We start from the raw sequence: 52,800 nt of genomic DNA on the forward strand, positions 1-52,800 counted from the left end.
AGCTGTAGAGATTGTGAAGTCATCACCATTTAACCGTCGTATTACAGCTTCGACTGTCATGGATTTTGCAGGGCCTGTAGCTGGTTCTCCATTACTGCACACAGCATTCTCTCCCGCTGGTCGTCAAACTCGAGGCACACAAAATAACTGTGGTAATGGTTATACACCATGGGGCACTTATTTAACTGCTGAAGAAAATTTTATTGGTTATTTCCAACGCTCAGGTACAGACCAATACTCAGCCCGTAGTGAAGCTGAAAAAATAGCACTTAAACGCTATGGCTTAGGCTTAGAGATCTCTTATCAAACTGAAAAAAATGCAGACGGTAGTGTTAAACGTGATGCGAAAAACAACATCATTTATATTTTAGATGCTGATGGTAAAAAAATTCCAGAACGCGATGAGCAAGATCGCATCGTGTATTTGAATAAATCTTCACGCTATGGTTGGGAAACAGCAGAAGCTGGTTTTGAATCTCAAGACATGTATGATCGTTGGGCTGCTAACGTAACCAAAGAGTCTGCAACTCAAGACTATCGTAATGCGCCAAATACATTTGGCTGGATTGTAGAAATTGATCCATTCGATAGCCGCTCAAACCCAGTAAAACGTACTGCATTAGGTCGTTTTGCTCACGAAGACTGTCGCGCCAGCCGCGCAATTGAAGGGCAAAAATTTGCATTCTATATGGGCGATGACTCGCGCGGTGAGTACATCTACAAATTTGTATCAGATGCAACATGGGATCCTAAAGATGTGAATGGTGGTTATCGAGCTGGCGACAAATATATGAATTCAGGGAAATTCTATGTCGCTAAATTTAATGCATCAGGCACAGGAGAGTGGATTGAACTGGCTTATGGTAAAAATGGCTTAACCGAAACAAACGCTATTTACCCATTTAGCTCACAAGCGGATGTCCTTACTTTTGCTCGTCTTGCAGCAGATGCTGTAGGAGCTACAAAAATGGATCGTCCAGAATGGGTTGCTGTAAACCCTGAAAATGGTGAAGTGTACGTGACTTTAACCAATAACTCGAACCGTGGTTCAAGCTATGCAACAGATCCTGCAAACCCACGTAACTACACCGATCCTGAAGGTGGTAAAGGTAACGTCAATGGTCATATTATCCGCTTTAAAGAAGAGAATACTGCAGCAACATCATTTGAATGGGATATCTATCTATTTGGTGCTGAAGCAAGTATGGATCCGACAATTAACCTTTCTAATTTAAGCGATGCAAACGACTTCTCAAGTCCAGATGGTATGTGGTTTGACCCACGTGGTGTTCTTTGGATTCAAACAGATGATGGCGCATATACAGATGTTACAAACTGTATGATGTTAGCAGCACTACCTGGTCAAGTTGGTGATGGCGGTGTTGTAAAAACTGTTGGTGATCAAAGTACAATTGCTGGTGCTCAAGTCACCGATAAAAACTTACGTCGCTTCCTTGTTGGGCCAAAAGAATGTGAAATTACAGGTGTAACCATGACACCTGACTACAAAGCAATCTTTATTAACGTTCAGCACCCAGGTGAAGATTCAAAGAGTTTTGATGCGCCAAGCAGCCATTGGCCTGCAACACAAACTGACATGAACAATAAAACTGCACGTCCTCGTTCAGCAACGGTTGTCATCACCCGTAAAGACGGCAAAGCAATTGCTGGATAACATCCATAAATTAAAAATGCCGACATCACGTCGGCATTTTTTATGCCTCAATGTTCAACTGTTGCTGCACAATATCTCCCTTTTGCTCACCATATTGTGTTTTTTCCAGCCATGTAAATTGCTGCGCCTGCATACGTAAAAAATTGGAACAACGTGTACCGTAAAGTGGACTTTGAATAAAAGTCGATGACAACAACGCTTCCATCTCCAATGAAATCCCTGTTTGCGGTAACAATTCAGATGCAACTTTGCGTTCATCTTGCAAAATATCCCACGCCGCAGCATTTAGCTCTGCCGTTGCAAGATCAGGCAATTGCAGCATCGGTAAAAACTCCTGCGTAAAGCGTTTGCGTAAGCGTGCAGTTTTCTCCCAAGGGTCACTCATCAATCCATTCGACACCACATAAACGCCTTTAGCTAAAACCTGCGGCGCTTCTCCACGGTTACTCATGTACACCGCTTGAGTGGTGTCACCCACAAATAAATTAAAACCTGCATATTCACATTGCTGTTTTTCTAAGGCTTGCGCAAAACGGATAGGCGTTTGCTCAGATTCTAAAAAAGCCTGAATAATATGCCCACGTGAAGTTGGATATTCACGAACATCATTCGCATCACGATAATTGGTAATCACAGCCCAGCGTCCCGATGGGGTAATGCCCATCCACGTACCGCCCGATTCTAAATCTTGCCCTGCAACAATTGGACTATCAGACCATGCTGCCAGTGCTGCTGTCGGACGCCGATAGAACTCATCTCGATTTGAAATCAAACACAGTGGTGTGTCTGTCAAGACCTGCCAAGCCAATGCCACAATACACATAATTTAAACTCTTGATCTTTACACATTGAATGTACAACATTTTTCATCACATTCAGCTAAAATCTGTGCAAAACAGAATCACAAGGAACAGGAATGCTCACCTATCCAAATATTGACCCCGTTGCTATTTCGCTCGGGCCTTTACAAGTCCATTGGTATGGCTTGATGTATTTACTGGCATTTTTATTTGCATGGGGTTTGGCAACTTACCGTGCCAAACAACGTGGCTGGACACCAGACATGGTTTCCGACCTGATCTTTTACGGCGCTTTGGGCGTGGTGATTGGTGGACGTGTCGGTTATGTGTTTTTCTACGGCTTTGAACAATTTTTGGAAAATCCACTGTGGTTATTCCAAGTCTGGACAGGCGGCATGAGTTTCCATGGCGGCTTTCTGGGCGTGATTTTAGCCATGCTGTTCTGGTGTAAAAAATACAAAATGACGTGGTTTCAAACTTTGGATTTTATTGCCCCATGTGTACCTACAGGTCTAATGTTTGGTCGTATTGGTAACTTTATTGGTGGTGAATTATATGGTCGCCCTGTGACCGATCCGAATTTTGCTTTGGGGATGATTTTCCCGACCGATCCTTTACAATTGGTACGTCATCCATCGCAATTGTATCAAGCCTTATGTGAAGGTCTAATCCTGTTTATTGTACTGTGGTGGTTTAGTTCAAAGCCACGTCCACGCATGGCAGTGTCTGCCCTATTCCTGATTGGTTATGGTTTGGCGCGCTTTGTTGTCGAATTTTTCCGCGAACCCGATCATGGTCAGCTCTTTATTGCATGGATGAGTAAGGGACAATTCCTGAGCTTACCAATGATTTTGGTCGGTTTCTGGATGATGTGGTATGCCTATCAAAAGAAAATTTATGATTGGGGGCCGCAAAAAAACAGCTAAGCTACTACCCATTTAAATGCAGGTTTCATCCATTCAGGCGAAGTCAATCTTCGCCTTTTTTATGCTACAGTGCTATCTATTACTTACACTTTTCAGACATCAATATCTCACATGCTTGAATTTTGGTTTAACCCACAGGTTGCGGTCACAAAGAAAATTGCCCTGCTGATGGTGATCGCGCTGGTCACTGCAGCGGTATACTTCTTAGAACCCTTAAAGCTCGATGCGATTTTAATGTTTCTGGCCACAGGTATTGTTTTTTTAATTTGTCGTTACTGCAAAATTCATTTTACTGCACAACATCCCACAGGTTAGTTGGCACGACTATTGACTTGGATTCCACTGGCGTTGTTACTCGCAATAATTTTCATGCAGATTCAACACGGTGAAATTTTACTGTCGGGCGCTCAAGGCATTGGCTTTACCGCTTTGGCTATTTGCCTGTTTTCGCCGTTGGCTTTACTGCATCAACATCACGCTTCCGACACACAATAAAGTCACAACTTTAAAAACTCTGCTATTATTCTTTCTGATTTACTGGGCATCGAATTGCCCAAACAAAAAATATTTCTTTTGCTTGACCAGAGAACGCTATGCGCCAGTATTTAGACCTACTCCAACATATTCTTGACCATGGTGGCGACAAAGGTGACCGTACCGGAACAGGCACACGTTCAGTGTTTGGGCACCAAATGCGTTTTAACCTTGCACAAGGTTTTCCACTGCTGACTACCAAAAAAGTACATTTCCGTTCTATCGTAATTGAGCTGTTATGGTTTTTAAAAGGCGATACCAACGTCAAATATCTACAAGAACATAAAGTCAGTATTTGGGATGAATGGTCTACCGCAGAACAAACCGCGCGCTTTGGTCGTCCTGAAGGTGAACTTGGCCCAGTGTACGGACATCAATGGCGTAATTTTGGTGCAACACAAAAAGCCGATGGTCTGTATGAGCAAGATGGTTTTGACCAAATTGCATGGTTAATCAATGAAATTAAAACCAATCCAAATTCACGGCGTTTAATCGTGTCAGGCTGGAACCCGAAAGAAGCAGGTCAAGTTGCTTTACCGCCTTGCCATACTTTATTCCAGTTTTTTGTGCACAACGGCAAACTCTCATGCCAGCTATATCAACGCAGTGCCGATGTGTTTTTAGGCGTGCCTTTTAATATTGCCAGCTATGCTTTACTAACCCACATGATCGCGCAAGTCTGTGATTTAGAAGTCGGAGATTTTGTCTGGACAGGTGGCGATACGCATTTATATGCCAACCACTTTGAACAGGCACAGTTACAGCTAAGCCGTGAACCACTGGCGTTATGTCAGTTAAAACTCAATCCTGAAATCAAAGATATTTTCGATTTTAAATTTGAAGATATTGAAATTGTAGGCTATGAGTCACATCCTGCAATTAAAGCACCTGTCGCTGTTTAATTGCCTGTTGCTAGATTTATCATCTCAACATTTAAATTGCCCCAACGTCCCCAAAAGATGCTTGGCAGACTAAGAAAATACGAGCCTAATTATGTCATTTCAAAATTTAGAAGTTGTACACGTAGTCGCTATGGATCAACAACGCTGCATTGGTCAGGGTAACCAATTGCCGTGGCATATTTCGGCAGACTTAAAACACTTCAAAGAAATCACCCAAGGTGGCGTGGTGATTATGGGACGCAAAACCTTGGAGTCGATGGGACGCACCCTGCCTAAACGTGTCAATTGGGTGATTACCCGCGACCCAAACTGGGCATTTGAAGGCACAAAAGTGGCGCATAGCATTGAAGATGCCTTGCAACAAGCCGTTGCCGATGTTCAAGCCTCAGAAAAACCAAACACTTTATTTATTATTGGTGGTGGTGAAATTTTTAGCCAAACTATGCCGATTGCTGACCGTTTGGAACTGACACATATTGAACTAGATGTTCAGGGAGATGCGCATTATCCTGCCATTCCTGCCGAGTTTAAAAAAGTGGCCTCAGAACAGCATGTCGATGAAAAATCAGGGATTGCCTTTGAGTTTGCCCGCTATCAAAAATAATGCTGACAGCCTTGGCAATATTTGATTATGATGACTTAAACGGAATTTAACTTTGCCTCAGGAATGGCGGATGCTGCATTTCATCTTCAGTTTAGGTGTCGTTCTTTCTTCTATTTGGCTCAGTATGGCCTTGTGGATTCATCAGCCTTTGGGTTGGTTAATGAGCCGTGTGCTGATTGGGACTTGGCTAGCCTTCACCCTCAGCATTTTGGGCATTTATATCACTCAGCATTTGCTCAGTCGCAATCAGGATATTTTGGTTTATCTTTTGGGTTTTACCTTGGGGCTGTTTTGGTATTTTGGGATGGATGCCAAGCAAGACCGTGACTGGAACCCTGAAGTAGCCCGTATGCTGCATTATGAACAAGTACAAGATCAGGTCACGCTGCACAATGTCCGCAATTTTGACTGGCATGCCGATGGTCGCTATACCGAACGTTGGGAAACCCGCCAATTTAACCTGAAACAGATTACGGGGGTGAATATCATCACCTCTTACTGGATGGGGCCAAAAATTGCGCATACCTTAGTCAGTTTTGACTTTGCCGATCAAGCGCCACTCACCTTTTCCATTGAAATTCGCAAAGAAAAACACGAAGAGTTTTCTGCGATTGGTGGCTTCTTTCGGCAATATGAACTCAGCCTTGTCGCTGCCGATGAAAAAGATATCATCTACACCCGCAGCAATATTCGGGGTGAGCAAGTTTATTTTTTCCCGATCCAGCTCAATCCACAAGAAGCACAAGCACTGTTTCAGGAATATCTGCATAAAGCCGATGCTTTAGCCGCCAAAGCGCGTTGGTATAATACGTTGACCAGTAATTGCACCACGCTGCTGTTTGACATGATTCAGGCAGTATCTCAAAAACGTTTCCCTGCCGACTATCGTCTGTTTGCTTCGGGTTATTTACCCAATTATTTATATGATTTGCATGCGCTGGATCATCGTTGGGATATGCAAACTTGGTATCAACGTGCCCACATTAACCCACGTGTGGAAAACTTAAAAGATATCCACAGCCAAGACTTTTCCGCGCTCATTCGACAAGGCGTGCAGCTCGATTCTTCAGCAAACATCAGCACGCCTTATTCGCATCCGACTTATCAGAACAAAGTGCTGCCCTGACCTATTTTGGTCATTTTGCGCAGATACAATCAATTCAGAGAAAAAACCACACCATATCTTGGAAAAAGTTGCAGCAAACATACAAATTTAACTAGAGCCACGGCGCATAATTTGTTTAGATAGCAACAATTTCAAAAAATTAGAGATCATTCCATGCTAAAAAAATACTTCGGGATCACCTTATTGGGTGCAATGATTGCTTTATCAGGATGTGAAACTATGCCAACTCAAACGAGTGCAAGCCAAATTAGCGCAATCAATCAAGCCAACTTAGTACAACGTACATGGACTGCTACGCAATTGGGCAACAGCATGTTAAAAACAGAAGCAAACCGCCAAAACTTGCCATATTTAAACTTTGATGCCGCCACACAAACAGTCACAGGTTCAGATAGTTGTAACCGACTCAGCGGTAGTTATGTCGCAGGACGTGACACCCTACAATTGGGGCAATTGGCAACCACGCGAATGGCTTGCTTAAATAACAACAACTTAGATCAGAAATTTCATGAAGCCCTAAATAAAGTGACGCATTATCAGGTCTATGGTAAAACCCTGAAATTGCTAGATCGCCATGGAAATTTACTGATTCAATTTGAAACACCAACGGCTGCACGTTAACGGCTAAGCCTAATAATAGACAGGCTTAAAATGGTTGATTCATAAAATATAAGGACAAAATCATGCAACAAGCATTGTTTGGTGGCGGATGTTTCTGGTGTGTCGAAGCCGTATTTTTACAACTGCAAGGCGTAGAAAAAGTCACCAGCGGTTATGCAGGTGGACATACCTTAAACCCAAGCTATGAAGATATTTGCCGTGGCGACAGCGGACATGCAGAAGTCATTTTGATTGATTTTGATGAGCAGCAGATCAGCTATTCACAATTACTTGAGGTGTTTTTTGCCACACACGACCCAACCACATTAAACCGTCAGGGCAATGATGTCGGCACACAATACCGCTCTGTGATTTATTATTTAGATGCTACACAGCAACAAGCTGCCGCCGAGATGATTGCAGCCTTACAAGCTGAAGGTGTGAATGTTGTGACTGAACTCAGTGCAGCACCTGAATTTTACCCTGCAGAAGACTATCATCAGAATTTCTTTGCCAAAAATCCAAATCAGGGCTACTGCAATTTTTCCATTCCACCGAAACTGAATAAATTACGCAGTAAATTTCAGCATTTACTGAAAGTATAACCATTGGATTTAAAAGCAAGTACAAAACGGTGATACTCATCTTTTGATGACATCACCGTTTACACCACTATTTATTTTACAAAAGTCGTCCAGACAAATGCCTGAGTACGTCCTTGTAAGGTCATCTTCAACTGATCGCCCGACTGTAATGCTGCCACCCCTGCAGGTGTACCAGTCATTACCACATCACCAGGTTCTAAACTAAATACTTGGCTAATATCTGCCAACAATGCCGCAATATCAAAAATCAATAAACTGGTATCGCCTTGCTGACGTAATTCATCATTAATGTCCAAACGATATTGCACGTTTTTCCAGTCCTGAATTTCCGATACATCCACCCAATCTGCCAACACACAAGAACCGTCAAACGCTTTGGCTCGTTCCCACGGCTGTCCTTTTTTCTTAAGTTCATCCTGCAATTCACGCAATGTTAAATCCAAGCCCAAAGTCACTGCACCTACAGCATCCAATACTTTGGCAGGATCTGTGTCTGCATTTAAAGGCTGGTCAATGCGTAAACTCAATTCACATTCATAGTGACAATTGCCCCAGACCTTATTCCACGTAATCCCATCACTTAAACTGCGTAAACTGCTTGGCGGTTTAATAAATAACACAGGATAATCAGGTACAGCATTACCTAATTCTTTGGCATGGTCTGCATAACTGCGACCGACACAGACAATTTTAGATGGACGTGTACTCATGATCATCCTCAAATAATTCGTAAATTGGGAAAATTAGAACTTAATTTTTAAAGGTATTTTCAAAAACCGTTTGTTCTGCAGGCAGATTAAATGCACGTTTCGGCACAATCACCACTGTACGATTTTTTAATTCCAGCATATAGGTGAGTTTACCCACAGCGAAATTTTGCACCTCGTTATAATGAAATACCTGTTTACGACCATTGGCATACAGCTCGGCATAGTCCTGAAATAAATCAATGCCTTGCTCGCTTTTTCCAAATTGGTATTTTACAAACTGGCGTTTAAACATCATTGGCAAAAACCAATAACGCATTAAAGTTTGCAAGATTAAAAAGAAAGCACCGAGTGCAACATAATAGCGACCTACCCCATCGAAGCCCAAATAAAAGCCCCAAGCAATAATCGCCACACTAATCAACGGTGTAATAAAACGGGTAAATTGTTTTTTACCAAAAGTCGCAAGGGCAAAGCCGTCTTGAGATTCTTCTAAATTTAAAAAATAGCGCAAAGACAATGCTGGCTGCGTGTCAGACATAAGCTCATCATCAAGTCATTCAAATTGAGCTAAATCTTACACTAGATTGAGCACTTTCCTTATTTTTTTCGTGTTTATTCGCTCAAAGCCAGACGTAAAACAATGGTCATGCTTTTGACACAGAAATTTCATCATTTTTAGATAGTGTAGATGCAAAAAAACCGCATCAAAAGTGCGGTTTTTTATTTCAAGTTGGTGCGCTCAGAGAGATTCGAACTCCCGACCCCTTAGTTCGTAGCCAAGTGCTCTATCCAGCTGAGCTATGAGCGCGACGACTTGATGGGGTGCATTATACGTGTTTTTTTCTGGCTGTTAAGTATTAATTCATCATTTTGCAATCAAATGCACAGATATTGGACGATTCAAAAGAATTTTAACGTAAAACCATGAGTACGCTATTCTTTTTAATAAACTGATTATTGTTTGAGTTTACTAAATTTCAGGCACAAAAAAACCGCATTTAAGCGGTTGATTGTTCAAGTTGGTGCGCTCAGAGAGATTCGAACTCCCGACCCCTTAGTTCGTAGCCAAGTGCTCTATCCAGCTGAGCTATGAGCGCATTACTTGTGTGCCAATTTAGGCGATACGTTACTGTTCGGTTTACTTATTGGTGCGCTCAGAGAGATTCGAACTCCCGACCCCTTAGTTCGTAGCCAAGTGCTCTATCCAGCTGAGCTATGAGCGCGACATAAGTAAAGCGTGGCGGTGAGAGAGGGATTCGAACCCTCGATACAGTTACCCGTATGCGTCCTTAGCAGGGACGTGGTTTCAGCCACTCACCCATCTCACCGTAACGTGCCGCCATAATACAAATTAAGTGCTAGCACTGCAAGCTTCGATACCACAATTTTTGCATATTTTTGCTCAATTAAATATTTTTTAAACAATTTTCAGGATTCATCACCAGAATTACGCCTGAACTTTTGGCAATCGCTGCACAAAAACTAGAAACATCGTAAAATAACGACAGAAAACACATTATTGCAATCATTTACGTGCAGTCTTTCCGTACATGACTTATGCTAAACCTATCTTCTGACATGAAGTTTATTCCATGATGAAAAATTGGGTCGATCCTGAAGCGAAAGCTGAAGCCGAACGCTACGAAAATCCTATTCCAAGCCGTACCTTAATCTTAGAAACCATTGAAACCTTGCAGGCGGCACAGTCACATGCAGACTTGGTAGAGCATTTTGCGATTGCCGATCAAAAAAGTATTGATGCCCTGAGCCATCGTTTAATTGCCATGGTACGTGATGGTCAGCTCATGAAAGATGGATTCAAGTTCCAGCTGGCTGCAGAACAACCGACTCATGACGCCACGGTTTACATCAACAGTAAAGGTTTAGGCACAGCCAATATTGCAGGTCATGAAGATATTTTATTGCCTGAACGCGAACTACGTTTGGTGTTTAATGGCGATCAAGTCAAAGTCCGCCAGACTTCGGTAGATCGTAAAGGCAAGGCATGGGGCTTTATTACCGAAGTCACCCAGCGTCGTGTCAAACAAATCATTGGTAAATTGTCAGAATACGATGGTGAATATTTTATTCAGCCTGCCCAGCCAAATAGCCATCAACCCATTACCCTTGAAAAAGAATTAATTGAACATGCCCAAGTTAAATTGGGCGATTCCGTGCGCATTGCCATTGACGACTATCCAACCCGCGAAGAGTTTGCCACAGGACATATTATTCAGTCGATGGCAGACAAAGCCGAAACTGAAATTATTATTCCGCAAACCATTTTAGAATTTGGTCTGCCGTATGAATTTCCTGAAGATGTCATTCAAGAAGCCGAAAGCTTTCAAGAACCGACAGCCCAAGACCGTGAAGGACGTGTTGATTTACGCGATTTAGCCTTAGTGACTATTGATGGTGAAGATGCCCGCGACTTTGACGATGCGGTATACGCCGAAAAACGTCCAGGCGGTGGTTACCGTGTCGTAGTCGCAATTGCCGATGTCAGCCATTATGTCCGTACAGGCAAACCGTTGGATGATGAAGCTCAGGAACGTGGGACTTCAGTCTATTTCCCGCATTTTGTATTGCCGATGTTGCCTGAAGCTTTATCGAATGGCTTATGTTCGCTGAATCCGCAGGTTGACCGTTTGTGTATGGTCTGCGATTTAAAACTGTCACGCGCAGGTCGGGTCACAGGTTTTGAATTTTATCCATCGGTCATGCATTCCAAAGCACGTTTAACCTATACTCAAGTGGCACAATATTTTGAGGGTGATAGTGCGGCAATTCCAGAAGATCGGGAGGTGCGCAAATCATTAAATACTCTGTTCCAACTGTATCAAGTGCTGAAAGGTTTACGTGCTGAACGTCATGCCATGGAGTTTGAAACCGTTGAAACCTACATGACCTTTGATGAGTTAGGTGGAATTAAAGAAATTTTGCCGCGCAGCCGTAACGATGCGCATAAACTGATCGAAGAATGTATGTTACTCGCCAACGTCGCAGCAGCAGAATATGCACTCAAACATGATGTGCCGATGCTGTACCGTGTGCATGAACCGCCAGAGTTTTCACGTATTCAAAAAGTCCGTGATTTTGTCAAATTACTTGGGCTACATTTCCCAGAACAACCAACTCAGACCGACTATCAATCGGTGATTGAAGCCACTAAAGATCGTATTGATGCGCCAAGTATTCACGCGGTGTTATTACGTTCCATGATGCAGGCCTATTATGGTGCCAACAATGCAGGACACTTTGGTTTAGCTTATGATGCCTACACGCATTTCACTTCACCAATTCGCCGCTACCCTGACCTATTGTTACACCGTGCCATTAAAGCGCATTTAAAACAAAAGCCATCACCACTTTCAGGTGCAGCTTTAGATGATGCAGGCGAACATTATTCTGCAACTGAACGTCGTGCCGATGAAGCCTCACGCTCTGTCACCACATGGCTAAAATGCCACTATATGCAGCAGCATTTGGGTGAAGAATTTGTGGGCGTAATTTCTGCAGTAGCCGAATTTGGTTTATTTGTTACTCTCAAAGACCTTTATGTCGATGGCATGATTCATGTCAGCCAGTTGGGCGATGACTTCTTTGTATTTGACCAAGCCAGCCAAAGTCTAATTGGACAAGCACGTGGTCAAAGCTTTAGCTTGGGCGATGAAGTTAAAATTAAAGTCGCGGCTGTCAATTTAGAAGATCGCAAAATTGATTTTGAGCTCATGCAGCAACTCACCCATGCAGGTCGTGCTATTCGTATGCGCGCACCGCGCGTGGCAAAACCGTTCAGCCGTGAAGCCACTGAAGAAGTTTTTTCTGAGCGTCCAAGCAAGGCGACTTTAAGTGAAAACGGTGAGCAACCTGTGCCGAAGAAAAAGCCAAAAAGCAAACCGAGCTCTTACGGTAAAAAAACCTCAGCGAAGTCGGAAGCTAAACCGAAAGACAAAGCCAAAAAAAAGACCAAGGTGAAAAAGAAAAAATCCAATGCCAAAGCAAAGGGTGAGTAAATTTTACTAAATAAAAAAGAGTGCTACGGCGCTCTTTTTCATTTAATATATCTCTATAAAAATAAACCACTTAAAAATCATGACATCACAGAAAATTACTAAATACTATTACCATGAATATGTAATATGCTTAGTCTTTGTACTTAGTATTTCAGCACTGATTGCTCTCTTTTTTATAGACTTCACCCCAACAAATCAAGTCAAAATCACAGCCTTCATTGTTGCAACGTTGATTTATTTGGCTGTTTTGATCTACTTTTATGTTCTGCATAGATACGGACAATGGATCATTCCACGTACATGGACAAATGTACAAAAAAAGCCAAAATTCTATTTTTTACTCCTCTTCCCTATTTTTGTAATTCTGTTTCTTTACTTAAATCTAGTTGTCTATCCTCCTCTGCTTCATACCCTAGTTTTGGGTACACCTACTGTGGTGACATTGGAAGCAAGCGCTGTTAAAAAACATGGTAAAAAAGGAAGTGTCTACTATTCTATTGAAACACCGTATGACTCTACTGGTATGTTTCGAATCAATGTAGATGAATATGAACACTACAAAAATCAAAATCTATTCATAAAATTATCGGTCATTGAGGGGCGCTTTGGCACCTACATCCAAGATATTCAATCTATCCACGGTGAAACAAGAGCGAATAAATAGCACCCAAGGCTTGATTTATCCTTCTAGAAGCCTTACTTCTACAAATAACACAGGAAATAAATCGGCAGACCGACATGACATTAGAAAAGGCAACTTTGCCTGTTCCACAATTTGATCAAATTACCCTGGCAGATTTAAAACAAAAAATTGAGCATGCCATTCAGCAGGGACAAAACTTTTTAAATAATCTGACTGCAGTACCTGAAAATACGACGGCGCAATTAAATGTTTTAGAACAGATTGATCAGCTCGAAAATAACATGAGCGAAGCATGGGGCGTGCTGTCACATTTAAATGCGGTCATGAATAATCCTGAAACCCGCGAAGTGTATCAAGCGCTGTTACCAAGTTTAAGCGACTACTACACTCAATTGGGTCAGCACACGGTGTTGTATCAAAGCTATCAACATATTCACGACGCCAACACCTTTAAAGATTTGCCTGCTGCACAACAAAGCGCAATTCAACTGGCATTGCGCGACTTTAAACTGTCAGGTGTGGCCTTAGAAGGTGAAGCTAAAAAACGCTATGCTGAAATTTCAGCGCGTTTATCGCAACTGTCATCAGACTTTTCCAATCATGTATTGGATGCCACCCAAGCCTATTACAAAGTATTGTCCGAAGATCAGCTCAAAGGTTTACCGCCAAGCAGCGTTGAATTGCTGAAACAATATGGTCAGCAACGCGAATTGGAACAAGCTGTGGCAACACTGGATATTCCTGCCTATTTAGCCATTATGACCTATGCCGATGATCGTGCTTTGCGCGAAACCTTGTATCAGGCATACACTACTCGCGCGTCCGATCAATCAGCCCAGTCTGAATTTGACAACACCCCGATCATGGAAGAAATCTTGCGTTTACGTCAAGAAATGGCGCAATTGCTCGGTTTTAACAACTATGCAGAATTATCCCTTGCCAGCAAAATGGCACCAAGTGTCGAAGCAGTCGATCAATTCCTGCGTGAACTGGCAGAACATGCTCGTGCACCTGCAGAACAAGAAATTGCCGAACTCAAAGCCATTGCCGCCCAAGATGGGATTGATACCTTACAACCGTGGGATACAGGCTACTATTCTGAAAAATTAAAATTACAGCAATTTAACCTTTCACAAGAAATGTTAAAACCATATTTCCCTGCACCGAAAGTGGTTGAAGGTCTATTTAGCATCGTCAAGCGTTTATACGATGTCGATATTATTGAGCGCGCTGCCCCTGTTTGGCATCCTGATGCACGTTATTTTGAACTTGAAGATCAAGGTCAAGTGATTGGTGGTTTTTACTTTGATCTATATGCCCGTACAGGCAAACGCGGCGGCGCATGGATGAGTGGTTTCCGTTCACGCATGCAATTGGCACAAGGTTTACAAAAACCAATTTGCTATATGGTGTGTAACTTTACCCCACCTGTTGCAGACCAACCCGCGCTTTTAACGCATGATGAAGTCATCACCCTATTCCATGAATTTGGACATGGCTTACATCACATGCTAACTGAAGTAGATAATATTGCTGTGGCAGGTACACATGGTGTCGCTTGGGATGCGGTGGAATTACCAAGCCAATTCATGGAATTTTGGACTTGGGATCAAGATAGTTTAGATATGCTGAGTGCGCATATTGAAACCCAAGACACCCTGCCAGAACACCTGCTTAAAGCACTGTTAGATGCACGTTTCTTCCAGTCGGGAATGCAGAGCCTGCGCCAAATTGAATTTGCCCTGTTCGATTTAAGTATTCATCGCAGCAACCCTGCTTTAAATGCGGAACAGATTCAAGCCATGCTAGATGATATTCGTCAAAACTATGCCGTTGCGCCAACTACAGCTTACAACCGCTTCCAGCACAGCTTCAGCCATATTTTCGCAGGCGGCTATGCTGCAGGATATTATTCATACAAATGGGCAGAGGTTTTGGCCAGCGATGCCTTTGATCGCTTTGAAAATGAAGGGCTATTTAACACCGAAACTGGCAAGCAGTTTAGACAGTTTATTCTAGCAGTTGGCGGAAAAGATTCAGCGCTTGACGCATTTATCAATTTCCGCGGACGCGAGCCAAAAATAGACGCACTATTACGTCATCAAGGTTGGACGAACATAGTCAAAAACGCTTAAACTAAGAACTTTAGATGAAGTTAGGGGAGTCGTGATGACCATTAAACGTCGTTTCATTGCAGGCGCAAAATGTCCGAAATGTCAGGCGATGGATCGGGTTGTCATGCTCACCGCTGACGAAGCTGAATGGATCGAATGTATCGAGTGTGATTATACGGAAAACCGTCCAACACATATTGATGAACCTGAAATCCCAGAGGTTTCAGATGAAATTGGGGTGATCCAGTTTAAGCCGCGTCAGTCAAAGTAAAACAATAAGGTTCAACAACGCATGACTGAAGATCAACGACATAACCCTAAGCTTTTATGGGCGATTACGGGTGGGTTAATTATTGTCATTATTGCCGTATTTATCTTTCAATGGATGGGCGATAGCGACAATACTGCGCCTATAGAAACTGCCCCAACTACGGCGTCTGTAGCGAAAGCTGTACCTGCTGAAGCAACGCCATTGCAAGAAGATGAAGCAGCACCAAAACAGTTGGTCACAGAAGATTTACTCAAAGCACCTATATCTGAGAATGCAGCGCTTGCCAAAGAAGAAGTGGCTAAATTAGATGACATTCAAAATCAGCTGAATGATCAACGTGCCTTATTAAAACAGCAACATAACGATGCTGATGAATTGATTAAACTGAAAGAAGAACAAATCAAAATACTGGAAGCCCAACTGGCACAGTAAGCCTCCTCTGCTTCACATCAGTCATTTTAAAATACGATAAAGGGTCAGTGTTGTAGCCAATTTAAGCTAGAATAGCCAGAGGTTATTCTGGCTTTATTTGTATGACATCTTCTGGTTCTGCCCAACAAAATTTGCTCAAAGCAATTATGCTGTTGACCTGCTCTGCCTTTCTGTTTTCACTCATGGGAGTGTGCGTTCGTTACGCCTCAGAAACGGTAGATAATGCCACAGTGGTATTTTTCCGTAATTTCATTGGTTTGTTTATTTTTATCCCGCTCATTTTCAATAAAGGCTTGGGCTTTTTTAAAACTGAAAAGTTATGGATGCACACTTGGCGTTCGGTAGTCGGATTAACCGCCATGTATGGTTTTTTCTACGCGATTGCCAATCTAAAACTGTCCAATGCGATGGTCTTCACCTATTCATCGCCTATTTTTATTCCCTTAATTGCATGGCTATTCCTTAAAGAAAAAATCACCAAACCAATGCTATGGGCTGCGTTCATTGGTTTATTTGGCGTGTTATTTGTCGCCAAACCCGATGCAGGTATGTTTAATAGCATGTCCGCAATTGGACTCAGTGCCAGTTTTTTAGCAGCGATGGCTTTTGTCACGGTACGCGCCCTGACTCAAACCGAACCGCCTGAACGCATTGTGTTTTATTTTTGCATGATTGGGACACTCATTTCTGTTGTACCGATGTTCTGGTCATGGCGTCCTTACAACTTAAAAGAATTGAGTTTTTTAATTGGTGCAGGATTGCTGGCCAATATCAGTCAGATCTTTATGTCCAATGCCTACCGTCTTGCCCCTGCTGGGCAAATTGGCCCTGTCAATTACATTGCGATTATTTTTGCAGGGATTTGGGGCTTTAGCTTTTGGCATGAAACGCCAGACTTATTTAGTTTAATTGGCTTTGCCCTAATTTTGCTTGCCATTATTTTGTGCAGTCCACTGTTACAAAAACACCTGAATCATCACTCCCCGCATTCATAATGCTGCTTTGTATTCCCTGCATATCAACCTATTAAAAAAACACCCCGTAGTGAACCACAGGGTGTTTTTAAATAATAAGATGACAGTGATTAAGTATCCATGTGCTTATTCATACCAGCCGAATAGCTTGAACGCATACGGTGCATAGGCAATAATCAACATCGCAGGAAGCATCACAATCATAGGCAAAATCCAACGCTCATAACGATAATAGAACGATTTATGACGAACTTCTGCATCGGCTGCAGCGACTTCTTCATCTCCAATCGACTGCCTTGCCAATAAGTGATTCAGCGCTACAGGTGGCGTCACATAGCCTAATTCAAAACCAATTAGGGTAATCATCCAGAAATGCGCAGGATGTATCCCATATTGATACGCCACAGGCGCAACCGTTGCAGAAATTAGAATCACCGCACCGAATGGATCCATAATCATGCCCACAAAAATCATCAAGGCAACAATCAGGCTAATCACAATAAAGAGGCTGCTAATGTCGGTTGGGAACGCTTCCATAATTTCAATGCGTTCTAAATAGCCACCTACACTGACTGAAAGCGCCATCAAAATTACCAATGCCCCAATATGTCCCACCGTTTCACTGGTCGATAAATGCAGAGCTTTGAAGAAACCATACTGACGCAATGGTGAATCAGGTGCAGTCAATAATGAGCGCTCAGATGAAGCTGCTGTCTGTTGTGCTACAGGCTTGTGATCTAAAGTCTGATCCCACTGCCCCATCGCTGGAATAGGCGCAGGTTCATGGCGCAATTTATCAAACAACACCATCATCAATAAAATAACTGGCATCATTACAGGTGCAGTAAATTCATTCATATTGGTGTCTAAAGCATATTTATAGAACAACCAAATCAACACAAAAATAAGGATATATGGCAGTACAGGGCCAAAAGCACGTAAGGACAATGGCACAGCTATACGCGGTGCAGCAATGCGGAATTTATTTTCAGCAAAGAACAACGAAATCACTAAAAACAGGGTTGAAGTCAAGAGGAACACATACAAACCATAGTGATACAGCATGTCTGTTGTAACTTCTTTGTTCAGCGATGCCACCACAACAATCAATAGGCATGGACGAAGCACGACCCCCATTGAACCCGACATAGCTGTTGCCGCCAGTGCAAACTGACGTCGTCCACCCGCATTCCAAACTTCTTTATAAATGATCGCACCTGCAGCAATAACAAAAATCCCCGATGCACCGGTATAAGCTGTCGGCAATGCAGCGGCAATCAGAATCAGCCAGGTTAAGGTTTCAGGTGCCAAATTCCACGGACGCAGAATATTCAGGAACAAATCCACAATTCGGGTTTGTTTGAGCAACATCCCCGCCCAAATAAACAATGCCAAGTTCAGGAAAATACTGGAGAATTCGACCAGTTGCCCCAAGTAAATCCCTTGCCCCATTGGATAATCCATCAGGATGGTAAAGGAGAAACCTGTACTAATTGCCATATAGGCATACAAAGGCACACTCAGGAAAGCAAGACCTAAACTACCGCCTTCACGGGTTGGTGCGGGTGGCTTAATAAGCTGGAATAAACTAATTAAAGTCAGAGTTGCAAACAGAATCATCCACATCCAGTAAATGATTTGCGTTTCACCACTCATCGGTACGCCTGAATTGAGTACTGAACGATATTGACTGATACTTGACGAGGTTAAGAAACCATTCGCCACCACCATTAAGGTCGAATACACCTTGAAGTCAATTTTGGTCGCAGGGCCACGTAAACCAATGTGATGGGTCTTTAAAGTGGCACTAATTGCAGCAAAGACCACCATCAATACCAATAAAATGGCACGGTTTTCAGTACCAAATTTAAAAATACCAAAAAAAGAGGTTTCAATGGTTCGATAAATTTTCAAGCTTGGATGGGCTTGAATATGCTGAATCGCCTGATCATGAAATTGAAATTTTTCTTCACAAATTTGTTTGGCTGCTAAAATGGAAGCGCGGACATCTGATTCAGAGGCAGTACCAAAAATATCGGCAAACTCATCAGCAGCATTGGCTTGCATTTGGGCATGTACTTGTGCATCGATATCGGGGTTGCGTTCGCAGTCAGGTGCAGTGGGTTCGGCACGCAAAAATGAATATTGCATACCTGTTGCAGGGTCACCATATAGGCGTTCACCCATGCGCAACAACTGACCATGTACCATTTCACCTGTACCAATAATGAGGGTCAGTAACAACAAGATCAAAATAACGAATGTAGAAATCCATTCTGTCCATATATGTCTGAGCAAAGCCAAGCCAGACCTGCGTTGTCCGTTATTGTGCATATATTTTCCTGTTTTTATTCTGCGCAGAAACCGAGACTCTCGAATTTCTGTCTGTCCTTATTCAACGGAATGTCCATCTTCCATTGAGCATTTTTGTATTCAGTTTAAATGTGCATGAGCGTCGTTATTTTTAAAATGACAATATAGATTTTCTTTTAAGTAAAAATGGTCAATTGTGAGATTTTATGTGAGCCCTTTTTGCCATCATTTTGATGTAATTTTAATGCGGATCAATGCAATAGGCCCAAATAATATAAGCCAGTGCAAAAATTACTCCCCAAATCACCCCCAATAAATGTGCCTCAACTAATACAGGACTCCCGATTAATTCTGCTGTACCCAAACTGCCCACGGTATTTTCCCAAATCAGTTTAGATAAAATAAGCAGCAAGACCAATGTGGCAAAGCCACGTTCTTTTTTATAAAGCAAATGCACACATGCCACCGCCACATAAGCACCATGCAACACCCCAGAAAGTCCTGCATAGGCATCAATATCGGCAAGGAAGTAATAGAAACTCAGACTAATCGCTGGCGGTAGTAGCAGCAAAAGCGCCACAAAGTGCCATACTTTGGCATGCGGAAAAATAAAAGGTAAACAGGCAAACGCGATCATATTGAGTAAATAATGAATCCAGCCCACATGCACCCAATGCCCTGTCCATAAGCGCCAAAATTCATCCAATAAATGTGTAGACCAATAAATAAAATGCTCTGCAAAAATCTGCAAACATGCCGAAACCGACATACATGCCGCAATAAACACAATTTTTCGACTGAGAAATTGAGATGAATATTGCATAGGCGCTTGCATCCTCCAAATTATTCTTGTTATGTGCTTCGGCAAACGGATTGCCCAATCCTAAAACTTCTTGTCTATATTGAATTGGGCAATCTTGATATTTTTACAATTGAGCTGCCGTATCCTCATTAAATAAATCATCTAATTCAGATGAATCATCTTGCTCATCCCAGAAACGTTGCTGATCACCCGTACGCACACCTGTATGTTCAGTCCAGTAACGGTCTGAAATTCCTTGTACCATGCTTCCCGCCATGGCATCAATCAATTTAAATTGTGGATTTACAGGTTTTTCGTCACTGCGTGCATTAGAAAAGGCTTTGAGTGCATCGCGGATTTTGGCATCTTCACCACTGGCTTGGGCAGCAACCGCATATAAAGCGTGTGATAAACGCACGCCTTTATTTTCACCAATTTGCATCGACTGCTTTAAGGTTTGATACGGATCAGGTTTGCCATCTCCCGCACCTGGAAGCAAAGTCCAAATTACGGCACGTGTAGCCTCTGGTGCGCCCCAGAATTTTTCATTGTTTAAACAGGTCATACCACGTTCAACAATCGCGGCAATATCTTTAGGCACATGCACTGCCCCGCCTGAATTAATATCATTGGTCATGGCTTGCAAGCCACTCAACATCCCCAACATATACACAGTTTGATCAATATCACTGTTCATTTTTGGACAACCTTCGCCCAAAGGTTTCCGATATTTCTTTTCCCAACGATGCTGAAACAATTGATAGCCTGTGTATTGGCGCTGTGCCGCCAAAGCCGCCCAACGTTTTTGCTGAATCCGCGCATCTTGCGCTTCGCCCACTTGCCCTGCTTTTGCTGCACGTAAATAACGCAATTCAGCATCCAAAGCTTTTTCTTCGGCACAAATACCCGCAGCCGAATACATTAGTACCGCAACACGGGTTGGGTCTGCGCCCATATCTTTAGTCGCCATAATGGCAGGGGTTAAGGAATTACCAGAATTACACACCATTTCAGCATCTTCCATCGCTAAAATTGGCGGCACAATATGTTTTTCAGTAAATCCAAGTGCGACATTGGCACCTGTTTTGATCACTTGTGAACAACCTGATAATAATAAACTTGTGATTGCAAATACGGCCACACCCTGGCCTATTTTTTGGACTTGCGACATTTTCCTGTCCTCTATAATTGTGTTTATGTCCATTGCAACAAACATAGCAGAAGCAATATCTGAATAAAAGCGTCTACTTGCTGCTTCAGATGGATAACTTTGCCATGTTTTAAAGTGACTAAAATTGACTGAAATCTGTCATCCGACAAAATTTAGGCAAAAAAAAGTAGCATTGCGACGGTTCAGCACATGCTACTTATTAACTGGTGCCCAATTCGGGCTTATCTTAAAAAATCTTTCGACTAAATTTAAATCTACACATTTCAGGAATCTGATTTGTATTGATCTACACTTGTCTGGAATTAATATAACTGAAAATAGGGATATGCGTAATCTTTTATGCCAATATAAGATGACTGATCAGGACACGAAAAATAGATGATAATTTTATCTTTATGATACTTATAGTTTTTTATTATTATAAAAATATACAGCTGTCTGTAAATTAGAGCATTTTCGCCAATACTTTTAGAGCCTTCCATTCCGCCTTGGAAACCTGATCACACCAAATCACCACAGGTTTAAAGGCTTGCTGAAATTCCATGACGATATAAATTTGATGATCTATCACTTGACGCAGTTGCACACGCTGAATTTCAGTTTGGCGAGCTGTGCTTTTAATCTGTTGTGATGCTACACGAGGCACGAGATAGGAAATTGACCATTCACGGTCATCTAATTGATATAAACCAACAATTCGGTTTGCACGAACAAACTGAAAATATGTCCAGCCTATAATGACAATACATATAACGCTTAGCCATGGGCTTAACACTTGCAGTAAAAACCAGACGATGAATAGAGCGATCATCAGCTGAAACACTATTGCGATGACACTAGGTTTCAGCTGAAACTGCTGCTTAGCCATGCACATAATGCTTTAGTTTACGGATAAAATCTTTCAACTCAGGACGTGGTGGCTCAGACACTTCCATAAACCAATCCAATAAATCTGGGTCTTCCTGCTCAACCAAATCGGCAAACATTTGTTTTTCTTCCGCACTGGCAGTCAAATAATGATTTTTCACATACGGGTCAAAATAGACATCAATTTCCTTTAAACCACGACGGGCACGGTAAATCACTTTGCGTTCTTCTAAGCTGATGTCATCACTCATGCGGTTTCCCCATTAAAATTAAACTCAGGCTAGTTTAACCGACCCCTTTTAAAGTTTCGATGACTTTTATGCAGCATTGACCAAAAGCATCATCTTTCATTTGCAATTGAAACTTTTGCACCTTGTTGCCCCCTATAAATTCTTCTAAGGTGAATTCAAAATAACATCAGGAAGATAAAACCATGCAATCTGCCGCAATTCGCCCCATTGCCAATATGTTACCGCGCACCTTATTCAGTGCTGAACACGACAGTTTTCGTGATTTGGTACGAAAATTCTATTTGCAGGAAGTCATCCCCCATACTGAAAAATTTGAAGCGCAGCAGCATGTAGACCGTGAGCTATGGCGTAAAGCAGGTACTTTGGGTTTACTGTGTAGCACCATGCCTGAAGAATATTCAGGTTCAGGAGTAGACCGCCTGTACAGCATGATTTTGATTGAAGAACAAGCCTATGCAGGCGACAGTGCCACTGGTTTTTCACTGCATTCAGATATTGTCGCCAATTACATCAATAACTTTGGCACAACTGAACAAAAACAACACTGGTTAACCCGCATGGCCACAGGTGAAGTCATCACCGCGATTGCCATGACCGAACCCGGTACAGGTTCAGACTTACAAGCTGTGCGTACCTCTGCAGTATTGGATGGCGATGAATACGTAATTAATGGTGCTAAAATTTTTATTACCAACGGCTATTTGTGCGACATGGCGATTGTGGTGTGTAAAACTGCAAACACAGACAAAGGTTCAGCTAATCTGTCTTTAATACTGGTAGAAGCAGACCGTGCAGGATTTAGCAAAGGCAAACCACTGAATAAAATTGGCATGAAAGGTCAGGACACTTGTGAATTATTTTTTGATGATGTCCGCGTACCTCGCAGCAATTTATTGGGTGCAGAAGGCATGGGTTTTATCATGCTGATGAAAGAACTGGCATGGGAACGCTTAATTGTGGCGATTATTTGCCAAGCAGGTGCAGAAGCTGCTTTTGCGCATACACTGCAATATACTCAGCAACGTCAAGCCTTTGGCAAAAGTATCCAAAGCTTTCAAAATACGCGCTTTAAACTGGCAGAATTACGCACCGAAATTGATTTCTGTCGTGCTTTTTTAGATCAATGTATGCAGTTACAACTTCAAGATCAGCTCAGTGTTGAAGCTGCAGCGGCCGCCAAATATAAAATTTCAGAGATGTACTCCAAAGTGGTGGATGAATGTCTACAACTGCATGGTGGTTATGGCTATATGCTTGAGTATCCAATTGCACGTGCTTACTTAGACAATCGGGCCAATCGTATTTATGCAGGCACCAATGAAATTATGAAAGAGCTGATTTCACGTTCTTTATAAAATTTCCACCTCAACATAAAAATGGCGCAAGCAATTTTAAATTTCTTGCGCCATATTATTTTTGCACCCAACGATTTAAGACACTAATTTAGGTTTACGCTGCTGTGCAGGCACAGCTTGTTTGAATTTTAAAATACCATCTTCAAAACTTGCTTGTTTTAAAGTTTTGCGATCTTCTAAGTAATTGTTGGTCACTCGCCATGGCGCATGTTTGCCTTGCTTTGGCATCACATTAGCAGCACGCGCGATATAGCCCGAACTCAAACTGCCCATCACCGTATCTTCCAATAACTCTGTTTGGTCACCTTGAGGAATTACCTCGTCATAACCTTGTCGATCCATATAATTGAGCAAACGACAAATATAATCCGCAGCCACATCCACTTTAAGTGTCCAAGATGCATTAATATAGCCAATAATCATCGCCATATTCGGCACATCGCTAACCATCACACCTTGATACAGCATGTGCTTAGAAGTGTCTAAAGGCTCACCATCAATTGTGGCTTGAATACCACCTAGAATCTGAATATTCAAACCTGTCGCAGACACAATAATATCGGCATCCAGATGCTTACCTGATTTTAATTGCACACCTGTTTCAGTAAAACTTGCAATTTGATCAGTTTCAATCGAGGCATGCCCTTCGCGTAAAATCTTAAATAAATCACCATCAGGCACAACACATAAACGCTGATCCCACGGATTATAATGTGGCGTGAAATGCTTCATATCCACCTTGCCTTTGAGCTGCATTTGGATAGATTTCAGTAACAAAGTCCGCAGTAATTTCGGCTGTTTTTGTGCTAAAGCATAAATTGCGCGTTGCATGCCAATATTACGTGCGCGCGTGATTTTGTAAGCAACATCTTCAGGCAAAACTTTACGCATTTGCTGATAAACAAAATCCATTGCAGGCACTGAAGCAATATATGTCGGTGAGCGTTGCAGCATGGTGACATGCGCTGCACCACCTTTCGACATGGCAGGGACTAAGGTAATCGCAGTGGCACCACTGCCAATAATTAACACCTTTTTACCACGATAATCTAAATTTTCAGGCCAATGCTGAGGGTGGATAAATGTGCCTTTAAACGCCTGCTGATTCGGAAAGTCAGGCTGAAAACCTTGATCGTAATTGTAATAGCCTGTGCAGCCTAAAACAAAATTAGCCACCCAAGTTTCAATCTGTTGTGCTGCATTTTCTATGCGTAACGTCCACTTACGTGTTTGAGAATCATAATTGGCAGATAGTACACGATGTTTAAAATGAATTTTTGAATGTAAGGCTTTTTCTTGAATGACTTCTGCTAAATAACCTTTGATAGATGCGCCATCGGCAAGTACATTGGTTTTTTTCCAAGGCTTAAAATTATAACCAAAAGTCGACATATCCGAATCTGAACGAATGCCCGGATATTGGAATAAATCCCAAGTGCCACCAAAACTTTGACGACGCTCAATAATTTCAAAAGAACGCTGTGGGCAGTTTTGACTTAAATGTGCTGCTACACCAATGCCCGAAATCCCTGCCCCAATAATTAATATATCAACCTGCTTATCCATGTTTTATTGTCCAGCTTGAATGATGTTTTTTATTAAAGCATATATTTGACAATACACAATGTCAAGTTTAGCAAAAGTTACTAAAATTTATATCAATTCGGGACAATTACATCATTTTTTGAGATTCAACTTATTTTTTACATAAAAAAAAGACCGGTAAAACCGGTCTTTTCTGAACAACGTGCGTTATTCTTGGCGAAATTATTTAACTTCGCGATCTACAAGCTCAACGTAAGCCATCGGTGCAGCATCACCCGCACGGAAGCCCGCTTTAAGAACACGTAGATAACCGCCGTTACGCTCTTTGTAACGAGGGCCAAGAACGGTAAATAATTTACCAACAGTTGCTGCTGAACGAGTACGAGCAAACGCTAAACGACGGTTTGCTACTGTATCGTTTTTAGCTAAAGTGATTAAAGGCTCAGCAACACGACGTAATTCTTTTGCTTTAGGAACAGTTGTTTTGATTAACTCGTGTTCGAACAAAGAATTAGCCAAGTTTTGGAACATCGCTTTGCGATGGCTGCTTGTACGGCCTAATTTCACACCACTATTACGATGACGCATGGTGATAGTCCTACTTAATTAACGGCTACGATAGGCGAAACGATCGTCCATACGGAGACTAGCCGGTGGCCAGTTCTCTAAACGCATGCCGAGCTGTAAGCCTTTAGAAGCCAGAACATCTTTGATCTCTGTAAGCGATTTTTTACCCAAGTTAGGCGTTTTAAGTAGCTCAACTTCAGTACGCTGTACAAGATCACCAATGTAGTAAATATTTTCTGCTTTCAAACAGTTAGCAGAACGAACAGTAAGCTCTAGATCATCTACTGGACGAAGCAAGATTGGGTCAACTTCTTCACGAGGCTCTTGAGCAACAGGAGCTTGATCTTTCTGAAGATCAACAAAAATTGCAATTTGTTGTTGCAAGATTGTTGCCGCTTTGCGGATCGCTTCTTCTGGATCAACTGTACCATTGGTTTCAAGATCAATGATCAACTTGTCAAGGTCAGTACGTTGTTCTACACGCGCATTTTCTACGATGTAAGACACACGTTTGATTGGGCTATAAGAAGCATCTAACTGCAAACGACCTACAGGGCGAGTTTCGCCTTCTGGGAAACGTGAGTCAGATGTTTCATAACCACGACCTTGAGCAACTTTCAGGCGCATTTTTAAATTGCCTGTAGCACTTAAAGTGCCAATCAAGTGTTCAGGGTTAACCACTTCAACATTATGCGGTAAACGAAGGTCTGCAGCTGTTACATCGCCTGGACCTTGTTTTTCCAATGTCAAATAAGCTTCATTTTGATCGAACAGCTTAATAGACAATCCTTTCAGGTTCAGCAAGAGCTCGACGATGTCCTGCTGCAAGCCTTCCAAAGTACTGTACTCGTGCTCGACACCTTCAATTTCAACTTCTACCACAGCTGCGCCAGGTAAAGAAGAAAGAAGGATGCGACGTAAAGCATTACCAAGAGTGTGACCAAAGCCACGCTCTAATGGTTCTAGAATAACTTTTGCCGAGGTCCCGCTTGCCGCTTCGACCTTGATCGCTTGCGGAGTAAGAAACTCATTTGCAGTACGCGTCATTATTGCTACCTCAAGGATTATTTAGAATACAATTCTACAATCAAGCTTTCGTTGATTTCAGCAGGTAAATCAGAACGATCTGGTGCAGCTTTAAACGTACCTTCAAATTTAGAATGGTCAACTTCCATCCATGAAGGGATACCACGTTGAGCAGCCAATTCAATTGCGTTTTTAATACGTAATTGTTGTTTTGCACCTTCGTGAACTGCAATTACATCACCAGCTTTAACTTGAATAGACGCAATGTTAACACGACGACCATTTAAAGTAATGCTACGGTGAGATACAAGCTGACGAGCTTCTGCACGTGTAGAACCAAAACCCATGCGATAAACAACGTTATCAAGACGGCTTTCGAGCAATTTCAACAAGTTTTCACCTGTTGCGCCTTTCACACGAGCAGCTTCTTTATAGTAGTTACTAAATTGACGCTCTAAAACACCGTACATACGACGTACTTTTTGTTTTTCACGTAATTGTAGTGAGTACTCAGATTGCTTACCACCACGAGCCCCGCCATGTTGGCCAGGAGCTTTAGCGTGTTTTTTAGTTTTGACGTCAAATGGTTTAACGCCAGATTTTAGTTGCAGGTCTGTCCCTTCGCGGCGAGAGAGTTTGCATTTTGGACCAATATAACGAGCCATGAATGTTTCTCCTTACACGCGACGTTTTTTAGGTGGACGGCAACCGTTGTGAGGGATTGGAGTCACATCGGTAATGCTGTTAATTTTATAACCCACTGCACCTAATGCACGAACCGCAGACTCACGACCTGGACCAGGACCTTTAACAAGGACGTCCAAGTTTTTCAAACCGTAATCTAAAGCAGCTTTACCAGCAACTTCAGCAGCTACCTGAGCAGCGAACGGAGTTGATTTACGTGATCCACGGAAGCCTTGTCCACCTGAGGTAGCCCAAGCCAGTGCATTACCTTGACGATCGGTAATGGTCACAATGGTGTTATTAAAAGAAGCGTGAATGTGTGCAACACCTTCAGAGACGGTACGAGTGACCTTCTTGCGTGTGCGAGTATCTTTAGCCATCTTTTAGCTTCCAGAAATCTTATTTCTTAATCGGTTTGCGCGGACCTTTACGGGTACGTGCGTTAGTTTTGGTGCGTTGACCACGGACAGGCAAGCTGCGACGATGACGAAGACCGCGGTAGCAGCCTAAATCCATTAAACGTTTAATGTTCATGGAAATTTCGCGACGTAAGTCACCTTCGGTCGGAACCTTAGCAACTTCTGCACGAATCGCATCAAGCTGAGCGTCATCTAATTCACGGATCTTTGTTGTTGGTGCGATACCAGCAGCAGCTAAGATAGTCTTAGCAGTGTGGCGACCAATACCAAAGATATAAGTGAGAGAGATAACAGCGTGCTTGTTATCCGGAATGTTTACACCGGCAATACGAGCCATTCAATTTTCTCCAAAAAGGCAGTTAAGATAATCAACCGCCCCACAAAAATCTTGAGGGGCGGATAATAACCTAATTAGCCTACTGAAATCAACAGGTCTTAATCAAATTAACCTTGACGCTGCTTATGACGAGGTTCTGCGCTGCAAATTACGCGAATAACCCCATTACGACGGATAACTTTGCAGCTACCACAAATTTTCTTTACAGAAGCTTGTACTTTCATGATGAAACCTCTAAGTGCGCTTATCCCTTAGGATGAGCAGTCGTTTTTCTCATTAACGTTTGATTATCGTACTGGTGCGAGGTGAGATGTGCTTGAAGCTGAGCCATAAAGTCCATCACAACCACTACAACGATTAATAATGATGTACCACCTAAGCTAAATGGAATTCCAAATGAGCTTTGTAGAATCATCGGCATTAAGCAGACTACAGTGATGTAAATCGCGCCAATAAAGGTCAAACGACTGAGAATATGATCTAAGTAACGAGCAGTTTGCTCACCTGGGCGAATACCAGGCACATAAGCTCCGCTGCGTTTCAAGTTTTCCGAAACTTCTTTAGGGCTGAAAACTAGCGCAGTGTAGAAGTAACAGAAAAAGATAATTAACGCACCAAAGAGCACCAAATACAACGGTTGTCCAGGCGACAATACCAATGCCAAGTCTTGTAGACTACGCTTGATTAATCCAGCACTAGGATCCGCACTGCCGACCCATTGACCTAAGCTCGCTGGGAACAAAAGCAATGAACTGGCAAAAATTGCTGGAATCACACCTGCCATATTAATTTTTAATGGCAAATGCGTTTGCTGAGCAGTAAATACACGACGACCTTGTTGTTTTTGAGCATAGTTTACTGGAATACGACGCTGCGCCTTCTCAATAAACACAATTGCTGCAAGTACACCCAAAGACAATAAACCAAAAATTGCCAAACCAATCAGGCTTGACTGGCCACTGTCAATAGATGTGAAGGATTGCATAATTAAATTAGGCAAGCCTGCAACAATACCTGCGAAAATGATCATGGAAATACCATTGCCCACTCCGCGTTCGGTAATTTGTTCACCCAACCACATTAAGAACATTGTGCCTGCAACCAAAGAGGTCACAGCTGGAACGTAAAAAGCCAGACCTGACGTTAAGGTAATACCTTGACCAATCAGACCTGCACACATCCCAATCGCTTGCACAAGTGCAAGAAACAATGTGCCTTGGCGCGTATATTGATTAATTTTGCGTTTGCCTTGCTCGCCTTCTTTTTTCAAAGCTTCAAGCGAAGGAACCACGGTAGACATTAACTGTACGATAATCGAAGCAGAAATGTATGGCATGATCCCTAAAGCAAGAATCGACATCCGCTCTAATGCACCACCCGAAAACATGTTAAACAAACCAAGGATTGTACCTTGGTTTGCATTAAACAATTGTTCAAGTGCGGCATTATTAATGCCTGGTACTGGAATATGCGCTCCTAGTCGAAATACCAACAACGCACCAATGAGAAACATCATTCGGCGTATAATTTCACGGTATTTCACGTGAAATGGTTGGCCTTTCATCATGTGAACATGACCTGAAGAACTAGGAGACATAGACACTGGGGATTACTCCTCGACTTTACCGCCAGCCGCTTCAACAGCAGCTTTAGCGCCTTTAGTCACAGCAACACCTTGAATAGTGAATGCGCGAGTAATTTCACCAGAAAGTACGATACGAGCACGAGCCATATCTTTACGTACAACGTTCGCTGCTTTTAAAGTTTCAAGGCTAACGATGTCGCCTTCCACTTTAGCAAGCTCAGATAAACGTACTTCAGCAGTTTTCAAAGCGATTTGGCTAGTGAAACCGAATTTAGGTAAACGACGATATAACGCAGTTTGACCACCTTCGAATCCAGGACGTGTACCACCGCTCTTACGTGAGTTTTGACCTTTGATACCACGACCACCAGTCTTACCAACGCCAGAACCGATACCACGGCCTAAACGACGGGCTTCACGCTTAGCACCTTCCGCAGGTGCAAGTTCATTTAAACGCAGAGTCATGGCTTATTCCTCTACACTAACCATATAGTAGACTTGGTTGATCATACCACGGTTAGAAGGCGTATCTTGCACTTCTACAGTATGACCAATACGACGCAGACCTAAACCTTTAAGGCTAAGCTTGTGATTTTTCAAGCGGTGCGATGCAGATTTAGTCTGGGTAACTTTAATCGTTTTCATGATTGATTACCCTTGAATTTGTTCTACTGAAAGACCACGTTTCGCAGCAACCTTTTCAGGAGTTGTCATGTCACGCAAACCGTTGAAAGTTGCGTTCACTACGTTTGCAGCGTTAGTAGAACCACGGCATTTAGTCAATACGTTACGTACACCTGCAGCTTCTAAAACTGCACGCATAGAACCACCCGCAATTACACCAGTACCTTCAGATGCTGGCTGCATGTAAACACGGCTTGCACCATGACGCGCATGAATCGGGTGTTGTAAAGTACCATCTGCCAATTCGATAGTGATCATGTTACGACGTGCAGCTTCAAGTGCTTTAGAAATAGCAGCTGGAACTTCACGTGCTTTACCACGACCAAAACCTACGCGACCATTACCATCACCCACAACAGTTAATGCTGTGAAAGAGAAGATACGACCACCTTTAACAACTTTGGCTACGCGATCAACGGCAACCAGCTTTTCAACAAGACCTTCGTTTTGTTCAACTTTAGCCATGATTAGAACTCCAAGCCGTTTTCACGAGCAGCATCAGCCAAGGCTTTGATACGACCATGATATTTAAAACCAGAACGGTCAAACGCAACTTTAGTTACACCAGCTGCTTTCGCGCGTTCTGCAATTAAAGCACCTACTTTTTGAGCTGCTTCAACGTTACCAGTTGTACCAGCACGTAAAGTAGCATCTAAAGTTGAAGCTTGCGCTAAAACTTTGCCACCATCTGCTGAAATAACTTGAGCATAGATGTGACGCGGCGTGCGGTTTACACACAAACGAGTCGCACCCAATGCACGGATGTGCAAGCGTGTGCTTTTCGCACGACGCAAACGGGATTGTTTCTTTTCGTTCATAAGAACCTCGCGCCTTATTTCTTCTTAGCTTCTTTACGAAGAACAACTTCATCCGAATAACGAACACCTTTACCTTTATATGGCTCTGGTGGACGGTATCCACGGATATCCGCAGCAACTTGACCTAAAGCTGCTTTATCAGCAGATTTAAGGATAATTTCAGTTGCAGTTGGAGTTTCTGCAGTCACACCTTCAGGAAGGGTGTAATCGATTGGGTGTGAAAAACCAAGGTTAAGGTTAACAACGTTACCTTTTACCGCAGCTTTATAACCAACACCAATCAATTGCAACTTACGTTCGAAGCCTTCGCTCACACCTTTTACAAGGTTGTTAAGCACAGCGCGAGCAGTACCAGCTTGCATCCAAGCGTCTTTCGACTCAGCTTTAGGAGCAATAGCTAAAATACCGTCTTCCTGTTTTAGCTCGACCAGCGCATGCAGGTTGAAAGACAATGTACCTTTGCTGCCTTTCACTTCGACCTGCCGGCCGTTCTGAGTAACTGTAACACCGTTAGGTACAGTTACTGGGGCTTTAGCCACACGAGACATGAGGAATCACCTATTATTAAGAAACAAAAGCAATAACTTCACCACCGATACCTGCAGCACGTGCAGCGCGATCAGTCATGATGCCTTTGCTTGTAGAAACGATTGCAATACCTAAACCTTGCTTAACGCTTGGAAGTGCATCTTTACCGCGATACTGACGTAGACCTGGACGGCTTACGCGTTTCACAGTTTCGATAACTGGTTTGCCTTCATAGTATTTTAAAGTAATCGTTAATGTAGGTTTGCCTTCGTTGTCAGCCACTTCTACATTTGCGATATAACCTTCTTGTTGAAGTACGTTTGCAATAGCAACCTTCAACTTAGAATTAGGCATAGAAACAGTTTGTTTCTTTGCCATTTGAGCGTTACGAACACGCGTTAGCATGTCGGCAACGGTATCTTGCATACTCATTTATAGTGCTCCTTACCAGCTTGCCTTAACAACGCCCGGTACATCACCTTGCATTACTGTGTCACGTAATTTGTTACGGCTTAAACCGAACTTACGGAAGTAACCATGAGGACGACCAGTTAAACCACAACGGTTACGAAGACGTACTGGAGACGCATTACGTGGTAATGCTTGTAATTTCATCATCGCTTCGAAACGCTCTTCGTCGCTTGCATTTACGTTTGCAATCGTTGCTTTTAATTCAGCACGTTTTGCAGCGTATTTAGCAACAGTAGCTTCGCGTTTCAATTCGCGATTAATCATACCTTTCTTAGCCATATCGACCTCTTATTTGAACGGGAAGCCGAATGCACGCATAAGCGCACGGCCTTCGTCATCGGTGCGAGCAGTCGTAGTAATGGTGATGTCCATACCACGAATTTGATCAATCTTATCGAAATCGATTTCAGGGAACATGATTTGTTCCTTGAGACCCATAGAGTAGTTACCACGACCATCAAATGATTTCGAAGAGAAACCACGGAAGTCACGGATACGAGGGATCGCGATAGAGATCAAACGGTCTAAGAATTCGTACATACGTTCGCCGCGTAAAGTAACTTTACAACCAATCGGCCAACCATCACGGATTTTAAAACCAGCGATTGATTTACGAGCTAATGTTAAAACTGGTTTTTGACCAGCAATAGCTTGCATATCAGAAAGAGCGCCATCTAACAATTTCTTGTCAGCAGCTGCAGCACCAACACCCATGTTGATGGTAATTTTAGTGATGCGAGGGATCTCCATCACATTCTTAACGCCCAATTGTTCTTGTAATTGAGCCTTAAGTTCGTCGTTGTAACGTGTTTTAAGTCTGGCCATTGCCTATTTCAACCTATTACTTCGCCACCGCCACTGATTCACCATTCGATTTATAAACGCGAGTTTTCACGCCATCAATCGTTTGGTAACCAACACGGTCAGCCTTTTGGGTTGTAGCATTAAAAATTGCCACGTTTGAGATATGAAGCGAAGCTTCCTGCGTTACGATACCGCCTTCAGCGCCCGTAGCACGGTTTGGCTTCTGGTGCTTCTTAACCAAGTTAAGACCTTCGACCTTAACACGGTCATTAGAAACTGACAGAACAGTACCCTGTTTGCCTTTTTCTTTACCTGCGATCACAATTACTTGATCGCCTTTTTTAATCTTAGCCATGATTGCCTCTTATAGAACTTCAGGAGCCAATGAAATGATTTTCATGAACTGTTCAGTACGAAGTTCACGAGTCACTGGTCCGAAAATACGAGTTGCAATCGGTGCTTTGTTGTTATTCAAAATAACAGCAGCGTTATCATCAAAACGGATCACAGAACCGTCTGGACGACGAATACCGAACTTTGTACGTACAACAACAGCATTCATCACGTCACCTTTTTTAACACGTGCGCGTGGAATAGCTTCTTTTACAGTAACTTTAATAATGTCGCCAACAGAAGCATAACGACGATGTGAACCACCTAGTACTTTAATACATTGTACGCGGCGAGCACCACTGTTGTCAGCTACGTCAAGCATCGTTTCGGTTTGAATCATTGCCCTACTCCAAAACCGAGCATCACCGGTCACAATTTCGAAAGGCTCAAAGAGTACTCGAAATTGACCGATGATGCAACAAGAACGTTAATTACTCAGCAGCAGCTTCAACAACTTCAACTAAAGTCCATGACTTAGTTTTAGACATTGGGCGGCTTTCTTTGATGGTTACAACATCACCAATCTTAGCGGTATTGTTCTCATCATGAGCGTGTAATTTGGTTGAACGGCGAATCAATTTGCCATACAACGGGTGTTGAACTTGGCGTTCAATAAGGACAACAATAGATTTTTCCATTTTGTCGCTTACAACTTTGCCAGTTAACGTGCGGACTGTATTTTGACTCATTGCCCGTTCCCCTGTTTTTCGGTAAGGAGGGTCTTGATGCGTGCAATAGTTTTACGAGTAAGCGCAACTTCATGCGATTTACCCAATTGACCAGTTGCTTTCGCCATACGAAGACGGAATTGGTTAAGCTGTTGCTCATCAAGCAAAGCTGTCAACTCTTCTACCGACTTTTCACGTAGATCTTTAGTTTTCATTACATTACCGTCCGAGTCACGATAGTGGTTTTAAACGGAAGTTTAGCAGCAGCAAGCGTAAATGCTTCACGTGCCAATTCTTCGTTCACACCATCAATTTCGTACAAGACTTTACCTGGTTTGATTTGACAAACCCAATATTCCACAGAACCTTTACCTTTACCCATACGCACTTCAAGAGGCTTAGAAGTAATTGGTTTGTCTGGGAATACACGGATAAAGATCTTACCACCACGCTTAATACGACGGCTGATTGTACGACGTGCCGCTTCAATTTGACGCGCAGTCATTTGACCACGTTCAACTGATTTAAGAGCGATAGTACCGAAAGATACTGAGCTACCACGGTGCGCTAAGCCAGTGTTACGGCCTTTTTGCACCTTACGGAATTTAGTACGTTTAGGTTGCAACATGGATTATTCTCCTTTTTCAGCAGAACGATCATTGCGACGACCACGACGCTCTTGACCTTCACCACGACCGCGACCGCGTTTAGCTGGACGTTCTTCAGCAGGTGCTGGGTTCATGACTTGTTTCATGCCACCCAAGATTTCACCACGGAATACCCAAACTTTAACGCCAATCGTACCGTAAGTAGTTTCAGCACGCATAGTTGCATAGTCGATGTCCGCACGAAGTGTATGCAAAGGTACACGACCTTCACGATACCATTCAGTACGTGCAATCTCTGCACCACCTAAACGACCAGAAACTTCAACTTTGATACCTTTAGCACCAGCACGCATAGAGTTCTGTACCGCACGCTTCATAGCACGACGGAACATTACACGCTTTTCTAATTGAGAAGCGATTGCTTCAGCAACTAAACGTGCATCTAAGTCTGGACGGTCAATTTCGTTGATGCTTACTTGCGCAGGAACACCCATAATAGATGTTAATTCGCGTTGTAATTTCTCAATGTCTTCGCCTTTTTTACCGATTACGATACCAGGACGCGCAGTGCTAATTGTTACTTTAGCAGCACCCGTTGGACGTTCGATAAGAATATTGCTTACCATTGCGTTCTTAAGTTTTTTAGTTAAAAACTCACGAACTTGAAGGTCTTTAAGCAAGTATTCAGCGTATTGTTTCGGATTCGCATACCAGTTAGCGTTATGACGTTTCACAACACCTAGGCGGATACCGATTGGATGAACCTTCTGACCCATATCAAACCCCTACCTTAACGGTGATGTGACAAGTACGCTTAGTAATACGATCTGCACGGCCTTTAGCACGTGGCATAATACGTTTAAGGCTCATGCCTTCGTCAACGTAAATCGTAGATACTTTAAGGTCGTCTACATCTAAACTGTTATTGTGTTCAGCATTTGCAATTGCAGATTCCAATGCTTTCTTAACTAAAACAGCAGCTTTTTTGTTGCTGAAGTTTAAAATGTTAAGTGCATGCGCAACAGATTTGCCGCGGATAAGATCTGCAACCAAACGTGCTTTTTGTGCCGAGATAGCGGCACCGCGTAATTTAGCAGTTACTTCCATCATAGCACCTATTAACGTTTAGACTTCTTGTCAACACCGTGACCACGATAGGTACGAGTTGGCGCGAATTCACCGAGTTTATGACCAACCATGTGTTCAGAGATAATCACTGGAACATGGTTACGACCATTGTGAACAGAAATTGTTAAACCAACAAAATCTGGGAGGATCATCGAACGACGCGACCAAGTTTTGATCGGCTTACGGTTATTAGCCGCGATTGCCGCTTCAACCTTAGCGAACAAGTGCGCATCGACGAATGGGCCTTTTTTCAGAGAACGAGGCATTGTCAGATTCCTTTACTTGTTACTTAACGCGACGGTCGCGAATAATCATCTTAGTCGTACGCTTGTTGGTACGTGTCTTGTACCCTTTAGCTTTTTGACCCCATGGGCTTACAGGTTGGATACCTTTAGTACGCCCTTCACCACCACCGTGCGGGTGATCAACCGGGTTCATTGCCATACCACGAACGGTAGGACGAACACCACGCCAGCGCGAAGCACCTGCTTTACCAAGTGAACGAAGGTTGCTTTCTGAGTTAGATACTTCACCTAACACAGCGCGACATTCAACGTGCACTTTACGCATTTCGCCTGAACGTAGACGAACGATAGCGTATGAACCGTCACGACCCAACAATTGAACTGAAGTACCAGCAGAACGCGCTAATTGAGCACCTTTACCGATTTTAAGTTCGATGTTGTGAAGAGTAGCACCGATTGGCATGTTACGAAGTGGCAAGCAGTTACCTGGGCGGATTGGAGCATCGTTACCAGATTGAACTTGATCACCAGCACGTAAACCTTTAGGCGCAATAATATAACGACGTTCACCGTCAGCATACTTCAACAATGCGATGTGTGCAGTACGGTTTGGATCGTATTCAATACGCTCTACAACAGCAGGAATGCCATCTTTGTTACGTTTGAAGTCTACGATACGGTAGTGTTGCTTATGACCACCACCAACGTGACGTGTAGTAATGTGACCGTTGTTGTTACGACCACCAGTACGTTTTTTAGCTTCTACCAACGGCGCATAAGGCGCACCTTTGTGAAGATGGTCGTGAACGACTTTCTCTACAAAGCGACGTCCTGGAGACGTTGGCTTACATTTTTGAATCGGCATAAATTTCGTCCTTATTCCGCTGCGCTTTCAGCGGTATCGCCCAAGTCAGCCATTTCAACATCTTGGCCAGCTTTCAGGGTGACGTATGCTTTTTTAACATCAGAACGGCGTCCCAATGTACGACCAAAGCGCTTAGTCTTACCTTTAGTGATAGTCGTGTTAACTTTAACAACTTCCACACCAAATAATTGCTCAACTGCTTTTTTGATTTCAAGTTTGTTTGCATTTAATGCAACTTTGAATACTTGAACACCAGCAGTTTCGCCTAAAACTTGTGCTTTTTCTGAAAATACAGGTCCTTGTAGGACTTGATATAAACGTTCGTTGTTCATCCGAGTTCTACCTCAATTTTCTTAGCAGCAGCAACAGACATTACAACTTTGTCGAACGCGATCAAGCTAACAGGATCGATTGCAGTAGCATCAACCACATCAACGTGTGGAAGGTTACGCGCTGCAAGATATAGATTCTCATCTACAGCTTCAGTTACGATCAATGCGCGAGTTGCATTCAAGTCGTTAAGTTTTGCAAGCAACTCTTTAGTTTTAGGAGCTTCAACAGCAAACTCTTCAACCAATACAAGACGATCTTGGCGAACAAGTTCAGCTAAGATACATTGCATTGCACCGCGGTACATTTTGCGGTTAACTTTTTGAGACCAATCTTGTGGACGAGCAGCAAAAGTTTTACCACCACCAACCCAGATTGGGCTACGAATAGAACCAGCACGAGCGCGGCCAGTACCTTTTTGACGGAATGGTTTTTTACCACCGCCAGCAACGTCTGCACGTGATTTCTGAGCTTTAGAGCCTTGACGACCACCAGCTAAGTAAGCTGTAACAACTTGGTGTACAAGTGCTTCATTGAATTCACGACCGAACGCAACTTCAGATAACTCAACAGCAGAGCCGGAAACAGTATTTAAATTCACGTTATTTCCCCTCAAGCCTTGATCGTAGGACGTACAGTTACGTCACCACCAGTCGCACCAGGAATCGCACCTTTAACAACAAGAACTGAACGCTCTGTGTCGATAGATACAATTTCAAGACCCTGTACAGTTACGCGTTCAGCACCTAAATGGCCAGCCATTTTTTTGCCTTTGAATACGCGACCAGGAGTCTGGTTTTGACCTGTAGAACCTAGAACACGGTGAGAAACAGAGTTACCGTGAGTAGCGTCTTGAGTACGGAAGTTCCAACGCTTAACACCACCCTGGAAACCCTTACCTTTAGACTGACCAGTTACGTCAACGATCTGACCTACTGTGAACAAATCTACACCGATAGTTCCGCCAACTTCACGACCTTCAAGGTCAGCTTCTGTAGCACGGAATTCTTGAACTAAACGACCAGCAGCAACACCCGCTTTAGCGAAGTGACCTTTCTGAGCGTTAGTTACGCGAGATTCGCGACGTTCACCAGTAGTAACCTGAATTGCTTGATAACCATCTGTTTCAAGCGTTTTGATTTGAGTGATGCGGTTAGGATCAACCTCAATCACTGTAACAGGTACAGAAACACCAGCATCTGTAAAGATACGGGTCATACCGCACTTGCGACCGACTAAACCAATAGCCATGTGCATAAACCTCTAAAAAAGCGGCCTAATTAACTTAGAGTGTTAATTAACCGAAAGCCTTAACCCAATGCAATCTGAACATCAACACCAGCTGCTAGATCTAATTTCATCAACGCATCAACAGTTTTATCTGTAGGTTGAACGATATCGATCAAACGCTTGTAAGTACGGATTTCATACTGGTCGCGCGCATCTTTGTTTACGTGTGGTGATGTTAAAACGTTGAAGCGTTCGATGCGAGTTGGCATCGGGATTGGACCACAAACTTGTGCGCCAGTACGCTTAGCGGTTTCTACGATTTCTTGAGCAGATTGATCGATCAGACGATGATCAAAAGACTTCAAACGGATACGAATTCTCTGGTTAGACATACCAGTTAACTCCAAGCCAAATATATAAAGAATCACCCTTGACGCATCTCACCCCACTAATTTAAGGCAAGTGTCAAAGGCAGTGAATTATCACTAAGGTCATGATCGATGCCACGACTGTCACGATGTTAACTACTTTCTTCGCAGTTAACCCCCTTGCATAAAGGGTCGCCCATTATAACGATTGTTTAATGCATAAGCAAATCTCTTTTTGGCTTTATTGCTTTATTTTTCACGCTCTGCCGATTTCTCTTTTTAAAATATACGATTAGCACTTTATATATGAGTTAGGCAGCATTCCTATCCATTTATTGAGTGTAAATTTAGACAATCTGCATTTTGACCATTCCAACCATCCCTGACAGCAGAAATCGTCATCGCCCTGACCTAACTTTCTTTTCTGTGTTTGCGCCACAATCCATGACTTTATTCTCGAAGTTTGCTTTGTGCTAAAACATAATCTATTGCACGATTCATTAATTGGTTGCCTGCCTGAAATTGTGCCGCAGACATCTGTTTTAATTCATGCGCGGGTTGTACATACATGCCCGAAAATGCTGGTTTCATTTCGGCATTGTCTAAAAACAGCTGCAAAGCTTGTGGGGTAATTTCTGGATGGAATTGGAATCCTAGTACATTTTTCCCAATTTGATACAGTTGATTGGTGCAAGCGGCATTACTGGCAAGTCTTACCGCGCCCTTAGGTAATTCAAAAGTTTCGCCATGCCACTGCATCACTGAGATTTGATCAGGCATTTGGAAACAGCTTTCTGGTATATTTTCGACTTTATAGACAGGATGCCAACCGCGCTCCTGTTCAGGATTAGGACTCACTGCTGCACCCAACGCATTGGCAATCATCTGCCCACCTAAACACAAACCGATTGCAGGTTTACCCATCGCCAAATAACGCCTAATCCAGCGTTTTTCTGTTTTTAACCATGGATAATGTACTTCATCATTTACACTCATGGCACCGCCCATCACAATTAACAGGTCAATATCTTCAACTTTGGGTAAGGCTTCAATTTCAATATTTTGCTCAGGCGGTAAAGCAAAAAATTCGGTTGCAGTGATATGCGCCCCCATCTGCTTTAAATAGTCATAGCAACTTCCAAAACCTTCACCTGCACTATGCTGAAAATAATGCACGCTTAGTGGTGCTTTCATCTGGATCATCCTTTGTATTTTCTATACTTCAGCTTCTGCAAAAATAGCGCCAAGTTCAAGGCATGTCTTGTAGTGCAGCTTTTTATAGCCTAAAGCCAGTATTTCTCTTAAGCTAAACTCAATATTTGCTTATTTTCTGAGTGAACCTGTGAAGAAAAATGCTCAAACTGCTTTAATTCATGCACCAAGACGTGCCCCACAATATATTCAAACGGTACAGCCTCCCCTATTTCGTGCATCGACCATTATCTTTGAAAACACAGATGCACTGTTTAATCGACACTGGACTGATGCTTATGATTATAGCTATGGCACACATGGCACACCGACTACATTCACACTCGCTGATCAGATTGCGCAATTAGAAGGTGGTGAATACTGCTTACTCGCACCAAGCGGACTATCAGCAATTAATTTGGTGAATTCCTGCTTTTTAAGTCAAGGCGATGAAGTTTGGGTGGCTGACAATATTTACGGCCCAAACATGGAGCATTTACGCAATTTAGAGCAGCGTTACGGCATCACCGTTCAAGTCTACAATCCAATTGATGTCGATAGCTTTCAACCTTCTGCCCAAGCCAAACTGATTTGGCTAGAAGCGGCAGGTTCGGTCACGTTGGAATTTCCCGATTTGAGCGCCTTAGTCAAAAAAGCCAAAGCACATCATATGCTCACAGCCTTAGATAACACTTGGGGTGCAGGGCTTGCTTTTAATGCTTTCGATTTTGGTGACGATCATTTAAGTGTCGATATAAGTGTCCATGCCCTAACCAAGTACCCAAGTGGTGGTGGCGATATATTAATGGGTTCTGTGGTGACCCGTGATCAACATTTACATCATCAATTATTTCGTATGCATGCCATCCAAGGCATTTGTGTATCGGGCGATGATGTTGCGCAAGTACAACGTAGCTTAGCCTCAATGCAATTGCGCTATGAACACCAAGCGCAAAGCTGTTTGCAGTTACTGAACTGGCTGAAACTACAACCACAATTTGCTCAGGTGTTGCATCCTGCTGATGCCACATCTGCGGGGCATGCGTATTGGAAAGAAATTTGCCGCGATGGACACAGCGCAGGTTTGGTCAGTGTGATTTTTAAGCCTGAATATGATTTAGCCGCTGTACGTCAATTCTGCGATGCTTTATCTTTATTTAAACTCGGCTTTAGCTGGGGCGGCCCTGTAAGTTTAGTGATGCTTTACGATCTCAAGACCATGCGTACCTTAGATCATTCTCACTTGGCTGAAGGATTATTGGTGCGTTTTTGTATTGGACTAGAACATCCTACAGATTTAATTCACGATATTCAAAATGCCTTACAACGCTTCAGCGACTAATGCAGCACAGATCATCATTTTAACAATAGCTATATAAATCAGGATAAAAATATGAGTACAGCAATCGTTATTGGTAAAAAAACTGCCGACGTTCAACAAGACGTGGTTTTACATTCACAGTTTGCCAACCGCCACGGTTTAATTGCAGGTGCAACAGGTACAGGTAAAACCGTCACCTTAAAAGTCTTGGCAGAAAGCTTTTCACGAATTGGTGTACCCGTATTTTTAGCCGATGCCAAAGGCGATGTTTCCAGTCTAGCCAAAGCAGGCAGCAGCAGCCCAAAGTTTGATGCACGTATTCAGAGCTTAGGTATCGAAAGCATTCCGTTTGCAGCATCTCCTGTGGTGTTTTGGGATTTATTTGCCGAACAAGGTCATCCGATTCGTACCACCATTTCTGAAATTGGCCCGTTATTATTGGCGCAAATGCTGAACCTGAATGACACCCAAGAGGGCGTGTTGTCTGCGGTATTCCGTATTGCCGATGATCAGGGTTTATTACTGATTGATTTTAAAGATTTAAAAGCCATGCTGACCTATGTCAGCGAACACGCCAGTGAATTTAAAGCTGAGTATGGCAATCTTTCTCCAGCCAGTTTGGGTGCGATTCAGCGCAATTTACTGGCTTTAGCTGATCAGGGCGGTGATAAATTCTTTGGTGAGCCGAGTTTGGATATTTTGGATTTTATTCAAACTGACAGTCAGGGACGCGGCAATATTAATGTTTTGGCTGCAGACAAACTCATGAACACGCCAAAACTGTACGCCACCTTTTTATTATGGATGTTATCAGAACTGTTTGAACAATTGCCTGAAGTGGGCGATATGGACAAGCCAAAACTGGTGTTCTTTTTTGATGAAGCACACTTGTTATTTGACAATGCCAGCAGCGCGCTACAAGAAAAAATTGAACAAGTGGTACGCTTAATTCGCTCTAAAGGCGTGGGGATTTATTTTGTGACCCAAAACCCGCTGGACTTGCCTGAAAGCGTATTGGGACAATTGGGTAACCGTGTTCAGCATGCCTTACGTGCTTTTACACCCAAAGACCAAAAAGCAGTAAAAACTGCCGCAGATACATTCCGTGCCAACCCAGACTTTAAAGTTGAACAAGCCATTACCGAACTTGCGGTAGGTGAAGCCTTAATTAGTTGCTTAGATGAACAAGGCACACCGCAAATTGTAGAACGCGCTTGGGTAATGCCGCCCTACTCATCGTTTAGCCCAATTAGCACAGAAGAACGTCAAGCCTGTATCAGCCAGAGTGTTATTGCAGGTGTGTATGAGCAGCAATTAGATCGTGAAAGTGCTTATGAAATGCTGCAACAAAAAGTTGAACAACGTCAGCAACTAGCCGCAGCAGCAGAACAAGCTAAAATTGAAGCCAAAGAAGCTGAAGCTCGCGCCAAGCAAGAGGCAAAAGAAGCCGAAGCACTCGCCAAACAACAAGCGCGCGAGCAAGAACGTCTAGCCCGCGAACAGCAAAAAGAAGCAGAACGCGCTGCCAAACAGCGTGAAAAACTGACTCAAGATATTGTGGGTACCTTTGCCAAAAGCGCAGCACGCAGCTTAGGCGGTTCTACTGGGCAGAAAATTGTACGAGGTTTGTTAGGGTCATTATTTGGTAAGAAATAGCATGTTATAAACGATGAGGTTTGTATAGATTTCATTCATGGATGCACCATCCAAAACCTAAATGAACACTTACAAACCTCTCGCTGTCACATCTACAAACCCCATAAAAACTTTAAAAATAATGGGATATTTTTATAATCCATATTTTTTTTAAGGTTTCACAAAAAAATGTTTGCAATCCTTATTTATAAGATGTATTTTGAATACATCTTATAAATAACAGCCATGAGAGATCGAACATGACTCCACAGCAAATTGACCTTGTAAAAGCAACTGTTCCTGTACTCCGTGAAAATGGTGTCGCACTGACTGGTTATTTCTATAACCGCATGTTGGGGAATAATCCTGATCTAAAAGAAACCTTTAACATGGGTCACCAACGTAGTGGTGCGCAGGCTCAAGCGCTTGCAGGTGCTGTATTGGCTTATGCTGAAAACATTGAAGATCCTTCTGTGCTTGCGCCTGTGATTGAATTGATTGCCCACAAACACGTGAGCTTAAACATTCAAGCACCTGACTATAATATTGTGGGCGAAAACCTACTTCACTCTATTAGCGAAGTATTAAATATTTCAATGGAAGATCCTCTAATTGATGCATGGGCAGCTGCTTATGGTCAGTTAGCAGAAGTGTTTATTAATGCTGAACGTGCAATCTACGAACAACACGAACAAACTAAAGGCAGCTGGTTAGGCTGGCGTAATTTCAAAATTGCCAAGAAAGTTGTAGAAAGTGACGAAATCACTTCAATCTACTTCGAGCCAGTAGATGGTGGCGATTTACCAAAATACGAAGCAGGTCAATATATTTCAGTACGCGTATTTGTACCTGAACTTGGCTTGAAGCAACCACGTCAATACACGCTATCGACTAGCCCACAACAAGATTACTTACGTATTTCTGTAAAACGTGAGCCAGGCAATGGTGCAGATAAAGTTGCAGGTTGGGTATCGAACGTATTGCACCAATTACCAGAAGGTTCTGAAGTTGAAGTATCTGCACCAACAGGTAACTTCTTCCTCATCGACAGCAACAAACGCAATGTCTTCATTAGTGGCGGCGTTGGCTTAACACCAATGATTGCAATGTTGAATCAATTGGTGACTTTAGATGTGCCACAACCTGTGACATTTATTCACGCATGTCGTAGCAAACAAGTACATGCCATGAAACAGCATCTCCAAGACTTAACTGCAAAATGTCCACGTATTCATACGTTGACTGCGTATGAGTTCCCGAACGAAGGTGATGTACTGGGTCAAGATTACGATGTTGCAGGTCGTTTAGACCTCAGCACTGTAGATGCAGCGCTGTTACCAGCCGATGCAGATTACTACTTATGTGGTCCAATGCCATTCATGGCAGAACAGCGTAAAGCTTTACTTGCGCGTGGCATCAAAGATGAGCAAATCCATAGCGAAGCGTTTGGTACAGGTGGTGTTCGCCACTAATCTAAAGCGTTAAAAGCTAATAGGTAAGGCTAGTCTAGTTATGCTAGACTAGCCTTAATTTATTTGTATTTAAAAAAAACATCTGTGCGATCATGCAATTAAATAAATTCACCGACTATGCGCTGCGTATTTTAATGTATATCTCGCGTCCTCGAGATGTACCCTATACCATTGCGGAAATTGCACAGGATTTGCATGTTTCCCAGAACCATCTGGTAAAAATCGTTCACTTTATGGGTAAGCAAGGATGGCTAATTACCACTCGTGGTAAAGGTGGCGGGATTCGCTTGCATCCTGAAGCATTGCCTTTGCGTTTAGGTCATGTGGTGAGAATCCTGCAAGGTGAAAATCAAATTGTAGAGTGTAATACCCCGCCCTGCGTGCTGCGTGCGCAATGTGGACTAAAAGGCATTCTCAATCAGGCAATGGAACAGTTTTATCAAAGCTTAGATCAATACAGCTTGGGTGAAGTGCTACAGCCTGTACCCAATTTACAGTTCAGTACACAATCTCCAATCCCGCTGATTCATCTTTAAAGTAACTTAAACGGTCAAAGCAATATCATCCTAGATGTTGCTTTTTTCGGGCATTCAGGGCGCAAAGGTCGCTTGCCTGTATGACTTGCTTTATAATGCCTGTTTGTAGACCATGAATTGAAGTTAAGTTATGCACCATAGCAGAGGAAAATCGAAAAACAGTAAGGCAGCAGCACAGCCACGGCAGAAAATTAGCTACGAGAAAAAAGTAGACCCTGCCATTACTGAATACTCTGTTCGCGCCTTAAACTGGCTGCGTAAAGCCGAGTTTTTAATGAGTGCGCCTAAACTGAATTTATGTGTAGAAGATACTGGCTACGAAGTGGCTTTTGCAGGACGCTCCAACGCAGGTAAGTCCAGTGCAATTAATGCTTTAACCAATCAAAAACAATTGGCACGTGCTTCTAAAAAACCGGGTCGTACTCAAATGATCAACTTCTTTAGTTTGGGCAACCCCGAACAGCGTTTGGTCGATTTACCCGGTTATGGTTATGCAGCCGTACCTGAAGCCATGAAAATTGTGTGGCAAAAAGAACTCGAAAATTATTTGATTCATCGTAAAAGTTTACAAGGCTTGGTGTTACTGATGGATATTCGCCATCCCTTACAGCACTTTGATGTGATGATGCTGGAATGGGCGTATTCGCGTAAATTGTTCGTGCATGTATTGCTCACCAAATCGGACAAACTCAACCGCGGCCCTGCCAATAAAGTATTGCTTGAAGTCAAACAGCAGTTGAAAAAGATGAAACTAGATTTCTCGATTCAATTGTTTTCATCACTCAATAAGCAAGGTTTGGAAGAACTTGCGAGTGTGATGGGCGGACGTTTGAACTTTACCTTAGAACAAGCGCATCAATTTGATTTAGACAGCATTCCAGAAGCGACTGGCGATGATGTTGATGTTGATGTTGATGTTGATGTTGATCAGCCTGAATTTTTAGAAACTGACGATTTAACCGCATCTGATACCGAAACCAAATAGTCCGTTAAATTACTGACTATTGGTCTATAACATAAAGTCCTATTCGCTCAATCTCGAATAGGACTTTTTATTTGTATGTCCACTTTCAGTTTTACGCCGTAATCACAATCTCCCTCTCCACCAAAGTTGCACTTTACAACGCAGCCAGAAATGCCCTACTGTCAAGATCATAACAATTAAACGCTTAAACAATTACATAAGATAAGGAGATCAAACATGCAGGCACACATTTCAGTGATTACCTTAGCGGTAGAAGATTTACAACGTGCACTCGATTTTTACCGCGACGGCTTAGGACTTGTAACTGAAGGCATTATTGGACAGGAATTTGAACAAGGTGCGGTGGTCTTTTTTGAACTGCAAGCAGGCTTAAAACTGGCTTTATGGTCTAAACAAAGTTTACAACAAGATACAGGCTTAACAGGTACAGCCAGCAGTGCTGCACAAATCACTTTAGGACATAATGTACATAGCCCACTCGAGGTCGATCAGGTATTGAAACAAGCAAAAAATGCAGGTGCGAAAATTTTAAAACCTGCACAGAGCACCTTTTACGGCGGTTATGCAGGTTATTTTCAGGACTTAGATGGTCATATTTGGGAAGTGGCCTACAGCCCATGTTGGGATTAATCTGCTTTGGCTCATGTCTTTACATAGCACAATAAAACAGGATGATGCTGAAAACTTGATTCGATTTTAAACCCATTATCAGGAATGCAGTGCAGGGTCATCACGAGTATGCCGATCGACCACCACACTAATCATCATATCGCCCTGCACATTGACCACAGTACGCACAGTATCCAACAAACGGTCGATCGGCAATAAAATCGCAATCGCTTCTGCAGGCAAGCCCACCGATTGTAATACCATAATCATCGTCACCATACCTGCGCTTGGAATACCAGGCGCGCCCAAAGAAGCGATCATGGCTGTGGCACAGACAATTAATTGCTGTCCTAAACTTAAATCCAGCCCCATTAAATTGGCAACAAACAAAGCCGCTGCAGCTTCATACAATGCCGTTCCATCCATATTCAGTTGTGTACCTAACGGGATCACAAAGCCTGCAGTTTGCGGACGCACACCTAAATTTTCCTGCGCACATTTCATCGAAAGTGGCATAGTGGCAGAACTGGAACTGGTGGCAAAAGCCGTAATTAAGGCAGCACGTGTGCCTTTAAAAAAGGTGATCGGATCCATTTTGCCAAATATCCACAACAGCAAAGGCAAGACCACCACACCATGAAAAATCGTGGTGCCCGTGACCACTGCAGCAAACTCTGCCAAACGACTCAGGACTGAAATATCTTCGGTTGCAACCAACTTAGCCAATAAAGCAAAAATCCCCAAAGGTGCCAGTTTCATTACCCAGCCAATCATCAACATCATAATTTCAAAAAATTGCTGACTGAGTTTACGTACCGTTTTAAAGTGCTCCCCGCCTTTGACCAGCGCCACACCCACCAATAAGGCAAATATCACCACTGCCAAAACATTACCCTCGGCAAAAGCTTTAAACGGATTGATTAAGGTGTTTTGAATGAAATTGGTAAAAAACGAAGACGGCGTAAGCGTGTCTGGGCTTTGATGCTGCGCCATAGCATCTTGAAACATCACAATATCTACGCCTTTACCCACTGCAAATAAATGCGCACACGCCAAACCTAAAATTAAAGCCAAAGTCGTGGTGGTGACACAACACGCCAACGTAATTTTCCAGACTCGACTCAATTGCCCTATAGCCTGTAAGTTCGACACACCGACCACAATTGAGCTAAAAATTAGTGGGATCAGCAGCATTTTCAGTAAACCAATAAAAATACTGCTCATTAAACCAATGCCATACAAACTGGCGCTAAAAAATGTGCTGTCTGGAAATAGATTCAGAATAAAACCAAACACCACACCCAAAATTGCGGCAATTAGAATTTGTGTATTGAGGCTCATACGCAATTGAGTTTTTTAATGTGATGTGTGGACTATGCCATGTGGCTGAAATTGAATCGAGTATTATTTTTCTAGCGCACTTTGATTAGGTTCAGATCGTGCTTCAGGATGTAAAAAAGCCGACATGAATGTCGGCTGATGAATGTAGATTTTAAAGGCTATATTTTATTGCGTTTCGATTTCACGTAAACGAATCAAGCCTTCCTGACTGGTGCTACACACCAATTCACCATTTTGCCACATGCGCCCAAAGTTCAAACCACGCGAACTAGTGCTAATGGTGGCTTCCATGTCGTACAGCATCCAGTCATCCACACGGAACGGTTTATGGAAATACATGGCATGGTCAATACTGGCACACTGCAAACTTGGTGATAAATAGCTCAAACCATGCGGACGCAGTGCTGTGGTCATTAACGTGAAGTCTGAATAAAATGCCGCAATTGCCTGATGCAAAGACACTTCATCCACCTCTGGTGAAATGCTGTCATGGGTACGAATGTAGTGTGCATAAGCAGGTGCTTCAGGCTGCGGTAAAAATGGATTGCTCGGATTAATCGGGCGAATCTCCACCAAGCGATCACGCATAAAACTGGCACGCACATTTTCAGGTACAAACTCGACAATATGCTGTTTGAGTTCCGCTTCGTTTTTTAAAGCTTCTGCTGCAGGATAGTTTGGCTCTGAAATTTGATAATTCAGACCGTCTTCCAACGGCGCAAAGGACACCATCGCAGTAAAAATGGTACGCCCATGCTGAATGGCACGTACTTGACGGCTAGAAAAACTTTTACCATCACGCAAACGGTCAACTTCATAAATAATAGGTGCGTTGACATCGCCACCAAACAAGAAATAGGCATGCAATGAGTGCGCAGGACGATCAGTGGTATAAGATGCAGCACGTAAAGCCTGTCCCAAAACCTGTCCGCCAAAAACACGTTTACCCACCAAGTTACGACTGATACCTCGGTAGATATTTTCTTCTAACTTTTCTAAACAAAGAAGTTCAACCAGCTCTTGTGTGAGTGCGTTCATAACTAACCTATGTATGGCGGAAATTGGGGATGCGGGATCGAAGTCGATGAAAAAATAAATCGTCAAAATAAACTGACTATTTTAAGCCTGCTATTTTGCCATAGATTCTGCATCTTTTACCCATCAAAGACTGACCGCTGTGTCACAACTTAGCCGATCAATTTTGCTAAAAATACGATTTTTAACGATAAAATCTAACAATATTCATGCAAATTATCTAAAAATGCAGCGCGATTATTAGATACAATGACGCAAAATAAATTCCCTACTGGCTAGGGACTTAGGTGATGAAGTAGGAGTGAATATGTCCAAGCGTGGTTTTGGTCAAATGTATCGTCAGCTTTCTGGTAAGCTGCTTGACCTTGTGGTGACACCGCATGTTTTGGGTGAAGTCCCTGTCAAGGATGCGCAAAGTGTAGACTCAAATGCCACTCGCACCAAGATAACTTGCTACGTATTGCAAAATCACTCACGCAGCAATGCCTTGGTGGTCGATGGCGAAACACGTCGCTTAAAACTCACGCCTGCGCTTGATCCATTGGTGATGGGTTCACATAAAGAAAAAGCCTCGATTCTGTTTTTACAGCATCACGATGAGAACAACCTACTCAATCCACCACCTTATGCTTTTCCGCCACGCTTGTTACGTTTAATTGAACAATTAGAACAACACCCAGAACTTGATATTGAATTGGTACCTGTGACCGTGTTGTGGGGACGTTCTCCAGACAAAGAGGATTCGTGGTTTAAACTACTGTTTACCGATACGTGGGCAACGCCTGGCACAGTCAAGCAGTTAATGAATATTGGGGTGCATGGTCGTCAGTCTTATTTGGAATTTCACGAGCCACAATCATTACGCGCTTTAATTGAACATGCCAAAACTGAGCATCCGAACCTGTCGCCTGCGACCTTTATTGTTAACACTCTAAATAATTACTTAGATGGACAACGTGAAGTCGTACTTGGCCCAGACTTGTCTGACCGCCGCAATGTCATGCTCAGTCTGATTAAATCTCCCGATGTGCAAGATGCCATTCGTCGTGAAAGTTTACGCAGTAAAATTAGCGTGATTGAAGCCGAGCGTCGTGCGATTGGTTATTTAAATGAAATCGTGTCGGACTACTCTCATGCAGCGGTACGCTTTGCCGATATGGCACTGACCCGCTTATGGACACAATTGTACGATGGCGTGGAAGTGCATAATTTTAGTACCGTGCGCGAACTGGCCAAAGACTATGAAATTATCTATACCCCATGTCACCGCAGTCATATCGACTATTTATTGCTGTCTTATGTGATTTACAAACGCGGCATGATGGTGCCGTACATTGCTGCGGGCGATAACCTGAATATGCCATTTGTAGGTCAATTGCTTCGTGGTGGCGGTGCGTTTTTTATCCGTCGTACTTTCCGTGGCAACGGCTTATACACAACCGTCTTTAAAGAATATTTATTCAGTATTTTGTCGCGTAACACGCCGCTTGAATACTTTATTGAAGGTGGACGTTCACGTACAGGCCGCTTGTTGCCACCAAAAACAGGCATGCTCGCCATGACCATTCACAGTCATTTGCGTGGTCGTGCTAAACCGATTGCTTTTGTGCCAACTTATATTGGTTATGAACGCCTGATGGAAGGTTCAACCTATGTCGGTGAAATGCAAGGCAAGCCAAAAGAATCTGAATCGCTAATGGGCATTTTAAAAACCATGCGCAAGATTGAACGGATTTTTGGCAAGGTGCATGTCAATTTTGGCGAACCTGTGTTTTTAGATGATGTTCTAAAACAACACGATGCCGAACACATCAGCATTGAAAAAAATGATGATCCTATTCCACCACAAGTGTCAGATGCAGTGAATACTTCAGCACATGCGATTTTGGAAAACATTAACCGTGCTGCGGTAATTAACCCGGTATCTTTGTTATCGCTGATTTTACTGGCAACACCAAAACATACCTTGGATGAAGAAATTTGTGTGAAGCAGTTAGACACTTACCGTAATCTGCTCACTGCCCTGCCTTATGATGAGCGCACTCAAGTCACACCATTATCAGGTAAAGAAATTATTGCCTACGGCTTAAAACTCAAACTGATTAAACGAGTGCAGCACGTTTTGGGCGATATTATCGCGATTGAAGACCATCAGGCGGTGTTACTCACCTACTTCCGCAACAATATTTTGCATGCCTTTGTCTTACCATCTTTAATTGCAGCATTGGTGAAACATAATGGTTCGATTCGTCGTGGTGATTTAATCAACGTCATTCGTACTTTATATCCGTTCCTGAAAGCTGAGTTGTTCTTGAAATGGCAAGATCAGGAACTCAAAGAACGGATTTGTGCCTATGTAGAAGCGTTAATTCAGGCCAAATTGATTTCTGAAGATGCGGAAGGCAACTTAATTTCACCTGCACCAAATAGTGAAGACCATAACCAGTTGGTAGTATTGGCTGCACCTGTAATGCAGAGTTTAGAGCGTTATTACATGACACTGGCGCTGATTACACAACGCGGCTCAGGCAATATTTCGGCACGTCAGGTCGAAGAACTCAGCCATTTGGTCGGTCAGCGTTTGTCGGTGCTGTATGAATTCAACTCACCTGAATTCTTTGACAAAGCCTTGTTCCAAAGCTTTATTAAAGTCTTAACTCAGCAAGGTTATATCAGCACCAACAGTGACAATGCGATTGTGTTTGATGATAACTTTAAAAACGTCGCACAATACGCCAATTTGGTGTTGGATGATGTGACTTTGCAGATGCTGCAACACATCACCACCTTTAGTGATGAAGAATTGCGTGAGGCTTTGGAGGCACTTGCTGCACAACAAGCGAAGAAACGCTTGAAACGTAAGAAGAAGTAGTTTTCACACAAAAAAGCATAGCGATCTGTATAACAATGGGTCGCTATGCTTTAAATTGAATATAGAACAAAATTTATAGCATTGATAAAATCATCCACCTAAGCGCATTAATTTCTCTTGAATTGCATCACTCACAAATGCATTCAAAGAACTATCTTCCGAAGCTAAAACAGCTTTGCGATGTAACTCAGGACTGATACGAACATTAAATGTTCCCTTGAATGGCTGATTGGGTTTCTTCCCTAATTCTGCACAAGAATCTAAATATCCATCTACCGATTCCTGAAAAGCTTGCTCAAGTGTTTTTAAGGTTTCAGCCTCATAAGTAATAAGATCTCGAATGAACGCCAATTTTCCAAACAACTCACCTGTTTCAAGGTCTGGTTCAATCGTCCCGAGATAACCTTTGTATTTAAAATAACTCATAAAAAACCCTCCTGCTTGAGTGCTTGCTTTACAGCTTTCAATGCCCCACCTTTGATTTCATTTTCAGGGTGAGGTAGATGCAGTAAAATCATGTGCTCGGTTTTGAGGTTTTGACATCCTCCCCCCTTAAAAGAGGGTGATTCCTACAGCTAGACGCTTATGCCCAAGCGCAAGAATGTTTAAAGCTGAGTTTATATCTCGATCATGAGCTGTACCACAGCTCATGCACTCCCATTCTCTTATTCCAAGATCTGTACTACCTTTGGGACTACTTGAGGTGATCTCACCGCAGCACGAACAGATTTGGGTGGTATAGGCTTCTTGGACTTCTTCAAACAATACGCCTGCGTTCTCGCATTTATACTTGAGCATTGTTTTTAGTG

63 protein-coding genes, 4 tRNA genes and 1 pseudogene (1 of these 68 cut by a window edge) are annotated in these 52,800 nt (G+C 42.8%); 22 read left to right on the forward strand and 46 right to left on the reverse strand.

Features of this window, described 5'->3' with window-relative positions; translation table 11 throughout:
• Positions 1–1,675 carry the 3' portion of a PhoX family phosphatase gene (locus tag FTU58_RS08270; protein ID WP_180062322.1) on the forward strand. The gene continues 641 nt to the left of window position 1, outside the view, so only the last 1,675 of its 2,316 coding nucleotides appear in the window; the start codon falls outside the window, past its left edge; the stop codon is at positions 1,673–1,675.
• 40 nt (positions 1,676–1,715) lie between these two features.
• Here the strand turns inward: FTU58_RS08270 and FTU58_RS08275 are convergent, their stop codons facing one another.
• Positions 1,716–2,498, reverse strand: coding sequence for an NRDE family protein (locus FTU58_RS08275; RefSeq protein WP_004974805.1), 783 nt, complete (start codon positions 2,496–2,498; stop codon positions 1,716–1,718).
• A gap of 93 nt (positions 2,499–2,591) precedes the next feature.
• Here FTU58_RS08275 and lgt point away from each other — a divergent pair, with 93 nt between their 5' ends.
• From lgt to msrA, 7 genes and pseudogenes are all read left to right on the forward strand, one after another.
• The gene (gene lgt, locus FTU58_RS08280) at positions 2,592–3,401 is read left to right on the forward strand and encodes a prolipoprotein diacylglyceryl transferase (protein WP_096901379.1); all 810 of its coding nucleotides are present in this window, start codon (positions 2,592–2,594) and stop codon (positions 3,399–3,401) included.
• Positions 3,402–3,512: 111 nt separating this feature from the next.
• Positions 3,513–3,896, forward strand: a pseudogene (locus tag FTU58_RS08285) (hypothetical protein).
• A gap of 98 nt (positions 3,897–3,994) precedes the next feature.
• Positions 3,995–4,837 carry a thymidylate synthase gene (gene thyA / locus FTU58_RS08290; RefSeq protein ID WP_004974795.1) on the forward strand — a complete coding sequence of 281 codons (843 nt, stop codon included), beginning with the start codon at positions 3,995–3,997 and terminating at the stop codon, positions 4,835–4,837.
• A 91-nt stretch (positions 4,838–4,928) separates the two neighbouring features.
• Entirely contained in the window at positions 4,929–5,441 is a 513-nt protein-coding gene (locus FTU58_RS08295) for a dihydrofolate reductase (protein ID WP_004974792.1), read from the forward strand.
• A gap of 70 nt (positions 5,442–5,511) precedes the next feature.
• Positions 5,512–6,567 carry a DUF4105 domain-containing protein gene (locus FTU58_RS08300; protein WP_004974789.1) on the forward strand — a complete coding sequence of 352 codons (1,056 nt, stop codon included), beginning with the start codon at positions 5,512–5,514 and terminating at the stop codon, positions 6,565–6,567.
• Between the two features lie 153 nt (positions 6,568–6,720).
• The gene (locus FTU58_RS08305) at positions 6,721–7,188 is read left to right on the forward strand and encodes an META domain-containing protein (protein ID WP_004974787.1); all 468 of its coding nucleotides are present in this window, start codon (positions 6,721–6,723) and stop codon (positions 7,186–7,188) included.
• Between the two features lie 62 nt (positions 7,189–7,250).
• Entirely contained in the window at positions 7,251–7,772 is a 522-nt protein-coding gene (gene msrA / locus FTU58_RS08310; protein WP_004974785.1) for a peptide-methionine (S)-S-oxide reductase MsrA, read from the forward strand.
• A 71-nt stretch (positions 7,773–7,843) separates the two neighbouring features.
• On the opposite strand, the gene FTU58_RS08315 is transcribed toward msrA, so the two are convergent.
• From FTU58_RS08315 to FTU58_RS08340, 6 genes are all read right to left on the reverse strand, one after another.
• Positions 7,844–8,488 carry a fumarylacetoacetate hydrolase family protein gene (locus FTU58_RS08315; protein WP_306670031.1) on the reverse strand — a complete coding sequence of 215 codons (645 nt, stop codon included), beginning with the start codon at positions 8,486–8,488 and terminating at the stop codon, positions 7,844–7,846.
• A gap of 34 nt (positions 8,489–8,522) precedes the next feature.
• Positions 8,523–9,020, reverse strand: a complete 498-nt coding sequence (locus tag FTU58_RS08320; RefSeq protein WP_154320310.1) for a YcxB family protein — start codon at positions 9,018–9,020, stop codon at positions 8,523–8,525.
• Positions 9,021–9,213: 193 nt separating this feature from the next.
• Positions 9,214–9,290: transfer RNA gene (locus FTU58_RS08325), tRNA-Arg, on the reverse strand.
• Positions 9,291–9,502: 212 nt separating this feature from the next.
• A tRNA-Arg gene (locus FTU58_RS08330) sits at positions 9,503–9,579 on the reverse strand.
• Positions 9,580–9,628: 49 nt separating this feature from the next.
• A tRNA-Arg gene (locus FTU58_RS08335) sits at positions 9,629–9,705 on the reverse strand.
• A 15-nt stretch (positions 9,706–9,720) separates the two neighbouring features.
• A tRNA-Ser gene (locus tag FTU58_RS08340) sits at positions 9,721–9,810 on the reverse strand.
• Between the two features lie 264 nt (positions 9,811–10,074).
• On the opposite strand from FTU58_RS08340, the gene rnr reads away from it, so the two are divergent.
• The 6 genes from rnr (at position 10,075) to FTU58_RS08370 (ending at position 16,953) form a co-directional block, all read left to right on the forward strand.
• A complete protein-coding gene (gene rnr, locus FTU58_RS08345; protein WP_180062324.1) occupies positions 10,075–12,498 on the forward strand; it encodes a ribonuclease R in 2,424 nt (807 codons plus the stop codon).
• Between the two features lie 79 nt (positions 12,499–12,577).
• Positions 12,578–13,162 carry a hypothetical protein gene (locus FTU58_RS08350; protein ID WP_111885424.1) on the forward strand — a complete coding sequence of 195 codons (585 nt, stop codon included), beginning with the start codon at positions 12,578–12,580 and terminating at the stop codon, positions 13,160–13,162.
• A gap of 74 nt (positions 13,163–13,236) precedes the next feature.
• Complete coding sequence (locus tag FTU58_RS08355) at positions 13,237–15,276, forward strand: M3 family metallopeptidase (RefSeq protein ID WP_131260579.1); 2,040 nt, start codon at positions 13,237–13,239, stop codon at positions 15,274–15,276.
• Positions 15,277–15,316: 40 nt separating this feature from the next.
• The gene (locus FTU58_RS08360; protein WP_171324836.1) at positions 15,317–15,526 is read left to right on the forward strand and encodes a YheV family putative zinc ribbon protein; all 210 of its coding nucleotides are present in this window, start codon (positions 15,317–15,319) and stop codon (positions 15,524–15,526) included.
• A gap of 21 nt (positions 15,527–15,547) precedes the next feature.
• The gene (locus tag FTU58_RS08365; protein ID WP_004974772.1) at positions 15,548–15,958 is read left to right on the forward strand and encodes a hypothetical protein; all 411 of its coding nucleotides are present in this window, start codon (positions 15,548–15,550) and stop codon (positions 15,956–15,958) included.
• A gap of 101 nt (positions 15,959–16,059) precedes the next feature.
• On the forward strand, positions 16,060–16,953 hold the full coding sequence (locus tag FTU58_RS08370; RefSeq protein WP_004974770.1) for a DMT family transporter: 894 nt from the start codon (positions 16,060–16,062) through the stop codon (positions 16,951–16,953).
• A gap of 105 nt (positions 16,954–17,058) precedes the next feature.
• Here the strand turns inward: FTU58_RS08370 and FTU58_RS08375 are convergent, their stop codons facing one another.
• The 5 genes from FTU58_RS08375 to FTU58_RS08395 all read right to left on the reverse strand — a co-directional run bounded on the left by FTU58_RS08375 (position 17,059) and on the right by FTU58_RS08395 (position 22,336).
• Complete coding sequence (locus FTU58_RS08375; protein ID WP_180062325.1) at positions 17,059–19,266, reverse strand: TRAP transporter large permease subunit; 2,208 nt, start codon at positions 19,264–19,266, stop codon at positions 17,059–17,061.
• A 220-nt stretch (positions 19,267–19,486) separates the two neighbouring features.
• Positions 19,487–20,068, reverse strand: coding sequence for a rhombosortase (gene rrtA, locus FTU58_RS08380; protein WP_180062326.1), 582 nt, complete (start codon positions 20,066–20,068; stop codon positions 19,487–19,489).
• Positions 20,069–20,171: 103 nt separating this feature from the next.
• The gene (locus FTU58_RS08385; protein ID WP_004974758.1) at positions 20,172–21,218 is read right to left on the reverse strand and encodes a hypothetical protein; all 1,047 of its coding nucleotides are present in this window, start codon (positions 21,216–21,218) and stop codon (positions 20,172–20,174) included.
• 445 nt (positions 21,219–21,663) lie between these two features.
• Positions 21,664–22,029, reverse strand: coding sequence for a hypothetical protein (locus FTU58_RS08390; protein ID WP_257222351.1), 366 nt, complete (start codon positions 22,027–22,029; stop codon positions 21,664–21,666).
• 49 nt (positions 22,030–22,078) lie between these two features.
• Positions 22,079–22,336, reverse strand: coding sequence for a succinate dehydrogenase assembly factor 2 (locus FTU58_RS08395; RefSeq protein ID WP_004974752.1), 258 nt, complete (start codon positions 22,334–22,336; stop codon positions 22,079–22,081).
• Positions 22,337–22,518: 182 nt separating this feature from the next.
• Between FTU58_RS08395 and FTU58_RS08400 the strand changes: the two genes are divergently transcribed.
• The gene (locus FTU58_RS08400; protein WP_180062328.1) at positions 22,519–23,691 is read left to right on the forward strand and encodes an acyl-CoA dehydrogenase family protein; all 1,173 of its coding nucleotides are present in this window, start codon (positions 22,519–22,521) and stop codon (positions 23,689–23,691) included.
• A gap of 75 nt (positions 23,692–23,766) precedes the next feature.
• On the opposite strand, the gene FTU58_RS08405 is transcribed toward FTU58_RS08400, so the two are convergent.
• The 30 genes from FTU58_RS08405 to FTU58_RS08550 form a co-directional block, all read right to left on the reverse strand.
• Positions 23,767–25,257: an NAD(P)/FAD-dependent oxidoreductase gene (locus FTU58_RS08405; RefSeq protein WP_180062329.1), complete on the reverse strand. Its 1,491-nt coding sequence runs from the start codon at positions 25,255–25,257 to the stop codon at positions 23,767–23,769.
• 201 nt (positions 25,258–25,458) lie between these two features.
• Positions 25,459–25,824, reverse strand: a complete 366-nt coding sequence (gene rplQ, locus FTU58_RS08410) for a 50S ribosomal protein L17 (RefSeq protein ID WP_004974746.1) — start codon at positions 25,822–25,824, stop codon at positions 25,459–25,461.
• An 18-nt stretch (positions 25,825–25,842) separates the two neighbouring features.
• Positions 25,843–26,850 (reverse strand): DNA-directed RNA polymerase subunit alpha, encoded by a 1,008-nt coding sequence (locus FTU58_RS08415; protein ID WP_004974745.1) that lies wholly within the window; start codon positions 26,848–26,850, stop codon positions 25,843–25,845.
• A gap of 17 nt (positions 26,851–26,867) precedes the next feature.
• Positions 26,868–27,494 (reverse strand): 30S ribosomal protein S4, encoded by a 627-nt coding sequence (rpsD, locus tag FTU58_RS08420; protein WP_004974744.1) that lies wholly within the window; start codon positions 27,492–27,494, stop codon positions 26,868–26,870.
• 12 nt (positions 27,495–27,506) lie between these two features.
• On the reverse strand, positions 27,507–27,893 hold the full coding sequence (gene rpsK / locus FTU58_RS08425; RefSeq protein WP_001040166.1) for a 30S ribosomal protein S11: 387 nt from the start codon (positions 27,891–27,893) through the stop codon (positions 27,507–27,509).
• A 19-nt stretch (positions 27,894–27,912) separates the two neighbouring features.
• Positions 27,913–28,269 carry a 30S ribosomal protein S13 gene (rpsM, locus tag FTU58_RS08430; RefSeq protein ID WP_004974734.1) on the reverse strand — a complete coding sequence of 119 codons (357 nt, stop codon included), beginning with the start codon at positions 28,267–28,269 and terminating at the stop codon, positions 27,913–27,915.
• A gap of 107 nt (positions 28,270–28,376) precedes the next feature.
• Positions 28,377–28,493 (reverse strand): 50S ribosomal protein L36, encoded by a 117-nt coding sequence (rpmJ, locus tag FTU58_RS08435; RefSeq protein ID WP_000867907.1) that lies wholly within the window; start codon positions 28,491–28,493, stop codon positions 28,377–28,379.
• A 20-nt stretch (positions 28,494–28,513) separates the two neighbouring features.
• Positions 28,514–29,833 carry a preprotein translocase subunit SecY gene (gene secY / locus FTU58_RS08440; RefSeq protein ID WP_171062591.1) on the reverse strand — a complete coding sequence of 440 codons (1,320 nt, stop codon included), beginning with the start codon at positions 29,831–29,833 and terminating at the stop codon, positions 28,514–28,516.
• 45 nt (positions 29,834–29,878) lie between these two features.
• Positions 29,879–30,319 (reverse strand): 50S ribosomal protein L15, encoded by a 441-nt coding sequence (rplO, locus tag FTU58_RS08445; protein WP_004974728.1) that lies wholly within the window; start codon positions 30,317–30,319, stop codon positions 29,879–29,881.
• Positions 30,320–30,322: 3 nt separating this feature from the next.
• Positions 30,323–30,499, reverse strand: coding sequence for a 50S ribosomal protein L30 (rpmD, locus tag FTU58_RS08450; RefSeq protein ID WP_004786899.1), 177 nt, complete (start codon positions 30,497–30,499; stop codon positions 30,323–30,325).
• Positions 30,500–30,505: 6 nt separating this feature from the next.
• Positions 30,506–31,003 (reverse strand): 30S ribosomal protein S5, encoded by a 498-nt coding sequence (gene rpsE / locus FTU58_RS08455; RefSeq protein ID WP_004974725.1) that lies wholly within the window; start codon positions 31,001–31,003, stop codon positions 30,506–30,508.
• 2 nt (positions 31,004–31,005) lie between these two features.
• Positions 31,006–31,356, reverse strand: a complete 351-nt coding sequence (gene rplR, locus FTU58_RS08460; RefSeq protein ID WP_004281497.1) for a 50S ribosomal protein L18 — start codon at positions 31,354–31,356, stop codon at positions 31,006–31,008.
• Between the two features lie 14 nt (positions 31,357–31,370).
• Entirely contained in the window at positions 31,371–31,904 is a 534-nt protein-coding gene (gene rplF / locus FTU58_RS08465; RefSeq protein WP_004974722.1) for a 50S ribosomal protein L6, read from the reverse strand.
• A gap of 16 nt (positions 31,905–31,920) precedes the next feature.
• Positions 31,921–32,316, reverse strand: a complete 396-nt coding sequence (rpsH, locus tag FTU58_RS08470; protein ID WP_004974720.1) for a 30S ribosomal protein S8 — start codon at positions 32,314–32,316, stop codon at positions 31,921–31,923.
• Between the two features lie 12 nt (positions 32,317–32,328).
• Positions 32,329–32,634 carry a 30S ribosomal protein S14 gene (rpsN, locus tag FTU58_RS08475; RefSeq protein WP_004825185.1) on the reverse strand — a complete coding sequence of 102 codons (306 nt, stop codon included), beginning with the start codon at positions 32,632–32,634 and terminating at the stop codon, positions 32,329–32,331.
• A gap of 9 nt (positions 32,635–32,643) precedes the next feature.
• Positions 32,644–33,180 carry a 50S ribosomal protein L5 gene (gene rplE, locus FTU58_RS08480; protein ID WP_004974719.1) on the reverse strand — a complete coding sequence of 179 codons (537 nt, stop codon included), beginning with the start codon at positions 33,178–33,180 and terminating at the stop codon, positions 32,644–32,646.
• 16 nt (positions 33,181–33,196) lie between these two features.
• Positions 33,197–33,514, reverse strand: a complete 318-nt coding sequence (rplX, locus tag FTU58_RS08485; RefSeq protein ID WP_004974717.1) for a 50S ribosomal protein L24 — start codon at positions 33,512–33,514, stop codon at positions 33,197–33,199.
• 9 nt (positions 33,515–33,523) lie between these two features.
• Positions 33,524–33,892 carry a 50S ribosomal protein L14 gene (gene rplN / locus FTU58_RS08490; RefSeq protein WP_001982634.1) on the reverse strand — a complete coding sequence of 123 codons (369 nt, stop codon included), beginning with the start codon at positions 33,890–33,892 and terminating at the stop codon, positions 33,524–33,526.
• A gap of 91 nt (positions 33,893–33,983) precedes the next feature.
• Positions 33,984–34,241: a 30S ribosomal protein S17 gene (gene rpsQ / locus FTU58_RS08495; RefSeq protein WP_004974714.1), complete on the reverse strand. Its 258-nt coding sequence runs from the start codon at positions 34,239–34,241 to the stop codon at positions 33,984–33,986.
• Positions 34,238–34,435, reverse strand: coding sequence for a 50S ribosomal protein L29 (rpmC, locus tag FTU58_RS08500; RefSeq protein WP_004650482.1), 198 nt, complete (start codon positions 34,433–34,435; stop codon positions 34,238–34,240). Before rpmC ends, rpsQ begins: the two co-directional genes overlap by 4 nt.
• Positions 34,435–34,848, reverse strand: a complete 414-nt coding sequence (gene rplP / locus FTU58_RS08505; RefSeq protein WP_004691317.1) for a 50S ribosomal protein L16 — start codon at positions 34,846–34,848, stop codon at positions 34,435–34,437. The genes rpmC and rplP overlap by 1 nt, the downstream gene beginning before the upstream one ends.
• A gap of 3 nt (positions 34,849–34,851) precedes the next feature.
• Positions 34,852–35,604 carry a 30S ribosomal protein S3 gene (gene rpsC, locus FTU58_RS08510; RefSeq protein ID WP_004974711.1) on the reverse strand — a complete coding sequence of 251 codons (753 nt, stop codon included), beginning with the start codon at positions 35,602–35,604 and terminating at the stop codon, positions 34,852–34,854.
• A gap of 1 nt (position 35,605) precedes the next feature.
• A complete protein-coding gene (gene rplV / locus FTU58_RS08515) occupies positions 35,606–35,935 on the reverse strand; it encodes a 50S ribosomal protein L22 (RefSeq protein WP_001982638.1) in 330 nt (109 codons plus the stop codon).
• A gap of 11 nt (positions 35,936–35,946) precedes the next feature.
• Entirely contained in the window at positions 35,947–36,222 is a 276-nt protein-coding gene (rpsS, locus tag FTU58_RS08520) for a 30S ribosomal protein S19 (RefSeq protein ID WP_004673001.1), read from the reverse strand.
• Positions 36,223–36,241: 19 nt separating this feature from the next.
• Positions 36,242–37,066: a 50S ribosomal protein L2 gene (gene rplB, locus FTU58_RS08525; protein WP_004974706.1), complete on the reverse strand. Its 825-nt coding sequence runs from the start codon at positions 37,064–37,066 to the stop codon at positions 36,242–36,244.
• An 11-nt stretch (positions 37,067–37,077) separates the two neighbouring features.
• A complete protein-coding gene (gene rplW, locus FTU58_RS08530) occupies positions 37,078–37,398 on the reverse strand; it encodes a 50S ribosomal protein L23 (RefSeq protein WP_004974703.1) in 321 nt (106 codons plus the stop codon).
• Positions 37,395–37,997, reverse strand: coding sequence for a 50S ribosomal protein L4 (rplD, locus tag FTU58_RS08535; RefSeq protein WP_004974702.1), 603 nt, complete (start codon positions 37,995–37,997; stop codon positions 37,395–37,397). Before rplD ends, rplW begins: the two co-directional genes overlap by 4 nt.
• An 11-nt stretch (positions 37,998–38,008) precedes the next feature.
• Positions 38,009–38,647, reverse strand: coding sequence for a 50S ribosomal protein L3 (rplC, locus tag FTU58_RS08540; protein WP_026438075.1), 639 nt, complete (start codon positions 38,645–38,647; stop codon positions 38,009–38,011).
• A 59-nt stretch (positions 38,648–38,706) separates the two neighbouring features.
• Positions 38,707–39,018: a 30S ribosomal protein S10 gene (gene rpsJ, locus FTU58_RS08545; RefSeq protein WP_000070912.1), complete on the reverse strand. Its 312-nt coding sequence runs from the start codon at positions 39,016–39,018 to the stop codon at positions 38,707–38,709.
• 426 nt (positions 39,019–39,444) lie between these two features.
• Entirely contained in the window at positions 39,445–40,188 is a 744-nt protein-coding gene (locus tag FTU58_RS08550; RefSeq protein WP_154320302.1) for a type 1 glutamine amidotransferase, read from the reverse strand.
• A 148-nt stretch (positions 40,189–40,336) separates the two neighbouring features.
• Between FTU58_RS08550 and FTU58_RS08555 the strand changes: the two genes are divergently transcribed.
• From FTU58_RS08555 to FTU58_RS08580, 6 genes are all read left to right on the forward strand, one after another.
• A complete protein-coding gene (locus FTU58_RS08555; protein WP_180062330.1) occupies positions 40,337–41,527 on the forward strand; it encodes a PLP-dependent transferase in 1,191 nt (396 codons plus the stop codon).
• Between the two features lie 51 nt (positions 41,528–41,578).
• Positions 41,579–43,162 carry a helicase HerA-like domain-containing protein gene (locus tag FTU58_RS08560; RefSeq protein WP_154320301.1) on the forward strand — a complete coding sequence of 528 codons (1,584 nt, stop codon included), beginning with the start codon at positions 41,579–41,581 and terminating at the stop codon, positions 43,160–43,162.
• A 239-nt stretch (positions 43,163–43,401) separates the two neighbouring features.
• Positions 43,402–44,613, forward strand: a complete 1,212-nt coding sequence (gene hmpA, locus FTU58_RS08565; RefSeq protein ID WP_004974691.1) for an NO-inducible flavohemoprotein — start codon at positions 43,402–43,404, stop codon at positions 44,611–44,613.
• A 92-nt stretch (positions 44,614–44,705) separates the two neighbouring features.
• Positions 44,706–45,149: an Rrf2 family transcriptional regulator gene (locus tag FTU58_RS08570; RefSeq protein ID WP_004974689.1), complete on the forward strand. Its 444-nt coding sequence runs from the start codon at positions 44,706–44,708 to the stop codon at positions 45,147–45,149.
• Positions 45,150–45,279: 130 nt separating this feature from the next.
• On the forward strand, positions 45,280–46,134 hold the full coding sequence (gene yihA, locus FTU58_RS08575; protein ID WP_179989915.1) for a ribosome biogenesis GTP-binding protein YihA/YsxC: 855 nt from the start codon (positions 45,280–45,282) through the stop codon (positions 46,132–46,134).
• Between the two features lie 216 nt (positions 46,135–46,350).
• On the forward strand, positions 46,351–46,764 hold the full coding sequence (locus tag FTU58_RS08580; RefSeq protein WP_019836869.1) for a VOC family protein: 414 nt from the start codon (positions 46,351–46,353) through the stop codon (positions 46,762–46,764).
• 78 nt (positions 46,765–46,842) lie between these two features.
• On the opposite strand, the gene FTU58_RS08585 is transcribed toward FTU58_RS08580, so the two are convergent.
• Together FTU58_RS08585 and FTU58_RS08590 are read right to left on the reverse strand one after the other, a co-directional pair.
• Positions 46,843–48,084, reverse strand: coding sequence for a dicarboxylate/amino acid:cation symporter (locus FTU58_RS08585; protein WP_180044025.1), 1,242 nt, complete (start codon positions 48,082–48,084; stop codon positions 46,843–46,845).
• Positions 48,085–48,249: 165 nt separating this feature from the next.
• Complete coding sequence (locus tag FTU58_RS08590) at positions 48,250–49,122, reverse strand: acyl-CoA thioesterase II (RefSeq protein ID WP_004974677.1); 873 nt, start codon at positions 49,120–49,122, stop codon at positions 48,250–48,252.
• Positions 49,123–49,426: 304 nt separating this feature from the next.
• Here FTU58_RS08590 and plsB point away from each other — a divergent pair, with 304 nt between their 5' ends.
• Positions 49,427–51,991, forward strand: a complete 2,565-nt coding sequence (gene plsB / locus FTU58_RS08595) for a glycerol-3-phosphate 1-O-acyltransferase PlsB (RefSeq protein WP_004974675.1) — start codon at positions 49,427–49,429, stop codon at positions 51,989–51,991.
• Between the two features lie 90 nt (positions 51,992–52,081).
• Here the strand turns inward: plsB and FTU58_RS08600 are convergent, their stop codons facing one another.
• Both FTU58_RS08600 and FTU58_RS08605 read right to left on the reverse strand, forming a co-directional pair.
• Positions 52,082–52,417: a type II toxin-antitoxin system HicB family antitoxin gene (locus tag FTU58_RS08600; protein WP_180062331.1), complete on the reverse strand. Its 336-nt coding sequence runs from the start codon at positions 52,415–52,417 to the stop codon at positions 52,082–52,084.
• A gap of 126 nt (positions 52,418–52,543) precedes the next feature.
• A partial coding sequence (locus FTU58_RS08605; RefSeq protein ID WP_179988826.1) for a zinc ribbon domain-containing protein occupies positions 52,544–52,800 on the reverse strand: 257 nt, incomplete at its 5' end.

Source organism: Acinetobacter sp. YH12120, assembly GCF_013418795.1.
In the GTDB taxonomy this organism is placed as follows: Bacteria; Pseudomonadota; Gammaproteobacteria; order Pseudomonadales; family Moraxellaceae; genus Acinetobacter; species Acinetobacter towneri.

What these genes read in the sequence shown, in the direction of transcription:
- FTU58_RS08275 (WP_004974805.1), bottom strand. Translation starts at nt 2,498, where the DNA reads ATGTGTATTGTGGCATTGGCTTGGCAGGTCTTGACAGACACACCACTG.
- lgt (WP_096901379.1), top strand. Translation starts at nt 2,592, where the DNA reads ATGCTCACCTATCCAAATATTGACCCCGTTGCTATTTCGCTCGGGCCT.
- thyA (WP_004974795.1), top strand. Translation starts at nt 3,995, where the DNA reads ATGCGCCAGTATTTAGACCTACTCCAACATATTCTTGACCATGGTGGC.
- FTU58_RS08295 (WP_004974792.1), top strand. Translation starts at nt 4,929, where the DNA reads ATGTCATTTCAAAATTTAGAAGTTGTACACGTAGTCGCTATGGATCAA.
- FTU58_RS08300 (WP_004974789.1), top strand. Translation starts at nt 5,512, where the DNA reads ATGCTGCATTTCATCTTCAGTTTAGGTGTCGTTCTTTCTTCTATTTGG.
- FTU58_RS08305 (WP_004974787.1), top strand. Translation starts at nt 6,721, where the DNA reads ATGCTAAAAAAATACTTCGGGATCACCTTATTGGGTGCAATGATTGCT.
- msrA (WP_004974785.1), top strand. Translation starts at nt 7,251, where the DNA reads ATGCAACAAGCATTGTTTGGTGGCGGATGTTTCTGGTGTGTCGAAGCC.
- FTU58_RS08315 (WP_306670031.1), bottom strand. Translation starts at nt 8,488, where the DNA reads ATGATCATGAGTACACGTCCATCTAAAATTGTCTGTGTCGGTCGCAGT.
- FTU58_RS08320 (WP_154320310.1), bottom strand. Translation starts at nt 9,020, where the DNA reads ATGTCTGACACGCAGCCAGCATTGTCTTTGCGCTATTTTTTAAATTTA.
- rnr (WP_180062324.1), top strand. Translation starts at nt 10,075, where the DNA reads ATGATGAAAAATTGGGTCGATCCTGAAGCGAAAGCTGAAGCCGAACGC.
- FTU58_RS08350 (WP_111885424.1), top strand. Translation starts at nt 12,578, where the DNA reads ATGACATCACAGAAAATTACTAAATACTATTACCATGAATATGTAATA.
- FTU58_RS08355 (WP_131260579.1), top strand. Translation starts at nt 13,237, where the DNA reads ATGACATTAGAAAAGGCAACTTTGCCTGTTCCACAATTTGATCAAATT.
- FTU58_RS08365 (WP_004974772.1), top strand. Translation starts at nt 15,548, where the DNA reads ATGACTGAAGATCAACGACATAACCCTAAGCTTTTATGGGCGATTACG.
- FTU58_RS08370 (WP_004974770.1), top strand. Translation starts at nt 16,060, where the DNA reads ATGACATCTTCTGGTTCTGCCCAACAAAATTTGCTCAAAGCAATTATG.
- FTU58_RS08375 (WP_180062325.1), bottom strand. Translation starts at nt 19,266, where the DNA reads ATGCACAATAACGGACAACGCAGGTCTGGCTTGGCTTTGCTCAGACAT.
- rrtA (WP_180062326.1), bottom strand. Translation starts at nt 20,068, where the DNA reads ATGCAATATTCATCTCAATTTCTCAGTCGAAAAATTGTGTTTATTGCG.
- FTU58_RS08385 (WP_004974758.1), bottom strand. Translation starts at nt 21,218, where the DNA reads ATGTCGCAAGTCCAAAAAATAGGCCAGGGTGTGGCCGTATTTGCAATC.
- FTU58_RS08390 (WP_257222351.1), bottom strand. Translation starts at nt 22,029, where the DNA reads ATGATCGCTCTATTCATCGTCTGGTTTTTACTGCAAGTGTTAAGCCCA.
- FTU58_RS08395 (WP_004974752.1), bottom strand. Translation starts at nt 22,336, where the DNA reads ATGAGTGATGACATCAGCTTAGAAGAACGCAAAGTGATTTACCGTGCC.
- FTU58_RS08400 (WP_180062328.1), top strand. Translation starts at nt 22,519, where the DNA reads ATGCAATCTGCCGCAATTCGCCCCATTGCCAATATGTTACCGCGCACC.
- FTU58_RS08405 (WP_180062329.1), bottom strand. Translation starts at nt 25,257, where the DNA reads ATGGATAAGCAGGTTGATATATTAATTATTGGGGCAGGGATTTCGGGC.
- rplQ (WP_004974746.1), bottom strand. Translation starts at nt 25,824, where the DNA reads ATGCGTCATCGTAATAGTGGTGTGAAATTAGGCCGTACAAGCAGCCAT.
- FTU58_RS08415 (WP_004974745.1), bottom strand. Translation starts at nt 26,850, where the DNA reads ATGACGCGTACTGCAAATGAGTTTCTTACTCCGCAAGCGATCAAGGTC.
- rpsD (WP_004974744.1), bottom strand. Translation starts at nt 27,494, where the DNA reads ATGGCTCGTTATATTGGTCCAAAATGCAAACTCTCTCGCCGCGAAGGG.
- rpsK (WP_001040166.1), bottom strand. Translation starts at nt 27,893, where the DNA reads ATGGCTAAAGATACTCGCACACGCAAGAAGGTCACTCGTACCGTCTCT.
- rpsM (WP_004974734.1), bottom strand. Translation starts at nt 28,269, where the DNA reads ATGGCTCGTATTGCCGGTGTAAACATTCCGGATAACAAGCACGCTGTT.
- rpmJ (WP_000867907.1), bottom strand. Translation starts at nt 28,493, where the DNA reads ATGAAAGTACAAGCTTCTGTAAAGAAAATTTGTGGTAGCTGCAAAGTT.
- secY (WP_171062591.1), bottom strand. Translation starts at nt 29,833, where the DNA reads ATGAAAGGCCAACCATTTCACGTGAAATACCGTGAAATTATACGCCGA.
- rplO (WP_004974728.1), bottom strand. Translation starts at nt 30,319, where the DNA reads ATGACTCTGCGTTTAAATGAACTTGCACCTGCGGAAGGTGCTAAGCGT.
- rpmD (WP_004786899.1), bottom strand. Translation starts at nt 30,499, where the DNA reads ATGAAAACGATTAAAGTTACCCAGACTAAATCTGCATCGCACCGCTTG.
- rpsE (WP_004974725.1), bottom strand. Translation starts at nt 31,003, where the DNA reads ATGGCTAAAGTTGAACAAAACGAAGGTCTTGTTGAAAAGCTGGTTGCC.
- rplR (WP_004281497.1), bottom strand. Translation starts at nt 31,356, where the DNA reads ATGAACGAAAAGAAACAATCCCGTTTGCGTCGTGCGAAAAGCACACGC.
- rplF (WP_004974722.1), bottom strand. Translation starts at nt 31,904, where the DNA reads ATGTCTCGTGTGGCTAAAGCCCCAGTAACTGTACCTAACGGTGTTACA.
- rpsH (WP_004974720.1), bottom strand. Translation starts at nt 32,316, where the DNA reads ATGAGTATGCAAGATACCGTTGCCGACATGCTAACGCGTGTTCGTAAC.
- rpsN (WP_004825185.1), bottom strand. Translation starts at nt 32,634, where the DNA reads ATGGCTAAGAAAGGTATGATTAATCGCGAATTGAAACGCGAAGCTACT.
- rplE (WP_004974719.1), bottom strand. Translation starts at nt 33,180, where the DNA reads ATGGCCAGACTTAAAACACGTTACAACGACGAACTTAAGGCTCAATTA.
- rplX (WP_004974717.1), bottom strand. Translation starts at nt 33,514, where the DNA reads ATGGCTAAGATTAAAAAAGGCGATCAAGTAATTGTGATCGCAGGTAAA.
- rplN (WP_001982634.1), bottom strand. Translation starts at nt 33,892, where the DNA reads ATGATTCAAACCGAAACGATGCTTGACGTAGCTGACAACAGTGGTGCT.
- rpsQ (WP_004974714.1), bottom strand. Translation starts at nt 34,241, where the DNA reads ATGAGTCAAAATACAGTCCGCACGTTAACTGGCAAAGTTGTAAGCGAC.
- rpmC (WP_004650482.1), bottom strand. Translation starts at nt 34,435, where the DNA reads ATGAAAACTAAAGATCTACGTGAAAAGTCGGTAGAAGAGTTGACAGCT.
- rplP (WP_004691317.1), bottom strand. Translation starts at nt 34,848, where the DNA reads ATGTTGCAACCTAAACGTACTAAATTCCGTAAGGTGCAAAAAGGCCGT.
- rpsC (WP_004974711.1), bottom strand. Translation starts at nt 35,604, where the DNA reads ATGGGTCAGAAGGTTCATCCAATCGGTATCCGCCTAGGTGTTGTGAAA.
- rplV (WP_001982638.1), bottom strand. Translation starts at nt 35,935, where the DNA reads ATGGAAGTAACTGCTAAATTACGCGGTGCCGCTATCTCGGCACAAAAA.
- rpsS (WP_004673001.1), bottom strand. Translation starts at nt 36,222, where the DNA reads ATGCCTCGTTCTCTGAAAAAAGGCCCATTCGTCGATGCGCACTTGTTC.
- rplB (WP_004974706.1), bottom strand. Translation starts at nt 37,066, where the DNA reads ATGCCGATTCAAAAATGTAAGCCAACGTCTCCAGGACGTCGCTTTGTA.
- rplW (WP_004974703.1), bottom strand. Translation starts at nt 37,398, where the DNA reads ATGAACAACGAACGTTTATATCAAGTCCTACAAGGACCTGTATTTTCA.
- rplC (WP_026438075.1), bottom strand. Translation starts at nt 38,647, where the DNA reads ATGGCTATTGGTTTAGTCGGTCGCAAGTGCGGTATGACCCGTATCTTT.
- rpsJ (WP_000070912.1), bottom strand. Translation starts at nt 39,018, where the DNA reads ATGTCTAACCAGAGAATTCGTATCCGTTTGAAGTCTTTTGATCATCGT.
- FTU58_RS08550 (WP_154320302.1), bottom strand. Translation starts at nt 40,188, where the DNA reads ATGAAAGCACCACTAAGCGTGCATTATTTTCAGCATAGTGCAGGTGAA.
- FTU58_RS08560 (WP_154320301.1), top strand. Translation starts at nt 41,579, where the DNA reads ATGAGTACAGCAATCGTTATTGGTAAAAAAACTGCCGACGTTCAACAA.
- hmpA (WP_004974691.1), top strand. Translation starts at nt 43,402, where the DNA reads ATGACTCCACAGCAAATTGACCTTGTAAAAGCAACTGTTCCTGTACTC.
- FTU58_RS08570 (WP_004974689.1), top strand. Translation starts at nt 44,706, where the DNA reads ATGCAATTAAATAAATTCACCGACTATGCGCTGCGTATTTTAATGTAT.
- yihA (WP_179989915.1), top strand. Translation starts at nt 45,280, where the DNA reads ATGCACCATAGCAGAGGAAAATCGAAAAACAGTAAGGCAGCAGCACAG.
- FTU58_RS08580 (WP_019836869.1), top strand. Translation starts at nt 46,351, where the DNA reads ATGCAGGCACACATTTCAGTGATTACCTTAGCGGTAGAAGATTTACAA.
- FTU58_RS08585 (WP_180044025.1), bottom strand. Translation starts at nt 48,084, where the DNA reads ATGAGCCTCAATACACAAATTCTAATTGCCGCAATTTTGGGTGTGGTG.
- FTU58_RS08590 (WP_004974677.1), bottom strand. Translation starts at nt 49,122, where the DNA reads ATGAACGCACTCACACAAGAGCTGGTTGAACTTCTTTGTTTAGAAAAG.
- plsB (WP_004974675.1), top strand. Translation starts at nt 49,427, where the DNA reads ATGTCCAAGCGTGGTTTTGGTCAAATGTATCGTCAGCTTTCTGGTAAG.
- FTU58_RS08600 (WP_180062331.1), bottom strand. Translation starts at nt 52,417, where the DNA reads ATGAGTTATTTTAAATACAAAGGTTATCTCGGGACGATTGAACCAGAC.